59 protein-coding genes (2 of these 59 running past the window's edge) are annotated in these 55,518 nt (G+C 62.6%); 24 read left to right on the top strand and 35 right to left on the bottom strand.

Annotation, left to right across the window (positions count from 1 at the left end; translation table 11 throughout):
- The 12 genes from FDP28_RS07700 to FDP28_RS07645 form a co-directional block, all read right to left on the bottom strand.
- Positions 1–1,015: the 5' portion of an ABC transporter ATP-binding protein gene (locus FDP28_RS07700; RefSeq protein ID WP_144660184.1), read on the bottom strand. It extends 650 nt beyond the left edge of the window; only the first 1,015 of its 1,665 coding nucleotides appear in the window; it begins with the start codon at positions 1,013–1,015; its stop codon lies off the left edge, out of view.
- A 1-nt stretch (position 1,016) separates the two neighbouring features.
- Positions 1,017–1,871 (bottom strand): ABC transporter permease, encoded by an 855-nt coding sequence (locus FDP28_RS07695; RefSeq protein ID WP_144660182.1) that lies wholly within the window; start codon positions 1,869–1,871, stop codon positions 1,017–1,019.
- Positions 1,868–2,821, bottom strand: a complete 954-nt coding sequence (locus FDP28_RS07690) for an ABC transporter permease (protein WP_144660180.1) — start codon at positions 2,819–2,821, stop codon at positions 1,868–1,870. Before FDP28_RS07690 ends, FDP28_RS07695 begins: the two co-directional genes overlap by 4 nt.
- Positions 2,818–4,470, bottom strand: coding sequence for an ABC transporter substrate-binding protein (locus FDP28_RS07685; protein ID WP_144660178.1), 1,653 nt, complete (start codon positions 4,468–4,470; stop codon positions 2,818–2,820). The genes FDP28_RS07690 and FDP28_RS07685 overlap by 4 nt, the downstream gene beginning before the upstream one ends.
- A gap of 58 nt (positions 4,471–4,528) precedes the next feature.
- Complete coding sequence (locus FDP28_RS07680; protein ID WP_186313549.1) at positions 4,529–5,926, bottom strand: FAD-binding oxidoreductase; 1,398 nt, start codon at positions 5,924–5,926, stop codon at positions 4,529–4,531.
- A 279-nt stretch (positions 5,927–6,205) separates the two neighbouring features.
- On the bottom strand, positions 6,206–6,904 hold the full coding sequence (locus FDP28_RS07675) for a FadR/GntR family transcriptional regulator (protein ID WP_144660172.1): 699 nt from the start codon (positions 6,902–6,904) through the stop codon (positions 6,206–6,208).
- Between the two features lie 10 nt (positions 6,905–6,914).
- Positions 6,915–8,042, bottom strand: coding sequence for an L-talarate/galactarate dehydratase (locus FDP28_RS07670; protein ID WP_144660169.1), 1,128 nt, complete (start codon positions 8,040–8,042; stop codon positions 6,915–6,917).
- Positions 8,043–8,156: 114 nt separating this feature from the next.
- Positions 8,157–9,023, bottom strand: coding sequence for an AraC family transcriptional regulator (locus FDP28_RS07665; protein ID WP_144660167.1), 867 nt, complete (start codon positions 9,021–9,023; stop codon positions 8,157–8,159).
- A 97-nt stretch (positions 9,024–9,120) separates the two neighbouring features.
- A complete protein-coding gene (locus tag FDP28_RS07660; RefSeq protein WP_260842384.1) occupies positions 9,121–10,056 on the bottom strand; it encodes an EamA family transporter in 936 nt (311 codons plus the stop codon).
- Positions 10,049–10,654, bottom strand: a complete 606-nt coding sequence (locus tag FDP28_RS07655) for a helix-turn-helix domain-containing protein (protein ID WP_222120622.1) — start codon at positions 10,652–10,654, stop codon at positions 10,049–10,051. Before FDP28_RS07655 ends, FDP28_RS07660 begins: the two co-directional genes overlap by 8 nt.
- 48 nt (positions 10,655–10,702) lie before the next feature.
- A complete protein-coding gene (gene arr, locus FDP28_RS07650; RefSeq protein ID WP_144660162.1) occupies positions 10,703–11,125 on the bottom strand; it encodes an NAD(+)--rifampin ADP-ribosyltransferase in 423 nt (140 codons plus the stop codon).
- A gap of 18 nt (positions 11,126–11,143) precedes the next feature.
- On the bottom strand, positions 11,144–11,848 hold the full coding sequence (locus FDP28_RS07645; RefSeq protein ID WP_144660160.1) for a TetR/AcrR family transcriptional regulator: 705 nt from the start codon (positions 11,846–11,848) through the stop codon (positions 11,144–11,146).
- A gap of 107 nt (positions 11,849–11,955) precedes the next feature.
- Here FDP28_RS07645 and FDP28_RS07640 point away from each other — a divergent pair, with 107 nt between their 5' ends.
- The 3 genes from FDP28_RS07640 (at position 11,956) to FDP28_RS07630 (ending at position 15,827) form a co-directional block, all read left to right on the top strand.
- Positions 11,956–13,329, top strand: coding sequence for a flavin monoamine oxidase family protein (locus tag FDP28_RS07640; protein WP_144660158.1), 1,374 nt, complete (start codon positions 11,956–11,958; stop codon positions 13,327–13,329).
- A gap of 75 nt (positions 13,330–13,404) precedes the next feature.
- Complete coding sequence (locus tag FDP28_RS07635) at positions 13,405–14,283, top strand: universal stress protein (RefSeq protein WP_144660156.1); 879 nt, start codon at positions 13,405–13,407, stop codon at positions 14,281–14,283.
- A 23-nt stretch (positions 14,284–14,306) separates the two neighbouring features.
- Positions 14,307–15,827, top strand: coding sequence for an APC family permease (locus FDP28_RS07630; RefSeq protein WP_144660154.1), 1,521 nt, complete (start codon positions 14,307–14,309; stop codon positions 15,825–15,827).
- Positions 15,828–15,885: 58 nt separating this feature from the next.
- Here the strand turns inward: FDP28_RS07630 and FDP28_RS07625 are convergent, their stop codons facing one another.
- On the bottom strand, positions 15,886–16,449 hold the full coding sequence (locus FDP28_RS07625) for a hypothetical protein (RefSeq protein WP_144660152.1): 564 nt from the start codon (positions 16,447–16,449) through the stop codon (positions 15,886–15,888).
- A 519-nt stretch (positions 16,450–16,968) separates the two neighbouring features.
- On the opposite strand from FDP28_RS07625, the gene FDP28_RS07620 reads away from it, so the two are divergent.
- Positions 16,969–17,349, top strand: coding sequence for a VOC family protein (locus FDP28_RS07620; protein WP_144660149.1), 381 nt, complete (start codon positions 16,969–16,971; stop codon positions 17,347–17,349).
- Positions 17,350–17,399: 50 nt separating this feature from the next.
- Here FDP28_RS07620 and FDP28_RS07615 read toward each other — a convergent pair whose 3' ends face one another.
- A complete protein-coding gene (locus FDP28_RS07615) occupies positions 17,400–17,849 on the bottom strand; it encodes a DUF5997 family protein (protein ID WP_144660146.1) in 450 nt (149 codons plus the stop codon).
- A gap of 33 nt (positions 17,850–17,882) precedes the next feature.
- Between FDP28_RS07615 and FDP28_RS07610 the strand changes: the two genes are divergently transcribed.
- Positions 17,883–18,611, top strand: a complete 729-nt coding sequence (locus FDP28_RS07610; RefSeq protein ID WP_144660143.1) for a LysR family transcriptional regulator substrate-binding protein — start codon at positions 17,883–17,885, stop codon at positions 18,609–18,611.
- Here the strand turns inward: FDP28_RS07610 and FDP28_RS07605 are convergent, their stop codons facing one another.
- Positions 18,612–19,310, bottom strand: a complete 699-nt coding sequence (locus FDP28_RS07605; protein ID WP_144660141.1) for a GntR family transcriptional regulator — start codon at positions 19,308–19,310, stop codon at positions 18,612–18,614.
- Between the two features lie 109 nt (positions 19,311–19,419).
- On the opposite strand from FDP28_RS07605, the gene FDP28_RS07600 reads away from it, so the two are divergent.
- From FDP28_RS07600 to FDP28_RS07585, 4 genes are read left to right on the top strand one after another with little or no spacing between them, the layout of a single operon-like run.
- Positions 19,420–20,178, top strand: a complete 759-nt coding sequence (locus FDP28_RS07600; RefSeq protein ID WP_144660139.1) for a LamB/YcsF family protein — start codon at positions 19,420–19,422, stop codon at positions 20,176–20,178.
- Between the two features lie 50 nt (positions 20,179–20,228).
- Positions 20,229–21,578, top strand: coding sequence for an MFS transporter (locus FDP28_RS07595; RefSeq protein WP_144660137.1), 1,350 nt, complete (start codon positions 20,229–20,231; stop codon positions 21,576–21,578).
- A gap of 6 nt (positions 21,579–21,584) precedes the next feature.
- Positions 21,585–23,231, top strand: coding sequence for a 5-oxoprolinase subunit B/C family protein (locus FDP28_RS07590; protein ID WP_144660134.1), 1,647 nt, complete (start codon positions 21,585–21,587; stop codon positions 23,229–23,231).
- Positions 23,232–23,238: 7 nt separating this feature from the next.
- Positions 23,239–24,996, top strand: coding sequence for an acetyl/propionyl/methylcrotonyl-CoA carboxylase subunit alpha (locus FDP28_RS07585; RefSeq protein WP_144660131.1), 1,758 nt, complete (start codon positions 23,239–23,241; stop codon positions 24,994–24,996).
- Positions 24,997–25,075: 79 nt separating this feature from the next.
- On the opposite strand, the gene FDP28_RS07580 is transcribed toward FDP28_RS07585, so the two are convergent.
- The gene (locus FDP28_RS07580) at positions 25,076–26,323 is read right to left on the bottom strand and encodes a D-arabinono-1,4-lactone oxidase (protein ID WP_144660129.1); all 1,248 of its coding nucleotides are present in this window, start codon (positions 26,321–26,323) and stop codon (positions 25,076–25,078) included.
- Positions 26,324–26,449: 126 nt separating this feature from the next.
- Between FDP28_RS07580 and FDP28_RS07575 the strand changes: the two genes are divergently transcribed.
- Positions 26,450–27,460 carry a LacI family DNA-binding transcriptional regulator gene (locus tag FDP28_RS07575; protein ID WP_144660126.1) on the top strand — a complete coding sequence of 337 codons (1,011 nt, stop codon included), beginning with the start codon at positions 26,450–26,452 and terminating at the stop codon, positions 27,458–27,460.
- A 143-nt stretch (positions 27,461–27,603) separates the two neighbouring features.
- Here FDP28_RS07575 and FDP28_RS07570 read toward each other — a convergent pair whose 3' ends face one another.
- Together FDP28_RS07570 and FDP28_RS07565 are read right to left on the bottom strand one after the other, a co-directional pair.
- Entirely contained in the window at positions 27,604–28,008 is a 405-nt protein-coding gene (locus FDP28_RS07570) for a DUF6228 family protein (RefSeq protein WP_144660124.1), read from the bottom strand.
- A 157-nt stretch (positions 28,009–28,165) separates the two neighbouring features.
- Complete coding sequence (locus FDP28_RS07565; protein WP_144660121.1) at positions 28,166–28,699, bottom strand: hypothetical protein; 534 nt, start codon at positions 28,697–28,699, stop codon at positions 28,166–28,168.
- A 225-nt stretch (positions 28,700–28,924) separates the two neighbouring features.
- Between FDP28_RS07565 and FDP28_RS07560 the strand changes: the two genes are divergently transcribed.
- Positions 28,925–29,110, top strand: a complete 186-nt coding sequence (locus FDP28_RS07560) for a hypothetical protein (RefSeq protein ID WP_144660119.1) — start codon at positions 28,925–28,927, stop codon at positions 29,108–29,110.
- A gap of 901 nt (positions 29,111–30,011) precedes the next feature.
- Here the strand turns inward: FDP28_RS07560 and FDP28_RS20490 are convergent.
- The 6 genes from FDP28_RS20490 to FDP28_RS07530 form a co-directional block, all read right to left on the bottom strand.
- Positions 30,012–30,179, bottom strand: a complete 168-nt coding sequence (locus FDP28_RS20490; RefSeq protein ID WP_186313548.1) for a hypothetical protein — start codon at positions 30,177–30,179, stop codon at positions 30,012–30,014.
- Positions 30,180–30,286: 107 nt separating this feature from the next.
- Positions 30,287–30,490, bottom strand: coding sequence for a hypothetical protein (locus FDP28_RS07555; protein ID WP_144660117.1), 204 nt, complete (start codon positions 30,488–30,490; stop codon positions 30,287–30,289).
- Between the two features lie 532 nt (positions 30,491–31,022).
- The gene (locus FDP28_RS07550) at positions 31,023–31,736 is read right to left on the bottom strand and encodes a hypothetical protein (protein WP_144660114.1); all 714 of its coding nucleotides are present in this window, start codon (positions 31,734–31,736) and stop codon (positions 31,023–31,025) included.
- Positions 31,737–32,546: 810 nt separating this feature from the next.
- Positions 32,547–32,951 carry a hypothetical protein gene (locus FDP28_RS07540; RefSeq protein ID WP_186313567.1) on the bottom strand — a complete coding sequence of 135 codons (405 nt, stop codon included), beginning with the start codon at positions 32,949–32,951 and terminating at the stop codon, positions 32,547–32,549.
- Positions 32,944–33,501: an RNA 2'-phosphotransferase gene (locus FDP28_RS07535; RefSeq protein WP_144660108.1), complete on the bottom strand. Its 558-nt coding sequence runs from the start codon at positions 33,499–33,501 to the stop codon at positions 32,944–32,946. Before FDP28_RS07535 ends, FDP28_RS07540 begins: the two co-directional genes overlap by 8 nt.
- 40 nt (positions 33,502–33,541) lie before the next feature.
- The gene (locus tag FDP28_RS07530; RefSeq protein WP_144660105.1) at positions 33,542–34,168 is read right to left on the bottom strand and encodes a hypothetical protein; all 627 of its coding nucleotides are present in this window, start codon (positions 34,166–34,168) and stop codon (positions 33,542–33,544) included.
- A gap of 1,134 nt (positions 34,169–35,302) precedes the next feature.
- Between FDP28_RS07530 and FDP28_RS07525 the strand changes: the two genes are divergently transcribed.
- Positions 35,303–35,629, top strand: coding sequence for a hypothetical protein (locus FDP28_RS07525; RefSeq protein WP_222120620.1), 327 nt, complete (start codon positions 35,303–35,305; stop codon positions 35,627–35,629).
- Between the two features lie 91 nt (positions 35,630–35,720).
- Positions 35,721–36,119, top strand: coding sequence for a hypothetical protein (locus FDP28_RS07520; RefSeq protein WP_144660103.1), 399 nt, complete (start codon positions 35,721–35,723; stop codon positions 36,117–36,119).
- A 100-nt stretch (positions 36,120–36,219) separates the two neighbouring features.
- Here FDP28_RS07520 and FDP28_RS07515 read toward each other — a convergent pair whose 3' ends face one another.
- The 4 genes from FDP28_RS07515 to FDP28_RS07500 all read right to left on the bottom strand — a co-directional run bounded on the left by FDP28_RS07515 (position 36,220) and on the right by FDP28_RS07500 (position 40,624).
- A complete protein-coding gene (locus FDP28_RS07515) occupies positions 36,220–36,585 on the bottom strand; it encodes a DUF7674 family protein (RefSeq protein WP_144660101.1) in 366 nt (121 codons plus the stop codon).
- 340 nt (positions 36,586–36,925) lie between these two features.
- Positions 36,926–37,912 (bottom strand): bile acid:sodium symporter family protein, encoded by a 987-nt coding sequence (locus FDP28_RS07510; protein WP_144660099.1) that lies wholly within the window; start codon positions 37,910–37,912, stop codon positions 36,926–36,928.
- 84 nt (positions 37,913–37,996) lie between these two features.
- Positions 37,997–39,493, bottom strand: a complete 1,497-nt coding sequence (locus FDP28_RS07505; RefSeq protein WP_144660748.1) for a SulP family inorganic anion transporter — start codon at positions 39,491–39,493, stop codon at positions 37,997–37,999.
- A 24-nt stretch (positions 39,494–39,517) separates the two neighbouring features.
- On the bottom strand, positions 39,518–40,624 hold the full coding sequence (locus FDP28_RS07500) for a GTP pyrophosphokinase (protein ID WP_144660097.1): 1,107 nt from the start codon (positions 40,622–40,624) through the stop codon (positions 39,518–39,520).
- A 110-nt stretch (positions 40,625–40,734) separates the two neighbouring features.
- On the opposite strand from FDP28_RS07500, the gene FDP28_RS07495 reads away from it, so the two are divergent.
- Together FDP28_RS07495 and FDP28_RS07490 are read left to right on the top strand one after the other, a co-directional pair.
- Positions 40,735–41,556 carry an alpha/beta hydrolase fold domain-containing protein gene (locus FDP28_RS07495; protein ID WP_144660094.1) on the top strand — a complete coding sequence of 274 codons (822 nt, stop codon included), beginning with the start codon at positions 40,735–40,737 and terminating at the stop codon, positions 41,554–41,556.
- 40 nt (positions 41,557–41,596) lie between these two features.
- Positions 41,597–42,532 (top strand): carbohydrate kinase family protein, encoded by a 936-nt coding sequence (locus FDP28_RS07490; protein WP_144660092.1) that lies wholly within the window; start codon positions 41,597–41,599, stop codon positions 42,530–42,532.
- Here the strand turns inward: FDP28_RS07490 and FDP28_RS07485 are convergent.
- Positions 42,529–43,590: a glutathione S-transferase family protein gene (locus tag FDP28_RS07485; RefSeq protein WP_144660089.1), complete on the bottom strand. Its 1,062-nt coding sequence runs from the start codon at positions 43,588–43,590 to the stop codon at positions 42,529–42,531. The two genes, FDP28_RS07490 and FDP28_RS07485, sit on opposite strands and share 4 nt — an antisense overlap.
- Positions 43,591–43,672: 82 nt before the next feature.
- Between FDP28_RS07485 and FDP28_RS07480 the strand changes: the two genes are divergently transcribed.
- Entirely contained in the window at positions 43,673–44,482 is an 810-nt protein-coding gene (locus FDP28_RS07480; protein WP_186313547.1) for an HAD family hydrolase, read from the top strand.
- On the opposite strand, the gene FDP28_RS07475 is transcribed toward FDP28_RS07480, so the two are convergent.
- Both FDP28_RS07475 and FDP28_RS07470 read right to left on the bottom strand, forming a co-directional pair.
- Complete coding sequence (locus FDP28_RS07475) at positions 44,479–45,381, bottom strand: methyltransferase family protein (protein WP_144660085.1); 903 nt, start codon at positions 45,379–45,381, stop codon at positions 44,479–44,481. The genes FDP28_RS07480 and FDP28_RS07475 overlap by 4 nt on opposite strands.
- The gene (locus tag FDP28_RS07470; protein ID WP_144660084.1) at positions 45,378–46,229 is read right to left on the bottom strand and encodes an SDR family oxidoreductase; all 852 of its coding nucleotides are present in this window, start codon (positions 46,227–46,229) and stop codon (positions 45,378–45,380) included. The genes FDP28_RS07475 and FDP28_RS07470 overlap by 4 nt, the downstream gene beginning before the upstream one ends.
- 135 nt (positions 46,230–46,364) lie before the next feature.
- Here FDP28_RS07470 and FDP28_RS07465 point away from each other — a divergent pair, with 135 nt between their 5' ends.
- The 5 genes from FDP28_RS07465 to FDP28_RS07445 all read left to right on the top strand — a co-directional run bounded on the left by FDP28_RS07465 (position 46,365) and on the right by FDP28_RS07445 (position 49,314).
- A complete protein-coding gene (locus tag FDP28_RS07465) occupies positions 46,365–46,634 on the top strand; it encodes a hypothetical protein (protein ID WP_144660083.1) in 270 nt (89 codons plus the stop codon).
- Positions 46,635–46,647: 13 nt separating this feature from the next.
- Entirely contained in the window at positions 46,648–47,445 is a 798-nt protein-coding gene (locus FDP28_RS07460) for a glycerophosphodiester phosphodiesterase (RefSeq protein WP_144660082.1), read from the top strand.
- 199 nt (positions 47,446–47,644) lie between these two features.
- Positions 47,645–47,923 (top strand): hypothetical protein, encoded by a 279-nt coding sequence (locus FDP28_RS07455; RefSeq protein WP_144660081.1) that lies wholly within the window; start codon positions 47,645–47,647, stop codon positions 47,921–47,923.
- 46 nt (positions 47,924–47,969) lie between these two features.
- On the top strand, positions 47,970–48,182 hold the full coding sequence (locus FDP28_RS07450; protein WP_144660080.1) for a hypothetical protein: 213 nt from the start codon (positions 47,970–47,972) through the stop codon (positions 48,180–48,182).
- Positions 48,175–49,314: a baeRF2 domain-containing protein gene (locus FDP28_RS07445; RefSeq protein WP_144660079.1), complete on the top strand. Its 1,140-nt coding sequence runs from the start codon at positions 48,175–48,177 to the stop codon at positions 49,312–49,314. The genes FDP28_RS07450 and FDP28_RS07445 overlap by 8 nt, the downstream gene beginning before the upstream one ends.
- Before the next feature lie 72 nt (positions 49,315–49,386).
- Here FDP28_RS07445 and FDP28_RS07440 read toward each other — a convergent pair whose 3' ends face one another.
- Positions 49,387–51,210, bottom strand: coding sequence for a glycoside hydrolase family 2 protein (locus tag FDP28_RS07440; protein WP_144660078.1), 1,824 nt, complete (start codon positions 51,208–51,210; stop codon positions 49,387–49,389).
- Between the two features lie 152 nt (positions 51,211–51,362).
- Between FDP28_RS07440 and FDP28_RS07435 the strand changes: the two genes are divergently transcribed.
- Positions 51,363–52,325, top strand: a complete 963-nt coding sequence (locus FDP28_RS07435) for a D-2-hydroxyacid dehydrogenase family protein (RefSeq protein ID WP_260842382.1) — start codon at positions 51,363–51,365, stop codon at positions 52,323–52,325.
- A 60-nt stretch (positions 52,326–52,385) separates the two neighbouring features.
- The gene (locus FDP28_RS07430) at positions 52,386–53,528 is read left to right on the top strand and encodes a glycerate kinase (protein WP_144660076.1); all 1,143 of its coding nucleotides are present in this window, start codon (positions 52,386–52,388) and stop codon (positions 53,526–53,528) included.
- A 15-nt stretch (positions 53,529–53,543) separates the two neighbouring features.
- On the opposite strand, the gene FDP28_RS07425 is transcribed toward FDP28_RS07430, so the two are convergent.
- Entirely contained in the window at positions 53,544–53,795 is a 252-nt protein-coding gene (locus FDP28_RS07425) for a DUF2630 family protein (protein WP_144660075.1), read from the bottom strand.
- Positions 53,796–53,889: 94 nt separating this feature from the next.
- Between FDP28_RS07425 and FDP28_RS07420 the strand changes: the two genes are divergently transcribed.
- A complete protein-coding gene (locus FDP28_RS07420; RefSeq protein WP_144660074.1) occupies positions 53,890–54,333 on the top strand; it encodes a YdeI/OmpD-associated family protein in 444 nt (147 codons plus the stop codon).
- Between the two features lie 4 nt (positions 54,334–54,337).
- Here the strand turns inward: FDP28_RS07420 and FDP28_RS07415 are convergent, their stop codons facing one another.
- On the bottom strand, positions 54,338–55,081 hold the full coding sequence (locus FDP28_RS07415) for an MBL fold metallo-hydrolase (RefSeq protein WP_144660073.1): 744 nt from the start codon (positions 55,079–55,081) through the stop codon (positions 54,338–54,340).
- Positions 55,082–55,498: 417 nt separating this feature from the next.
- Positions 55,499–55,518 carry the final stretch of a VanZ family protein gene (locus FDP28_RS07410; RefSeq protein ID WP_144660072.1) on the bottom strand. Its footprint extends 1,102 nt past the window's final position, so only the last 20 of its 1,122 coding nucleotides appear in the window; its start codon lies beyond the right edge, outside the window — the gene reads right to left on this strand; it ends in the stop codon at positions 55,499–55,501.

The following is a 55,518-nucleotide window of genomic DNA, read 5'->3' as shown; positions in this document are numbered from 1 at the left end:
GCCGGACTGCCGTTGTCTTGCCCGATCCTGATTCGCCCACCAAGGCGTGGGTGCGTCCGCGTTCAACGGAGAACGAGACCCCATCAACGGCCAGCACTTCCTTGCCGCCTGCGGTGAAGCGTTTTGTCACGGCGCGCACGTCGATCTGGGCGGGCTCAACAGATGGTGGGCCGGCCGCGTCCGTCCGGGAGACGCCGTCGTGCGCTGCATCAGTGGCGAGCCGCTGGTTCCGGTACCTGTCCGGGTGCAAGGCCGGGACGTCTGCTTGGAGATTCCTGGCGTACTCGGTCCTGGGGGCCGCGAAAATCTCGCGCGAAGCGCCGCTTTCCTGGACCGCTCCATCCTTCAAGACCACCAGGGAATCGGCGCGCTCGGCGGCAATTGCGAGGTCGTGCGTGATGAGGAGCAGGCTGATGTCCAACTCGCTCCGGAGCTCGGTCAGCATGTCCAGGATCAGCTTTTGAACGGTGACGTCCAAGGCTGAGGTGGGTTCATCGGCCACGATCAGGGACGGCCGCGGCAGCACGGTCAGGGCAATGAGAACGCGCTGCAGCATGCCGCCGGAGAGCTGGTGTGGATAGGAGTCGTAGACCCGCGCGGGATCGGGAAGGCCAACCTGCTCCAGCACGTGGAGGATCTTCCGGCGTCGCACCTCGGGATCGGTCTCGCCGAGCAGAGCGGCTGCCTCATGAGCTTGTGCGCCGATGGTCCGCACCGGATTGAGGGCCGACGCGGGGTCCTGCGGGATGAACCCGAGTTCCCGGCCCCTGTACGGCCGGAACTGCTTCTCCGGCAGGGAGAGGAGATCCTTGCCGTTCAACTCCACTGTCCCGGTGGCGGTCGAACCGTGGGGAAGCAGGCGAAGGACGGCTTTGGCGACGGTCGACTTGCCCGAACCCGACTCGCCGATCAGCGCGAGACTCTCGCCTTTGGCGAGTGAAAACGACACATCATGGACGACGGCGGCATGGTCGTAAGCGATCGACAAACCTTGCACTGTTAATAGGGAGCTCATGTCACTTCGCCTTTCGCAGCCAGCGGCTGATGCGGTTGACGGACAAGACAGTAATGACGATGACCAACGCCGGCGCGTACACGAGCCACGGTGCCGTGACGTAGGTTTTGCCGGAGGCCACCAGCAGGCCCCAGTCCGAGGCAGGGGGCGGATCGCCGTAGCCGAGGAAAGCCAGGGACGCGATGATCAGGATGGACGTGCCGAACTGGAGCACAGCCAGGACCAGCACAGAGCGGTAGGCGTTGGGCAGGATGTGTCCCAGCAGGGCGTGGAGGCGGTTGCCGCCTTCGAGGTAGGACGCTTCGACGAATGTGGCGCCGCGGACACGCATCACTTCGGCGCGCATCAGCCTGGCGAAAACCGCGACGGCGGACACACCGGTTGCGATGGCCGCGTTGATGGTCTGGAAACCCAGGGAACTGACGATGACCACAGCCAGGAGGAAGCCCGGAATGGCCAGAAGCACATCGACCAAGCGGCCAAGGATGGAGTCGGTCCAGCCGCCGCGGAATCCTGCTGCGAGGCCGATGATGCTGCCCACTACCAAGCCGATCAGGACGGCCACCAGGGCACTCGTGACCGAGGAGGCCGTGCCGTAAACCACGCGTGCGTACTGGTCCCGGCCAAGGTAGTCGGTCCCGAACCAGTGCGCGGCGCTGGGTGCGGCCAGTTTGCTCGCGGTGTCGCCGGTAACCGGACTGTAGTGCGTGAAGATACCCGGTACCAAGGACCACAGGATGACGAGGAGAACCACGGCGAAAGACAGGATCACCGTGACCGGGGGAAGTCCGTCCGTCAGCTTCCTCTGGGTTGGCTCTTGTTTGTTGAGCTGGGGACTGCTGAGCAGGGCGGTCATGCGCTTACCTTCTCCCGGAGTTTGACGCGCGGATCGAGCAACGGTGACGCGAGGTCCGCAAGGAGGTTGACCGCCACGAACACCACCGCGGAGAGGGAAACGACTGCCTGAAGGACCGGTTGGTCCTCGCCCGTCACAGCTTTCTGCACCACGGTGCCGATGCCGTCCCGTCCGAAGATGGTTTCCGTGATGACCGAACCGCCCAGGAGTTCACCCACGATCAAGGCCACCATGGCTACGGACGGCAGGGCTGACGGCTTCACCAAGTGCTTGGCGAAAAGCCTGGCTTCCGTCAGTCCACGGGAACGGGCTACTACCGCGTACTCCTGCCGGGATTCGTGGTCCAGGCTGGCAATCAACACCTCGGCCAGGGGAGCCGAGACGGGAATTGCCAAGGTGATGGCCGCAAAGAGCGTAGCCACGGGACTGTTCGGGTCGGTGGTGGTGAACGAATGGAGCCGGAATGCGAAAAACTCGATCAGGATGAGGCCGATCACGAAGTTCGGCACGGACAGGAAGAACGACGGGATGGAGCGGACAATCGCGGCCCACTTCCCGGGAAGGTACTGGGCACCGTAGGCGATGGCCACGGCGAAGACGATCGCGATCACCAGGGCACTCGAGGCCAGTGTAAGGGTGGAAGGCAGGGCATCCCCGACAATCTGGGTCACCGGCAGGTTGGACTGCAGCGAAAACCCGAGCTCACCTGTCAGGAAGCGGCCCAATGACAGGAGGAGCTGGACGATCACCGGTTGATCGAGCCCATAGAAGGCCACGATCCGCTGGATGTCCTCCTCGCTGAGGCCGTGCTGCGGGTCGCGGAGCGTGTTGGTGATCGCGTCACCTGGGAGCACGCTGATGACCAGGAACGTCAGGACATAGGCGAGGAGGACAACGATGACCGCCTGGCCCACACGCGTGAGGGCAAAGCGCTTGTAATCGCTGGTCACTGTGAAATCCAGGCGGTGTAGAAGTTGGCGTAGGCCAGGCCGTTGTACTGGACGTCCTTGATCTTCGGGCTGATCAGGTACAGGCGCTGGACCAACTGGTTAAGGGGAACAAAGTAGCCCTGGTCCAGGACGTACTTCTGCAGTTCGTCGGCAACCTTCTCACGGGAGGCCCTGTCCGAAGCGGTAGCGATCGCCGTCGAGAGGTCGTTCAGCTTTTGGTCGCTGGTTCCGACGCTGAACCAGTCCTCGCCCTTGTTCTGGCTGGTCAGGACACCGGCGACCGTGCCGACGTCGACGAAGCTGCGGGAGGTCTGGAACAGCGGCGGCTTGCTGGCCTGGATGGCTGCGTAGCCCGCAACGTCCACCACCTTGAGGTTGACCTTGATGCCTACCTTCTTCAGCTGCTGGGCGATGAGTTCGTCCTCGGCCTTGGTGGAGGGGACGTAGGGGTTGGGCGTGAGCGTGAATTCGAGGGTTTTGCCGTCCTTGGACCGGTAGCCATCGGAGCCCTTGGCCCAGCCGGCGTCGTCGAGCACTTTGTTGGCCTTCTCGGGATCGAACTTGAAGGAGTCGCTGAAGTCGCCGGCTTCGGGGACGTTGCCCTGGATGAAGGTGGTGGCAGCGTTCCAGTCGTCGGTGTAGACGGTCTTGCGGATCTCTTCGCGGTCGATGCCGTGTTGGATGGCCTGGCGGACGGCGAGTTCGTTGGTGGGGAAGGCCGTGGTGTTCACCTGGAAGCCGTCCACGAAGCCGAGGTAGCGGGGTGTGCCGACGGTAAAGCCCTGGGCCTTGAGGGATTCGATCTCCTGCGGCTCAACGTTGAAGGCAACATCTGCCTGGCCCGAAACCACGGTGGAGGTACGGACCGAGGTGTCCTTGATGACCTTGTATGTGATGGTGTCCAAGCGGGCCGGACCCGTGTGACCGAGCGCCGCCGGGCCCCAGTTGTAGTCCTTGCGCTTCTCCAGGACGTAGCTGTCGCCCTGCTTCCAGGACTTGACCACAAACGGACCGCTGCCAATTTCCTGGCTGAGGTCCGCCTGCGCTTCAACCGGCAATGCCAGGGTCTTCGGCGAGAGCAGGATGCAGCCGTGGTAGGCCAGCGTGGCAATGAAGCCGAGGGCCGGAGAGGAGAAGCTGACCTTGACCGTTTTGGGATCGGTGGCTTCGGCGGAGGCGAAGTTGGTGGAAGGGAACAGGCCAACCTTGCTGATGCCGCGCGCAGAGTCGCCCTTGGCCCAGGCGTTCAGGTTGGTGACCACGGCTGCAGCATCCAGCGGGGTTCCGTCCGAGAAGGTCACGCCTTCCTTCAGGTGCAGGACAAAGTCCTTGGCCCCGTTGAGCTCCTCCCACTTCTCGGCAACCCAGGGGCTGAGCTCGCCCTTTTCGTTGACGTAGACCAGCTTGTCCGTGATCTGGCCCCAGAGGTTTCCCTCATAGCTGGAGATAGCGGTCTTGCTGGGGACCCAGCCGGTGTCGTAGCCCTGGATCAGGAAGGTGACGTTCCCGCCTTCCACCGGGGTGCCCCCGTTCGCGCCGGTGCTGGCGGTTGGCCCGCCGCAGGCTGTGATCAAGGCCGACGTGGACAGGGCGCCGAGGCCTGCAAGGAAGGTGCGCCTGCGGAATTCAGGGGTTGCGAAGGTGTTCATGGATTCTCCTGGGATGCGTTGGGTGTGGCCGTTGGGGTGGCCGGGTTTTACTGATTGGCTAGATGGCCTTGCCGGGGTTCAGCAGCTGCTGGGGGTCGATCGCTGCTTTGATGGCGTGCTGGAGTTCGCGGCTGCGCTGGGAAAGTTCCAGTGCGGCCCACTCCTTCTTGATGGAGCCCACGCCGTGTTCGCCGGTGACGGTTCCGCCGAGCGAGAGCGCCACCTTCACGAGTTCAGTGGCCGCTTCCTGCAGCGCGGCAGGCGGGTTGGGGCCGTCGTCGGGCGTCTTGTCCAAGGTGATGAGCGGATGAAGGTTCCCGTCGCCGGCGTGCGACACTGCGGAAATATCGACGCCGAAGCGGGCTTCAAGCGCGGGGAAAGCGGCGTAGACGTTGCCGAGTTGGGATTTCGGTACGGCGATGTCCTCGCCGATGTACCACTTGTCCTGTGGGAGGCCTCGGCCGCTGCGCCGCAGTTCCCAAAGCCGCACGCCGTCGTCGTCGGCTTCCACGGTGACCCGACCGCCGGCAGCAGTGAGCGCCGTCGCCAGTGCGGCAGCTTGGTCGCCGATGCCGAAGCCGTCCAGTTCGATCAGGATCAGCGCACCGCCGCGCTCACGGAGCGCAGTACCGGAGTGGGCGTCGATGTTGTGCAGGCTCGGGGTGTCGAAAAACTCGATGGCCGCCGGGCGTACGGGCGAGAGCGTGATGGCTGCCAGGCCCTCCGTTCCCTGGGCCGTGGTGTCGAAGAAAGCGCTGACGGTTTTCCGGGCGACGGGGATGGGGCGGAGCCTCACTGTAGCGCTCACGACGATGCCGAGGATGCCCTCGGAACCGACAAACAGCGAGGTGAGATCCAGGCCCGTGACGCCCTTGATGGAACGGTGCCCTACGGTGATGAGGCTTCCGTCGGCGAGTACGACGTCGAGGGACAGAATGGATTCGCGGGTCACCCCGTACTTGGCGCACCGCAGCCCGCCGGCGTTGGTGGCGATATTCCCGCCGATTGAGGAAATGTCAAAACTTGCAGGATCCGGTGCGTAGAAAAGGCCGTAGGGCTCGAGGTATTTGTTGAGTTCGGCATTGATGACGCCAGGTTCAACAACGGCGACCTCGTCCAGCGGTGAAACTTCGATAATCCGATTGAGCTTTTCCGTGGAAATGACCACCTGATTTACCCTGGCAGTCGCCCCGCCCGACAGGCCGCTGCCGGCCCCGCGGGGGACTACCGTAACGCCGAGTTCCGCGGCGAGCCTTACTGCCTCTTGGACTTCGTCCGCTGACGCAGGGAGGACGACGGCGGGCCCTTCTGTTTGGGCTGTCGGCACAGTTTTGGCGGTGGCGGCGTCGTGGCTGTAGCGGATGGTCTGCGTGCCGGGTTCGATGACCTCGATGCTTTTCGGCAGCTGCCCAAGGTAGGCGTGGATGGTTGATGCTTCGGTCTGCTGAGTTGTCATGCCGGGGTGCTTTCTGTCCGGGTGCATGACAAGACAGAAGTCCCTGCAACGAAGCACCCAAAGGCTTTGATGGATATCCCGGTCCATAAAATGACTGGGTCATCAAAAAATTACCGGTCCTTGGAATTCGGATGCCAGTTTCGTGAAACTTCAATCAATAGTTCTCAATGGGACGACGTGGGGATTCCAATTCCGTTAAACGGCGTCGCTAAAGGACGAAATGTTTCCTCGCGGGAACACGTAAAACGTCATGTGACAGTTGGGCCCGCCGCTGGGAGGTCAGTCGCGCGCGGAACCCGTGAGCCGGCGTCGTGAGTTGCTGAGGTGGAGGCGCATGGCGGCCGCGGCAGCCACGGGATCGCGCTCCGCGATTGCCGCGTAGATGGAGGAGTGCTCGTGGATCACGTGGTCGAAGCGGTCGCGGCTTTCTTGGTCGTCCCCCGCGACGAGGCGCGGGCGGGGCATGGCGATCATGGTTTGGCCTAGGGCGGTAATGCAGTCCGTATAAAAGGGATTGCCGGAGGCGGCGGCGACGGCGCGGTGGAATTCGAAATCCGCCTTCATGGCGTGCGCCGGGTGGGCGGCGTTCGCTGTGAACTGCTCCAAGGCGCCGTGGACTGCTTTCAGTTGCAGCTCGCTGTGGTTCCTGGCCGCAAGGGCCGCCGCCTCGGTTTCGACGCCGATCCGGAAGTCCAGCATCTGAAGCCGTTCTTCCATGCTGGATACCGGCCGCGTTCCCGGCGCTTGTGTTGGGCCTTCCGCGGGGGGAGTCAGCGCGAAGCTGCCGCGTCCGCGTTCGGTTTCCACAAGGCCCTCGGCTTGCAGCCGGGTCAGGGCGGAGCGGACCACGGTCCTGCTCACCCCGAACTCGCTGATGAGGGTGTTTTCGCTGGGGAGCTTTTCACCTGGCTGGATGACGCCGTCGACGATGCGGTTGCGGAGGTCGGCGGCGAGATCCGCGGTCAGGTTTCGGCTCATGGGTTCCAGATTACGCGCCGAACTCCACGGATTCGGTGGTCCACGCACGGGCCTGATGGCTTAAGGTGACGCCAAGTCCGGGACGGTCCGGGACGATCATGCGGCCATTCTTGGTCTCCAACCGTTCCTCAAAGAGCGGGTCCAACCAGTCGAAGTGCTCCACCCAAGGTTCACGTGGATAGGCAGCCGCCAGGTGCAGGTGGATTTCCATGGCGAAATGCGGCGCCAGGCCAAGGCCCCTCTCATCTGCCAGGGCGGCGAGGCGCAGGAACTGGGTGATGCCGCCTACGCGCGGCGCATCAGGCTGGATGATGTCGCAGCTGTTGGCGTTGATGAGGCCCTTGTGTTCGGCGACGGAGGCCAGCATCTCGCCCGTGGCAATGGGGGTGTCCAGAATCTGCGCGAGGTGTGCGTGACCTTCGAAGTCGTAGGCATCCAGTGGTTCTTCGATCCAGATGAGGTTGAACTCTTCCAACTGGCGGCCCATGCGCAGGGCGGTGGCACGGTCCCACTGCTGGTTGGCGTCCACCATAAGCGGCACGTCCCAGCCGATGTGCTCCCGGATCCCGGCCACGCGGCGAAGGTCTTCCGTGGAATCGGGCAGGCCAACCTTGATTTTGATCCCGCCGATGCCCTTCTCGAGGGACTGCGTGGCACGTGCTTTGACCTCCTCCAAGGTGGCGTTGAGGAAGCCGCCGGAGGTGTTGTAGGTCTGGACGGAGTCGCGGTAAGAGCCCAGGAGTTTGGCCAAGGGGAGGCCTGCGCGTTTGGCTTTGAGGTCGTAGAGGGCGATGTCGACGGCGGCCAACGCCTGTGTTGCCACGCCTGACCTTCCGACGGACGCGCCGGCCCAGAGGAGCTTGGTGTAGATCTTGCCAATGTCGTTGGGGTCCTCGCCGATGATGCCCTCGGCGACTTCCTTGGCATGGGCATACTGGGCGGGTCCGCCGGCGCGTTTGGAGTAGCTGAAACCGACGCCGCTGTGGCCCTGTTCGGTGGTGATCTCGGCGAACAGGAAAACAACCTCCGTCATCGGCTTCTGGCGCCCGGTGAAAACTTTGGCGTCGCTGATGGGTACGGCGAGGGGCAATCTCGCGGTGGACAGTTTGACGTGCCGGATGAGGTCGACGGTGCTCACGGGGTCTCCTAAGTAGTTTTACTTAGGATACAAGTTGAATACTTGTTCTACAAGAGATGATGTTTCCGGAGGAGCCCGCCGGTATGGCCATTGGCCTGCCGGCGGGCTGATCCTTCAGCCGCGTTCCACAGGGAGCCACAGTTCGCAGCTCGCTGTGCTGAAGTCCTCCGCGCGGTCGAGGACTGCCACAATCGCTGGTCCTGGACGGAGCCGCCACGGATTGGAGGGGAACCAATCGGTGGCAGTGGAGGCCCACGTGGACTGAAGAACCTCCGGGTAAGCCCCTTCGGCATGGAACACCGCCCAGATGCCCGCGGGAACCTCGATCGCGTCGAGCTCCTGGGGCGCGGGTGTCGATTCGGTGACGGCGACCCCATGAAGGTAGGTCAGCTCGCTGCCCTCCTTATAGTCCGGGTCTACGTCGGCGCTCACCTGGAGCAGGCCACCGGGGTCGGTGTTGCTCAATTCCTTGAGCCGGGCGTGCTCTGCTATTGGCAGTGAGGCGATGTGTGCCTGGATGTGCGGGTTTGGGCCGTTGTGTATAAGCGGTACACGTGCCGAACGACCGATGAGTTTGAATGCCGGCCGTTCTGCGATGCGAGTGTCCATTGTGGTGTTCCCTTCTACGGTCAGGCGGAACCTGAGCTGCGGTTGTGTGCGAAGGGGGCCGCCGTTCCGGCGCACGTCGCTCGGACCGACGCCGTGTACTGATCGGAATGCCCGGCTAAAAGCCTCCGTTGAGCCGTAGCCATACCGCACAGCGATAGCCAGCAGGTCGCCCGTCCCGAGAACGTCCGTTGCAGCCACCGTCATCCGGCGTCTGCGGACGTACTCGGAGAGCGGCATGCCCGCCAGTGATGAGAACATTCGGCGGAGGTGGTACTCCGTCATGCCGAGCCTGACCGCCAAGTCATCAATATTGATCTCCTCGGTGAGGTGACCATCGATAAAATCGACGAGTTGGTTTAGCGCTGAGATCACGGTTCTCCCTTCACCTACAAGCCTGCTCGTCCGGTTCACCCCGAACCCTACTATCGCGGTCCGATTCGATCACCGCTCGCAGAGCGCCCGTCCTCAACTAGCTTCCAACGCGTCCCTCTCCGTTCCTCACGCCACCAGGCGCCGCCGGTACATCCGTCGTCACTACCGGCTTAGGCGCACGCTTCCCATCCTGCTGCGCCGCCGTCCCAGCCACCACCACCAGCGCAACCCCAACAAGCTGCATCAGCGTGGGCGACTGCGCCAGCACCAGCAGGCCGATGAGCACGCCAAAAGCAGGCTCAATGGACAGCAGTGTGCCAAAAGCGGTGTGGGTCATGCGCCGCAAGGCCAGCATTTCCAAACCAAAAGCGATCACTGGAGTAATCAGCGCGATCCCCGCGGCCATCGGCAGAACCCACCACTCAAGCGAGCCACCCAGTACCTGCGGCAACCCAAAGGGCAGGGTGGCCAACGCGGCAACCGGAATGGTGAGCGACAACCCGCTGATGCCCGAGAATCGATCACCCACATGCTGCGTCAGCACGTTGTACAGGCCCCAGCAAACACCGGCCGCCAAGGCGAATCCCACTCCGGCCAGGTCGATCGCGCCATGCCAGGGTTCCGTCAGCAGAACCACGCCGATGAAGGCCAGCAGCGGCCACACCAGCGCCTTTCGGCGGTGACTCATGATGCCGGCCACCGTGAGGGGTCCCAGGAATTCGATCGCGACGGCGGTTCCCAGCGGAATACGCTCGACGGCGGCAAGGAAGAACGTGGTCATGAAACCCGTGACAACGCCGAGGGCAATCAACGCCGGCAAATCGCGGCGGCGCAGGGACCGGATGGCCGGCCGACTGACCATCCACAGGAAAACGACTCCAAAGCACATGCGCATCCATGCTGTACCTGCCGGTCCGATCTGACCGATCACGCTTACCGACAGGGCGTTGGATAGTTGAACCGCCATCATGGCGGCAACAGCCATGGACCAAGGCGGAAGTCCACCAATTGCTCCGGACAGGCGGTTACGCATTGGGAGCCTCCGTTCGGTGTCCCGCTCCGACCCCGGGTTCGAAGACCGCCAGCGTGAAGCGGGACGGAGATATGCCGGGGTTGGCATATGAATGCGGGACATCGCTGCGGAAAGTGAGGGCATCGCCAGCGCTGAGCTCGTAGCTCTCTGTCTCGATCTCTATGGTGAGGGCACCTTCCTGCACCTGCAGCAGCTCGCGCGTTCCCGCGGAGTGTGCCTCGCTCCCGTGCAGTTCCCCGGGTGCCAGCGTCCAGTCCCACAGCTCGACGACGTCGGGAGACTCAGTGCCCGCGACCAGCACGCCGCGGCCGCCCGACGGGCCGGTCCAGAGTAGCGCGCCTTCACCTGAACGGGTGATCCTGGCCGCCCGGGGTGCCGGCGGCTCGACAAGCGCAGGCAAGCCCACTCCCAGGGCGTCACTGATCCGAAGGAGGGTTCCGATGCTCGGATTCACGGCGCCTTGCTCTACGTTGACCAGCATCCTGCGGCTCACGCCGGCGAGTTCGGCCAACTTGTCGAGCGTCCAGTCGCGGCCCTTGCGTTCTTGCTTGACGCGCTCTCCAATGGCGCGAGCCAGGCTCTCTGCACTGTCTTCCATGTAGTGCAGCATACTGCACTATCTTGGCAATGAAGTGTCGAGGCGCCTTTAGTTGATGATTTCTGCCCGCTCATCAGCCCGGATTGCGGCAAGCCGCTCCCGCCACATCTCTAGTGCTTCGGGGGTAAGTCGAGTCCAGTCGGTGACTTCCTCGACGACCCTGAGTGGAAAAGTACTGCGGTAGGAGCGCGTGGGATTTCCGGGGAACTTCTTGTCCGTCACGTTGGGGTCGTTCTCGTAGGGACCCGTGGGTTCCACGAGATAGACGTGCGGCTCACCGTCGCCGGACGCCAGTTCGACGGCGAGCTCCGCCGCCAGTCCGGCCCCGTCGCGCAGGGCAGTGAAGTAGATATGGTTCATGACGACGTCGGGCTTGTAGTTCGAGCGATACCCCGGCGAGAGAATGTCGCCCGCCCGGACTTCAGCTTTCGTGCCGTGGTAAAAAGGGCCCTCATCCAGCGCTTCAGTCATGGACCCAGCCTAGGCAACTTACGCCCGCATCGCTCCAAAGCCTGCGATCAACGCTTCAAGTCCCAGACTGAAGGCTGTATCCGTGGGTCGTTCGTGGCCTGCCAGGGACAGCCGGTCCACGGCGGAGGTGAAGTTCGGGACGTCCTCGGCGAGGTCGCCGGCGTCGAAAATGTCCTCGGGAGCGGTGACGTCGTAAGCGGCGCCGAACACGAAGGCTTCCAGCGCCACAATCGCTGAAATGATGCGGTCCTCGGGGAAGCCGGCGTCACGGAAGCCGGCGGTCACGGCCTCGTACATGGCGAGGGTCTTGGGGGCGTTGGCTACCGGCAATACGGCGATGATGGGGATCAGGGGAGTGTGCTCGGAGAAGACATCGCGGTAGGACCATGCCCAGCGCCGTATGGCAACGTCCCACGGCTCCACCCCGAAGGCTGAGACATCCACCATTGCTGCCAGGTGGTCTTCAAGCAGCACCAGCACGTCATCCTTGGAGGAGACGTGGTTGTACAGGGCGGACGGGGCAACCCCCAGGGAGCGGGCCAATGCCGCCATGGTGAGTCCGTCGTAACCCTTGCTGCTGATCAAGGTGAGCGCCGCCGTCGTAATGCCGTCCTGGTCCAGGACCGCCGCCGTTGGTCGGCCGGCCCGCCGCCGGGAGGTCGCGGAGGGGGCTGGGGTTGGTGCGGGCATCGGGAGCCTTTCTGCTGCCTGTGTCCCCAGCATTATTCCACCGGCCCTTCCCAGCCGCTCACTCAGCCGCTACTATGGATATAAATGAATGCCATTCATTTATTGGTCAGCCACCAACGGACGGCCACGGAGAGGACATCATGCAGAATCTTGATCGCGACGTTGTGATCGTCGGTGCCGGACCGTCAGGGTTGACGGCGGCACGCGAATTGAAGAAGGCCGGACTCAGCGTCGCAGTGCTCGAAGCGCGCGATCGCGTGGGCGGCCGTACCTGGACCGACACCATCGACGGCGCCATGCTGGAGATCGGCGGCCAGTGGGTTTCCCCCGACCAGACGGCCCTCATGGACCTGCTGGACGAGCTCGGCCTGAAAATGTACTCGCGCTACCGCGATGGCGAATCCGTCTACATCGGCGCAGACGGCAAGGCCACCCGCTACACCGGCGACACGTTCCCGGTCGACGAGACCACCAAGGCCGAAATGGACAAGCTCGTCGCCATCCTGGATGAGCTCGCTGCGGAGATCGGTCCCTCCGAACCCTGGGCACACCCCAAGGCCCGCGAGCTGGACACCATCTCCTTCCACCACTGGCTCCGCCAGAACTCGAATGACGAGGAAGCCTGCAACAACATCGGCCTGTTCATCGCCGGTGGCATGCTCACCAAGCCCGCCCACGCCTTCTCGGCCCTGCAGGCGATCCTTATGGCCGCTTCTGCCGGCTCCTTCACGCACCTGACGGATGAGGATTTCATCCTGGACAAGCGCGTGATCGGCGGCATGCAGCAGGTTTCCCTGCTGCAGGCAGCCGAGTTGGGTTCCGACGTCGTTCTCAACAGCCCGGTGCGCAGCATCAACTGGGAAGACAACAACGTCACCGTCGTTTCCGACGGTGCGACGGTCAGCGCCCGTTACGTGATCATGGCTGTCCCGCCGAACCTGTACTCCCGCGTTTCCTTCAACCCGCCGCTGCCGCGTCGCCAGCACCAGATGCACCAGCACCAGTCCCTGGGCCTGGTCATCAAGGTGCACGCCGTCTACGAGACGCCGTTCTGGCGCGAAGACGGACTGTCCGGCACGGGCTTCAGCGCCGGTGCGCTGGTCCAGGAGGTCTACGACAACACCAACCACGGCGACACCCGCGGCACCCTGGTGGGCTTCGTATCCGATGAAAAGGCCGACGCCGTATTCGAGCTCAGCGCGGAAGACCGCAAGCAGGCCATCCTGGAATCCATTGCCGGGTTCCTCGGCGACAAGGCCCTGACTCCCGAGGTCTACTACGAGTCCGACTGGGGCTCCGAAGAGTGGACCCGCGGCGCGTACGCCTCCAGCTACGACCTCGGCGGCCTGCACCGCTACGGCAAGGACCAGCACGCGAACGTCGGCCCGATCTACTGGTCCTCGTCCGACCTCGCAGCTGAGGGCTACCAGCACGTCGATGGCGCGGTCCGCATGGGCCAGGCCACCGCAGCACGCATCGTCGAAGCCAACAAGCTGGCGTCGGTCGCGGTCTAAACCACAAAACCAGTCACCGGCAGTCCGGGGGAAGTGCCGTCCCCGGACTGCCGGCAGCACTGTTTAAGGAGAATCATGCGCTACGTCGTCGGCTACACCGCCAACGCCAGGGGTCGCGACGCCGTCCACCTCGCCATTGCGATGGCCCGCGGCCAGGACGCCAGCCTGGACTTGGTCCTGGTGGTCCCGGAGGACTCGCCGTACAACGCCGTGTACCCACCCGAGCCAGGCTACGACTCGATCCTTAACGAGCAAGCCCGGCAATGGCTCGACGGCGGCCTCGCCCTGGTTCCGGCCGACGTCACCGCACGTGCCCACATCCGCCGCGGGGACTCCGAAGCGCAGGCGCTCATTGATGCCGCGGTCGAGTTCGACGCGGCCGCGCTGGTCATTGGCGCCACCAACAACGGCCTCTTCAAGCGGTTCACCATCGGTTCAGTGGCCAGTTCGTTGCTCCACTCTTCACCGGTCCCGGTTGCCCTGGCGCCCCACGGCTACCACCGGACGGAAGGCATCACCCGGCTCAGCTGCGGTTTCGGGGCCCGGCCCGGTGCCGATGAACTGCTCGACGTCGCCGTCGAGTCCGCGCGCGACCGCCACCTTCCGCTGCGGCTCGTCTCCCTGTTGGCGCTCGACGGCGGTAATTCGCCCGGGCTCGCCGACGCCGCCTGGGTGCATGCCGCCGACCGTCTTGCCGCCGTCGGGGGTTCCGACTCCGGCTCCGCCCCCGGTGAGGCAGGCACCGAACCCGAAATCGTCGTCGCGCAAGGCCGCACCATCGAGGAGGCCGTGGATCGACTCGACTGGGAAGACGGCGAAATCCTCCTCATCGGCTCCAGCCGCCTGGCGCAGCACCGCGCCACCTTCCTGGGCACCACCGCGAACCGGATCCTGCGTGCCCTGCCAGTTCCAATGATCGTGGTTCCCCGCGACTACACGCGACAGCGCTCCTAGCCGTCGCCCGAGAGGCAATACCCATGTCAACTGCACCAAAGACGGTCCAGTCGAAAGATTCGGCCCTGAGTGAGAAGGGCCTGAAAGCCGGATCGGTGGGCCTCATCGGCGCCGTCGTGATCGGCGTTTCCTGCATCGCGCCGGCCTATACGCTGACCGCGGCGCTCGGCCCCACCGTTTCCGAGGTGGGTGTCCACCTTCCCGCGATCTTCCTGGTGGGCTTCATCCCGATGCTGCTGGTGGCGCTCGGCTACCGCGAACTCAACAACGCCATGCCCGACGCCGGAACCTCCTTTACGTGGGCAACGCGCGCCTTCGGTCCGTGGATCGGTTGGATGGGCGGGTGGGGGCTCATCGCGGCGACGATCATTGTGTTGTCCAACCTTGCCGCGGTCGCCGTGGACTTCTTCTATTTGATGCTCGGGCAGGTGTTCAGCGATCCGTCGCTTGCAGAGCTGAGCAAGATCCTGCCCTTGAACATCGCGACCACCTTGGTGTTCATCGCGGTGGCTTGCTGGATTTCCTACCGGGGCATGGAAACCACCAAGGGCGTGCAGTACGTGCTGGTGGCCTTCCAGTTGCTGGTCCTTGGGTGGTTCGCTGTTTCGGCGTTTTCGCATGTAGCCAACGGCACGGCCTTCGACGCCACGGCCATTTCGCCCGATTGGTTCAACCCGTTTGCGGTGGACTCCTTCACGACATTCACAGCGGGTGTTTCCCTCTCGATCTTCATCTACTGGGGCTGGGACGTCACCCTGACCATGAACGAGGAAACCCGGAATCCCGAAAAAACCCCTGGCCGTGCAGCAACCGTGACCGTGTTGGTGATCGTGATCATCTACATGACCGTTGCGCTGGCAACCTTGTCCTTCGCCGGCGTGGGGGACACGGGCCTGGGTGCGGGCAACCCGGAGAACCAGTCGAGCATCTTCGCCGTACTGGCCGGTCCGGTGATGGGTCCTTTCGCGATTTTGATGTCCCTGGCCATCCTGAGCAGCTCCGCGGCATCCCTGCAGTCGACGTTCGTCTCACCCGCCCGGACGCTGTTGGCGATGGGTCACTACCGCGCCATCTCGCCTAAGTTCGGTCGCATCAGTCCCACTTTCAAATCCCCGAGCACAGCCACGATTGCCGCAGCCATCGCAGCTGCGGGCTTCTACGTGATCACCCGGACAGTTTCCGAGAATGCCCTCTGGGACACCATCACCGCGCTGGGCATGATGATCTGCTTCTACTACGGCATCACCGCGTTGGCCTGTGTTTGGTACTTCCGGGCTTCGGCGTTCAGCGGTGTCCGCTCCTTCTTCTTCAAGTTCCTGGCACCCCTGCTGGGCGGCGTGATCTTGCTGGTCATGTTCGTCAAGACTGCCGTTGATTCCCTGGATCCGGCCTATGGTTCGGGTTCATCGGTGGGCGGCATTGGCTTGGTGTTCATCCTTGGAATGGGCGTGATCCTGCTGGGCGTGGTGGTGATGCTGGTGATGTACCGGGTGCGGCCGGAGTTCTTCAGGAATTTCTCCCGCACGGGCGCCTCCCAGTCCTAGCACTCCCGCCGAGTTGGCATTTGATGACAATGCTGATCGCCGGGATTGTCATTAACTGTCATCTCGGCGCAGGCAGGGCAGCTGTGGGGACGCCGGCTGCCCGCTCCGCTTCGGTTAACGCTTGGGCGAGGCGTTCGACGGCGGCCCGGTAGTCGGTCCCGGCGGTCACCTTGCAGTACTCGGCCTCCCGCATGGCCCGGGTCAGTGCCGCCGTTTCCTGGGTCCGCACGTCAGTCATGGCCGGAAAATCGATGGTCTGCGCCGGATCCAGTTCGTAACGCCGCCATTGAGCCAGGATGCTTTGGTGGCGCGCGGCGTCGTCGGCAAAACCAGCACGACGCCGGGGCTCGGCAGCGTGCACGCGCTCGACTTTCCGGATGGCACCCAAGGTCCCGGCCGCCGTCGTTCCTGCCAGGGTGACCATCACCAATCCGGCGGGTGGCCACTGCACGCTGGGAACCAGAATGGCGGGTGCAATCACCGTTAATCCCGCGAACAGATCCCAGAAGACCGTGTCCGGCTCAGGCCCGCGTCCGTAGGTGAGTTTTCTGCGCAAGACGTATGTTGTTGCCGCGGTTGCAAGAACCAAGGCAACGCCCCACAGGAGCATCATTGCGGGCATCGGACCACCTCCAGGCGAATTCGCTGCTTTGAAACCAGTATGCGCCGGGGGATGCGTGGAGGCGAGGGTGGTTTGTGTCCCCGGCAAATCAGGTAGTGAACTCTCGGTAGACTCGATGTCAGCGGGCAAGAGTCTGCTGCATCGTTAAAAACAAAAGACCCGAGTGCAATCGGGTCTTTGTTCAGCGCGATGCGCTCTTTGGTGCGATTTCAAGGACATACCCTTGACTCTCACACTTCAAGAGTATGCCCCTTCGCGCACGGCGTGCAAGCACGCCAACCGCGGTCGCACCCCATCCAAGGGAGGGGGTGCACCATGTCTCGACGGCGGCAACGTCCCGAGCCCTGGGGCTGCCTGAACCTGCTGGTCAATCTGACGCGCTTTGCGTGGGAGATCGTCCGCACGTTCTGGCGAATCGAACCCTAACGGGTTGGCGGCGGCCGCGGATCCATGACCGCGGCCGCCGTCCCGTGGAGGCGAGGGGTCTTCCTGTCGCACCCGGGGCGTAGCCTTGGCACCATGAGACTGAAAATGTGCAGCATCCACGTCAAGGACCCGGCAACAGCCCACACGTTCTATACGGAAACGTTGGGCTTCGAGACTTTGATGGCGATGCCTGAGTACAACCTCTTCATCATTAAGGATCCCGGCGCCGGTGAGAACGCCACCGGGCTGCTCCTGGAGCCCAGCGACAACCCCATCGGCGCGAATTACATGAACGCCGTTTATGAGGCTGGGATGCCCGCGGTGGTCCTAGGCGTGCCCGACGTCCAGGCCGAATACGAGCGCTTGCTGGCTGCGGGTGTGAAGTTCAAGGGTGAGCCGGCAGAGGATCCGTCGGGCATCAGCGCTGTTTTCGACGACGGTTGCGGCAACTACGTCCAACTGCACCAGGACTAGTTAAACAGCTATGGCCGGGACGCGGGTCCCGGCCATAGCTGGATCAGGCCTTATGCGCGGTCGCGCTTGGTTCCCTTGGGAGCTTCTCGTTTGGCTGCGGCGTTCTCCCGGGCTTCCTTCGTCGCGGCCTTTTTGTGGGCCTCTTCCTTGACGCGCTGGGCCTCGGAGCGGACAGCAGCGTGGGTGGCGCGTTCGGTGACCAGCCACTGCGGGGGAGTCTGCAGCAGTTCGGTGATTTCCGCCGTCGTGAGTGCTTCCTGTACGCCGCCGCGGGCCAAGCCGCTGATGGAGATGTTGAGTTTCTGCGCCACGACCGGGCGCGGGTGCGGGCCGTTGCGGCGCAGCTCGGCCAGCCATTCCGGCGGGTTGGCCTGGAGTTCGTTGAATTCCTCGCGGGAGATGGACGAATCCTGGAACTCCTGGGGTGTCGCGGGCAGATAGATGCCGAGTTTCTTGGCGACCGTTGCCGGCTTCATGGACTGGGAGTTCGAGGACGTCATGCTTCAAGGGTATCTGGCCGGTACTGTGAGTGTGTGCCAGATGCTGAAGAATCCACGGAAACTCCCGGGTCCCAACCCGCGCTTCGCTTTGCGTACGTCGCCGGCGTGACTCCTGGAAAGTGGATCCGCCGCTGGGAAGAGCGGATGCCGGATGTTCCTCTGCACTCCTTCATGTCCGACGACGACTCGCAGCTTTCGGTGTTGCGCGACGGTTCCGCGGACCTCAGTTTTGTTCGGTTGCCCGTGGACCGGGACGGCCTGAACGTCATCCCTTTGTATGAAGAGCAACCCGTAGTAGTGGCGCCCAAAGGCCACGAGATTTCCGTGTTCGAGGAAGTGGCGCTGGAGGACCTGGCCGACGAGAACTTCCTTGACGTAGAGGAAATGGGTGGCCCGGCCATGGCCCTCCAAGTGGTTGCTTCCGGCGCCGGTCTGGTGATCATGCCCATGTCCGTCGCTCGGCATTTGAACGCCAAAGACACTGTGATGCGACGCCTCACCGGTGCTCCCGGAACGCAGATCGGTCTGGCATGGCTTGTTGGGACGGACAGCCCGGTGGTCGAGGAATTCATTGGAATCGTGCGTGGCCGGACCGCGCAGAGTTCCCGCCAACCGTCCGCCAAGCAGGAGAAGCCCAAGAAGGCGCCAAAGCCGGATCGCCGGGGCTCATCGGGTGCGAAAAAGCCCGCAGTTGCCCAGCGCTACGCACCCAACCCGGACAAAGGACGCGGCCGCGGTTCGCGGAAAAAGGGCAAGCGCTGACTATTCGCCGTGGATTGCGGCCTGCTGCTGCTCTGATCTGTTGAGATAGGCAAGAAGCAGGTCGCCCGCGCGTTCCAGTTCGCCGGCCTCCAGCGCTGCGCAGATCTGCTCATTTTCCGCGAGCCAGTCGCTGTAGAAGTGCGCGTTGACGGTGGCTTTGTGGAAGTAAAGCCTCATCTCAGCCAGGATCTGGGCCATGATCGTGTTCAGGCGGTTGCTCTCCGCCAAAGCCACGATTGCCCCGTGGAAATGCTGGTTCGCGCTGCCCAGTCCTTCGTTGTCGTCAGCCGCTGCGGCGCGTTTTCCCTCGTCGACGGCGGCCCTGACGGCGGCTATGCGCTCCGGCGAACCTCCCGCACGGATGGAACTGACCTCGATGGCGCGACGGACGGTGTAGACATCGTGGATGTCACCTGCCTCGAGGGTGGCTACGAACACACCTTTGTTCGGCTGGCGGAGCAGGAGGCGTTCGGCGGCGAGCTCGGCAAAGGCTTCCCTGACGGTGTTCCGGGAAACGCCAAGATCCTCGGCGATGGTGGCCTCGGTGAGTTTGGCGCCGGGTACAAGGAAGCCCTCTGCCAACTGGTAACGGAGTTCCTCGGCTACGCGTTCGGCCACTGAAGGAACCCTGAGCCGCATGCGTGCGCGGGCACCGTCCAGGCCGGGATGTTCGCTTGATTCCTGATCTGCTCCGGCCATAACCACAAAATTACACGATCGCCGAAAATAAGGATCGCCGGATTGTTGAACAATCCAGCGATTTGGTGCATGCTGGATGTAACGCGCATCACGAGGCAGGGATCACACCATGGCAACAATCGACCTGAACAGCGACGTCGGAGAGTCATTCGGACGCTGGACGCTAGGCGACGATGCTGCCATGTTCCAGTCCGTCTCCAGTGCCAACGTTGCTTGTGGATTCCACGCCGGTGACCCCAGCGTTATCCGCAGCACCTGCGCGAAGGCGGTCCAGGCCGGCGTCGTCATTGGTGCCCACGTCGGGTACCGCGATCTCGCGGGATTCGGCCGTCGCTTCATGGATATTGACCCCGTGGAGTTGGCTGACGACGTGGTGTACCAAATCGGTGCGCTGCAGGCTCTGGCAGCTCTTTCCGGTGGCCGGGTGCAGTACGTGAAACCCCACGGCGGCCTGTACAACGCGATCGTCAAGCACACGGCCCAGGCGCGTGCTGTGGTTGATGCTGTGAAATCGGTGGACCCCAACCTTCCGATCCTCGGCCTGCCCGGCTCTGAAGTCCTGCGTCTGGCTGAAGAAGCGGGCCTCCGCGGCATTTCCGAAGCGTTCGCCGACCGCGCCTACACCCCGGAAGGAACGCTCGTCCCGCGCTCCCAGCCCGGGGCCGTCCTTCACGATCCCGTCGAAGTGGCCGAACATGTCCTGCGGATGGCCACCGAACAATCCGTCAAAGCAATCGACGGTTCCATCCTCAAAATCAACGCAGAGAGCATCTGCGTCCACGGTGACTCACCCGGCGCAGTTGCAATGGCTGCCGCAGTGAAGTCCGCATTGGGCGATGCCGGTGTAACCATCGGCTCGTTCCTCTAACCCACTCCCACTTGGACTCCGCACCACACCTCATCCCCCCGGAGGGCATCATGACCAGCACCAACAACGCAGCGAAGGCAGTGACGAGGAAGCCACCGCCCGGCGCACTCAAGGCCTATATCGCCAGCCTCACCGGCACGTCGCTGGAGCACTACGACTTTGCGATCTATTCAGTGGCTTCGGCTCTGGTATTCCCCAAGATCTTCTTCCCCGGCAACGACGAATTCGTTGCTTTGCTCCTCTCGTTCTCGGCGTTCGCTGTCGGCTACCTGGCCCGTCCCATCGGTGGCGTGATCTTTGGCCGCCTGGGCGACAAGATCGGCCGCAAATACGTCCTTGTCTTCACCTTGGTGCTGATCGGTGTGGCCACAGTCCTCATTGGTGTGCTGCCGGATTACTCGGTGATTGGCGTCGCAGCACCCACCATCCTGGTGCTCTTGAGGCTGGCCCAGGGCATCGGCGTCGGTGGCGAATGGGGTGGCGCCGTCCTGCTGTCCAGCGAATTCGGCGACCCCAACAAGCGCGGCTTCTGGTCATCCGCCGCCCAGATCGGACCGCCCGCGGGTAACCTCATGGCCAACGGTGTGCTTGCCGTGCTGGCCGCATCGCTCAGCAACGAAGCCTTCCTCTCCTGGGGTTGGCGAGTGGCATTCCTTGCCTCGGCACTCCTTGTGGTCTTCGGCCTGGTGATTCGTCTCAAGCTCGAAGAGACGCCAGTCTTCAAGGCCATCCAGGCCCAAGGAGACCGTCCCAAGGCGCCCATCAAGGAGGTCTTCACGCAGCAGCCGAAGGCTCTGGTGGCTGCAGCCCTCTCCCGTGTTTGCCCCGACATCCTCTACGCACTGTTCACGGTGTTCGTGGCCGTTTATGCCACCAAGGAACTGGGGATGACCACCGGAAACGTCCTGTCCGCGATCCTGATCGGTTCAGCGTTCCAACTGGTATTGATTCCAGCTGCCGGCGCGTTGACCGACCGGTTCAACCGTCGCTGGGTCTACGGCATCGCCGCAGCAGCTACCGCTGCCTACATCCCGCTGTTCTTCCTGATGATCCAGGGCAAGTCGGTTCTCATGCTCACTATCGGCACCGTGATTGGCCTGGCACTGCATGCCTTCATGTACGGACCCCAGGCAGCCTTCATCACTGAGCAGTTCCCGGCCAGGCTTCGTTACGCCGGCAGTTCGCTGGCTTACACCCTGGCAGGCGTGATCGGTGGGGCAGTGGCACCCATCATCTTCACCGCGCTCTATGGTGCAGCCAACCACGGCTGGTACCTGATTGCCCTCTACCTCCTGGCTGCAGCCATCGTCACCATTGTCGGCATGCTCATGGGTCGCGATCCCCAGCCGGAAGAAGAAGAGCGCTTGCTGCAGACCGCCAACACCCAGCCAGCGGCTTAGTTAAAGATGGAAACCGCAATGCACACCACCACTGCAAAAAAGGTCCGCTCCGTCAGGCCAGTTGGCACACGGGCTGTCTTGGCCGAGCTGGATGGCCTGCAGGACGTGCTTGCTTTGCAGGACATGCTGTACAAATCCCCGTTGCCGGGGCAGGTGGACGTCCTGGCCGCGGCGGAAACGGTCATGGTGGTCGGCGAGTCGGCGTCCGCAACCCGCGCCATCGGTGCACGGCTCCTGCAGCTGGAGCTCAACGCTCCGGAAGTCACTGATTCCGGCTTGGTTGTCATTGACACCGTGTACGACGGCGAGGACCTCGCCGACGTCGCGGAACTGACCGGACTGAGCATCGATGGTGTGGTTGCGGCGCACACAGGACAGATCTGGACGGTGGCCTTCGCTGGCTTCGCGCCGGGCTTCGGGTACATGGTGGGCGAAAACGAGGCCCTTACGGTTCCGCGCCGCTCATCCCCACGGACGGCGGTTCCCGCGGGATCCGTGGCCCTCGGCGGTCAATACTCCGCCGTCTACCCCCGACGTTCGCCCGGTGGATGGCAGTTGATAGGCAGGACAGGGGCCCACATGTGGGATCTGGACCGTCGCCAGCCGGCGCTTGTTCGGCCCGGAGACCGCGTGCAGTACCGGGCCGTCCGCGAGATCGTGACCACCTCCGCGGACGACTCCACGGCCGACTCGGACCACCACACCGGTCCTGGTCTTCGGATTCTCAACCCCGGTGCTCAGAGCCTTATCCAGGACCTGGGCCGTCGTGGCTACGGCCCCCTCGGTGTTTCTGCTGCGGGCGCCTTGGACAGGGCTTCGCTGCGCAGGGCAAACCGCTTGGTGGGCAACGCCCCCTCAGCCGCGGCCATTGAGTCCGTCAACGGCGGGCTGACGGTGGAAGCTGTCGGAGACCAAGTACTTGCCGTGACCGGTGCGCCGACAACGCTGACCGTTCAGTCGCCGTCGTGGGTTGAGTCCGACGACGACGGCGACGTCCAGCCGGGTGCCCTACGGACCGTCCCGGTGGCCGCACCTTTCGCACTGCTCGACGGCGAAGTCCTTACTGTGGGCGCTCCCGAAGCGGGGTTCCGGAACTATCTGGCAATACGCGGCGGAGTGGATGTGCCCGAGGTTCTTGGAAGCCGATCGGCGGATACGATGTCCGGCATCGGTCCGGCGCCGTTGGTTGTCGGCCAGGAACTCCCGGCAGGGCACTCAACCGAGTCAACCGCCGTCGGCAACCCTGAGCTGCAACCGGACTTTCCCGGTGACGGCGTTACCGTTCTCGACGTCGTTCCGGGCCCGCGCGACGACTGGTTCGACCAAACTGCCCTCGAGTCCCTGACGGGCCAGGACTGGCTGGTCACCCCGCAGTCGAACCGGGTGGGGATGCGCTTGGACGGCACTCCGCTCAAGCGCACCCGCGAGGGCGAGTTGCCCAGCGAAGGAACCATGGCCGGCGCCCTCCAGATCCCGCCCGCAGGACTGCCCGTGCTCTTCCTGGCCGACCATCCCATAACAGGTGGTTATCCAGTGATCGGCGTGGTTCGCGACGAACACCTGGACCTGGCGGCGCAAGTGCCCATCGGCGGCCGGATCCGTTTCCGGCTCGTCTCCGACACCCCAGACTTCAGCAAGAACCCAGAGAAGTGAGTATTTGATGCGCAAGGTCCTGATCGCGAACCGCGGCGAAATCGCTGTCCGCGTCGCCCGAGCCTGTGACGACGCCGGTATCGCCTCCGTCGCCGTCTACGCCGATATTGATGCCGATGCCATGCACGTCGGCGCAGCAGCTGAAGCGTACAGCCTGGGCGGAAACAGCCCCGCTGACACCTACCTGAATATCGAAAAGCTGCTCTCCGTGGCTGCCCGTTCCGGCGCGGACGCCGTCCACCCCGGTTACGGTTTTCTCTCCGAGAATGCAGACTTCGCCCAGGCAGTGCTCGACGCCGGGCTTGAGTGGATCGGTCCCTCGCCGGAGTCGATCCGCCAGTTGGGCAACAAGATCACCGCCCGGGAAATCGCGGTGCGTGCCGGGGCGCCCCTGGTTGCCGGCAGCGACGGGCCAGTGTCCTCTGCCGCAGAAGCACGCGCTTTCGCCGAGGAGCACGGACTCCCGATCGCCATCAAGGCAGCCTTCGGCGGAGGCGGCCGCGGACTGAAAGTGGTCCGTGAACTGGCAGAAGTCGAAGAAGCCTTTGACTCCGCAGTCCGTGAAGCCGTAGTTGCCTTCGGTCGAGGCGAGTGCTTCGTGGAGCAGTATCTCGACCGCCCGCGGCATGTTGAGGCCCAGATCGTCGCTGACAAGCACAGCAACGTCATTGTGGTGGGAACCCGCGACTGCTCGCTTCAGCGCCGGCACCAGAAGCTCGTTGAGGAAGCTCCGGCACCCTTCCTCAGCGACGAGCAGCGCCAGCGGATCTACGACGGAGCCAAGGCAATCATTCGTGAGGCCGGCTATTACGGCGCAGGGACTGTGGAGTTCCTTGTGTCCGCTGACGGAGCCGTGGCTTTCCTCGAGGTCAACACGCGCCTTCAGGTGGAGCACCCGATCACTGAGGAGACCGCGGGGATCGACCTTGTGCAGGAACAGTTCCGCGTTGCTGCCGGGTTGCCACTGAGCATCACCAAGGATCCCGTTGCGCAGGGGCACTCCTTTGAGTTCCGGATCAATGCTGAGGATGTCGGCCGTGGGTTCCTGCCCTCGCCGGGCACGGTTTCCGGCTTCGAGGTGCCCACGGGGCCCGGGATCCGCGTGGACAGCGGAGTGCGCTCGGGTTCGACAGTTCCGCCGCAATTCGATTCCTTGTTGGCCAAACTGATCGTCTCAGGGGCTGACCGGCAGCAGGCCCTTCGCCGGGCACGCCGTGCCTTGAAGGAATTCAACATCTCTGGCCTGGCCACGGTTTTGCCGTTCCACCGCGCAGTTCTCGAGGCTGACGATTTCACCTCCGTGGTCGGGCTACGCGTGCACACCCGGTGGATCGAGACCGACTTCGCGGACCAGATCCCCGTCGACCCCAACTACAGCGCTGCGGCCCCCGGTGGCGAACGACGCACCATCACCGTGGATGTCGACGGCAAGCGGCTTGCTGTGGGTCTTCCTGCGGATCTGCTGGACGGCTGGGCCCGCTCGGGGCAAGGTCTGCCGGCAGCGGCGGATGTCACGGGGCAGACGGGTTCTGTCACAGGTGATGCGCCTGCCGAATCAGCCCTTGTCTCCAGCATGTCCGGCACCGTGGTGAAGTGGCTCGTGGAACCCGGTGCCACCGTGGCTGCCGGGGACCCCTTGGTTGTCCTGGAGGCCATGAAGATGGAAACCCAGGTCCCGGCACACCGCACAGGCACGCTCTCGGAAGTACTTTCCGCGCCCGGGGGAGTTGTCACGGCTGGCGCAGTGCTGGCCCACATCGAGTAAACCGTTGCCGGCCCGCTATTGCGTCGTTGGCCAACGACGCAACAGCGGGCCAACGACGCAACGGCGGCCACGCCACGAGCTACGACACCACGGGCACACCCAACACGCTGTCCAGCAGTCCGTTGCGGAACTTGCCCGTGGGGTCGTTGGCCTGAGCCAGGGCACGGAAGTCCTCGAACCGTGGGTATAGCGCGGAAAAGTCGTACTGGTCCGGCGTGAACAGCTTGCCCCAGTGCGGGCGTGAACCAAACGGCCGCAATGCTTCCTCCAGCTCAGGAAGGACGGCTTCTACCTCCGGCTGCATCGGCTTCCAGGTGAAGTGCAGGGCCACGCTTTGCTGCTTGTAGAACGGGCTCAACCAGAACTCATCAGCGGCAATCGTGCGGATTTCCGAGATGAACAGCAACGGTGCCAGCTTGTCCGCGAGGCAACGAACGGCGGACAAAGCTGCCGGCGCCTGGTCCAGTGGCAGCAGGAACTCGCTTTGGAGTTCTTCCCCGTTACTGGGAGTGAATTCGTGACGGAAGTGCGGCAGGCGATCCAACCATTTGCCGGCGACGTCCAATTGCTCGGTGCAGTTCTCGGCTGACATGTCCGGCAAAGGATGCATGGCCACTGTGGCCGGGGTGGCACCAAAAAGGTCAGGCAAGGCGGCCTCGGTATCAAGTGCTTTGAGCCAGACCTGGGGGATGGTGTCGCCCGTGTAGTTCGTGAAGAAACTGACGCTGTAGGCACTGGACGCGATGGCTTGGAAGTTCGCCAGGGCGCCGTCCCACGAGAGATTGGTGAGCACGCGCTGCCGGACCTCGTAGCTCGGACGGACCGCGAGCTCCAGCCCAGTGACGATGCCAAGGGCCCCCACGCTAACCACGCTGGCGAGGAATTCGTCGTCGTCGGCCGTGAGGGTGACCAGGTCACCTGAGGCGCGCACCAGGTCGATACCCACGACGGCGGCCGCCAGGGAGGGGTTGTTGACCCCACTGCCGTGGGTGCCTGTTTGGATGGCACCCGCCACGGAGATGTGCGGAAGGGACGCAAGGTTGTGGATGGCGTAACCCTGCTCCTCCAACGTCCGGCCCAGGGCCCCGTAACTGATGCTGCCGTTGACCTTGACGGTGCCTTTATCCCTGTTGAGGACAACTTCCTGGGGGAGTGCATCCAAGAGAAGGTGCGTGCCCGGGGTGTCGGCAACAGTGTTGAAGGAATGCCGGGAGCCGAGGGCTTTGATCTGAGTCGCCCTGGCCACGAGCTCCCGCAGATCTTCCACGGAGGTGGGCCGCTGCACTTCTGCGGACGAATACTCGAGGTTTCCTGCCCAGTTCTTCATTGAATGATTCTTCCCTTTTGATCCATGCCGACATCTTTAATTGTTCACGTTCTTAACTAATTGCGTCAAGGGCAGTCCGGCCCGGGAATGTAGAGTTCAAGGACCGCCGTCTGTCAGGAGCCTCCCGTGAGCAAAGGACCCAAACCCACTATCCGGGATGTCGCAACCGCTGCGGGCGTTTCCTTGACCACTGTCTCGTACGTGCTGTCCGGTCGTCACGGTGGGACCACGCGGATCAGTCAGCCGACCCAGGACCGGGTGTTGTCTGCCGTGAAGGAGCTGGGCTATGTGCCCAATCAGGCCGCACGTGGGATGCGACGGGGCAAAACCGACGTCGTCGCCGTCGCTATCGGAAATCTGGAATGGCCTTGGGACCGGGCGCTGGCTACTACGGCGGCGAACATCCTTCCCGAGCATGGCTATCAGCCGGTGATCCTCTTGGGCGAAGACTGGCGTAAGTTCATGATGTCAGGTGGGGCCGACGGCGTCATTATTGGCTACTTTCCCGAGGCGAAATCGGAGGACGAAACGGTCACCGAGCTGGCCCGCCGCGGTGTTGCCCAGGTGGTCATCTCGGGGACCATGAAACCCCATGGTTTCGACGTTCTGGCTCCCGAACCGGAGGTTGGACTGGCTGAGGGGATGGCCTTCCTGACCGCTTCGCACCGTCGGATTGCGTGCATTCGCAGGGCCGACCCGGCGGGACGACCTGCGAGCCGATTCGCTTCCTACGTGCAGGGGCTTGAACAGGCGGGCATACCGTCGGATGAGTCGCTGGTCCGGACATCGCAGCACCGCCCCGCCCTGGCGTACCAGGCGGCGCTCGAGTTGCTGCAACTTCCGGACCGCCCCACCGCCATCCTCTGCACCGACGACATGGAGGCACTGCAGGCCATCCGGGCCGCCTTCCGCTTGGGGCTTCGCGTGCCCGAGGATGTCCAGATCGTCGGCGTGGGGAATTCCACCGAGGGGCAGGAATACGATCCAGCCCTGACAACAGTGGGACCGGAGCCGATCTTCGAGCAGGTGGTGAGGATGCTGCTGGACCGGCTCGAGGGAATCGCCCCTGCAGAGGGCGTGCGGGTCGCCTCGCCGTGGAAACTGCAGCTGCGCGGGACGACGACGGCGGTCGGCTAACGTGACCGGACGAGGGAACCGCGACGCTGGTTGAAGCGCAGGTTCTCAGGGTGTCATCGAAACCGCCAAAGGCCACGGGCGCAGGGGTGTACTTCTTTATCTGACTTCAGCAGACCGAGCAGTGCCGCACGGTAGGGGATCCTTTACCGTGCGGTCAGTAGTGCCCGTAGGGATTCGACGGCAGCGGTCAGTTCTTCGCCGGGGTCCAGGTTAACCACACCCATGGCTGTCCACGGATCCGGCCGGTCGAAGTTCTCTATTTCGAAGGTGACACGAACATGACCATCGTGTTTTGCGGATAATCGGAAATCCCGCTCCAAGGAGTCGAAGCTTTTGTCGCCGTCCCAGCCCCGCCAGTCGCGTTCGAGTTCCTCAAAATAGGAAAGAAGTGCAGACCACCCGTCGAAGTCATAGACCCGTTTACTGGCTCGAAGTCCACCCAAGTCCGCTGTGACGATGAGGTACTCGGATGTCCCATCAGAATTGGGCTTCTTCCGTTCCGCGCGAACGATAAGTACGCCGTGATGACCGATGACCACTTCATCCATGCCCTCATTCTGCACTAGAGACAACGCTCCTTTACTACGCAAGCCATAGCTGTGGACGGTCGCGTTGTGGAGACTGTCTCTCGGAGAAGGACCCCGTACGGGCGTTTGAAGTGTTCGACCAGGCTGCGCTGTCTACGCGCGCACCCAGCAATGTCCTCTACACGCACACCCAGCAGTAAAGCCTCTGCCCGGAAGCTTCGGATCGTCGGGCCAGGCCGGCCAAATCTTTTAAGAAGTCGGCAAGAAGGGCCGGGTCAGCTGCGTTCCAGAACTCCTCAGTCTCCGACCATGGGATCGCTACCTGCTCAAGGGCTTCGTCGGAAGCGGTGGCCAACGCTGTGCAAAGGGGCTCCGTGAGGGTCAGTACAAGACGCTCCCCACCTTCCCGATCCGCGAGGGCTTGCCCGCTGCGTGGATCGTCCATGACATCGTCGAAAGGCCGTCCGGTGAGCAGCTCTTCTAGTGTTCCCAGCTGCACGACGGGATCAATACCGTTGCCGGATACCGCGTCGAACACTCCCACCTTCTGGTAGGTCACGGCCGCCGGTTGGCGTTTGCGGCCGAAGATGCCTCGCCGGGGCTCGGCCGGCGGAGTGATCGTCGCCTGGGATATGGGACCGCCGACACGATCGATCACCGTGGCTGCTTCCTCATCGGAGGCAGCAGAGAAGTAGTCAAAAACAACACCCATGATCGACATTCTCCACTACGTGAGCACGCCGGACGCTACGGCCGACAATCGGGCAAGTGACTAGAGCCGGGCCGGCACCGATGTCCGAACCACATAGGTTGGTCGTGGACTACGTCCGACTTCATAAATCACCGCCCGTTAACCGATCCCCTAACGGGCGCCTGTGGACAGCCGCGAGTGTTATGTTCGACAAAGGCTGGATCCACTTGCCGCAGAACGGGGGGAATGATGAATGCAGGACGCTGGGGACTGCTTGTCGTTGGGTCGGTGATCCTGGTTGTCTCCGTGATTCTCGCTATTCAGGGATCAACCGGTCTCTGGTTCACCGCAGTGGCTATGGCCATCCTGATCTTCGCTACGTTGCGTTCCGGACTCAAAGAAAATCTGAAGTCCCCAAACAGCAATAAGTAGATCCGTTCCAGAGGCTTTCCTGTCTCAAAACTTCCAAATGAGTGCGTCGGGGTGATGCCGCGCCGGCTCGTATGCCGATCCTCAACCGAACGACCATTGGTGCCCCGAAGGCTGGCCGCCGATCGGGTGTGCTGGGCGGTTTTTCTTGGCTTTCTGCATCGTCGGCGTAATGAGGCCGTAGATCTCAGCAAGCCTGATGTGTGCCGTCGAGAACACACAAACTGTCCACCGGACTGTCCGTAGGATTTAAAGGAGAACGTCCCGTTGTCCCGCTTCTGCGCACTTGGCCACCGCATCGAAGTGAGAAGAGGCGCGGGCGAACTTCTATAGAGGGGTTGGCATGGCAAAACCAAAAATCCACGCCACGTGGATTCTTTATCTCATACCCCCATTTCTCTTGGTCTTGGGACTCCTTTGGCTTATGAGAGACGTCTGGAACTTGTTCTAAGCAACTGACGGTGGAGTGGCTGGGGATGACCTACTGCCGGCAGTATTACATCGTCGGATTGGGCGTCCGTAAGAGGATCCTCTACCGGGCACCGGACAATACTGCTCATCCGTTTGGCTCGCCTCCATTTGGGTGGACGACGACGTCGACAGGACCAATGCCAGGCTGGGCCCACGGTAGACGGCCCTGCTCCTCCAGCGTTGCATTGGAGGCTGCTATGGCAGCTTGCAGACATTCGCCCTTCCCATCTATCACAACAGTGAAGGGAACCTCTTGGGTGCGCCACCGGTCAAGAATGCCGGGAAGTATGGATGCGAAGTCACATGCAACTGGAGATGAGTCGGCGGCCCCGAGGACGACTAACAGATATCCGTGCGTGCATCCGAACCATTGAAGGTCCGAGATCAAGTCAATTGCTGCATCGAGTCCCACAGTTCTATAGGGATACATGAACTATGATTCGAGGTATTGACAGAGAGCAGTTACGTCCGGGAGGCCCGACAGGTCGAGCTCAAATACCATCATCCCGCGCAACCGGGCATCAGCTTTGACGTGACCGACAAGCGGGCCAGTAACTCCCAGATGAACGGCGAACTGCCTACTGATCTGGTCGATTTTCATGGGCCTCCTAAAACGGAAACTGGTGATCGAATGCTGTGATCTTCCAGGTGACCAGCCTCTGCGCATTCTGGTGTCACGCTCGGCATAAGGGATGGCTCACCACGTAATCAGGACCCAGTCGCCAGGGAGATCTCCGCGGCTGAGTACGGATAGTGCAAAGGCGCGGGCTTCTTCCACATCGGAACCTCGGTCGACCAGAGCACCTCGAGGAACGTGCCGTCACCTTGGTAGTCCCTGATATCCAGTCCCAGAACCAGCCAACCTGAATCGGCAAGAGCTTCAATGACGGCCGGGGCTGGGATATCGGCCAACTTACTTCACCGTTCGGGTCGCACCGTGCTCCACGCTGAAGGTCTTCGGTAAGAAACCCAAGGTCTGGAACAGTCATAGCTGGATCATACGGTGGTGTAGCGCGTGAACCTCCTTCGTAGCTGCCCGTAAGCCGGTGGCTCTGCGGACACTCCAGCGCCCGTTAGGGGATCGGTATACGTGCTCAACGGCCAGTCAGTCCTGACGCGCTCAGGTGGCGTCTACACTCAGAGTTGTGGCTTCATACCAACCTGCCGAACTCGCTCGGGAACTCGGGTATACCAACGAGCAGCGACCAGGGAACGTAGTCCGGGATTACCTTCGTATAAAATACCCAGACCACCCGAAGTACCAACGATGGGTGCTCGATGAAGTTCAAGCCGCCGACGTTCGAGTCAATGTCCCTCGTAAGCGCTGACTATTCGCCCGGAACGGCCGATCCCCAGCTGCGTGTCACAGCATTATGTGACGCGGTGCGGTAAGAAAGCCATGTACTGCCCAAGCGCCGCAAACCAGAAGTTCCTTGTATCACTCTCAGTTGAACTGAAACCCGCGATAGGAGCCACTCACGTTAAAGCGTCGCCCTTCTTTGCGGCGTTGGATGAATCCTGCGATCGTATCTACGTCCCTAGGTCTCATCCCAAGTTCGCGGCACTTATTGCGCACTTGGTCGACTGTGATTGGCGCCCATCGATCGGGGCGATTCATCATGTCAGCTTTGAGCATGTCTTCTTCATTCCATTTCAGGCCGGATGAGTAGCCGGCGGCCATGCGTGCGATGTGCTCCAGGATGCCCTCTACTCCGTTAGGAAGCGGTGCTTGTGTCTTTTCGTCCTCAGCGAGCCCATTTGCTTCGACCGTTTGGTCGTGAAAAAGCTGCACTGGCTTTGCGTCAGCAATCCATTCAGCGGTGTCCGGTTCATTCCACTCGATGACGGCGACTGCGTCTGCTCCGCACCCCCAAAGATCGTCCAATCGTTGACGGTCAGGCCAGGCGTAGATAACCCTCGCACCGGAGAGGACCCCTGGTGAGAAACCCCGCCAGACGCGATGTGTCACGCGGGGGTGTGCAACGAGCTTCTTCAGGCTCGCTGCTTCAAAGTCCTTGCGCGGCGTCACAACGACAACGGGCCCACCAGGTTGTGCCAGTAACCACTTGATCGCGCGGACATTCTGAGGTTCACGGGACGTCTCGCCCTCGCTCAGCCGCGAGATCGCGACTGCGTTGGGGTAGCCGTTAGGTGGCATCGTGCTCTTCCTTCGCTCGGGGACTGATACTCGCAAAGGTACAGCCGACGTCTGACATTAGACTCGTTGGTGCTGAAGCTGCAGCGCTGTGACTCTCGGCGCTAGATGGCTGGCTGAGCCATCAAGAGTGATGGCATGTGTCCGTTGACCCATCCCTTACCGGGCGTCCACAAGTGAACTACCTGCGCACGGCGATACCACACGACATTCACGGCAATGACCGAGATCGCCATATGCTGGCGCCATAGTTGAAATCGAAAGGTGCCAAGATGGCGGTAGCACCGTATGTGCCCAACGAATTACTTTCGCGGCTGGTCTGTGACCGGATGTACTCTGTCGAGTTCGTTCTGAACGACTATGTGCAATTGCGATTCGACGGGACGTCTGACGGCGGTCCCGTTACCCTTAACTGCTACGTATGGCCTGTCGTCCAGTCAGCTGGCCGTTCGTGGCATGAGCAAGACCTCGGCTACGCGGACGCACTACGCCGCTTGACCCCCGGCACGGTTACCTCGACAAGCGAAGCCACAGGTAGTGGCCTACGCGACGAGCTCGATACGGGAACGATAGTGATACATCCGGCGAGGGAAGATGTCTACGTCGAGATAGCGCATCTGATGGGATTCTCCGATCAAGCTTGGATGGTTTGGCGCCCAGGTGAGGAGAGCTTTGAGGACTTAGCCTGAGCCTTGATTCGCTTCGGAAGGCTGCCCTCCATCCGACGGCCAGCTTAAAGCATTTCGCCTAGGAGGATCCCTGAGCGCACCCTATTTGACGTTGGAGTTATGTGTCTCATACACGTGAAGTTCGTCAGGGCTCTACCGGTCGGAGGTGGACGGCGTAGTGCGCTTCGGCGTCTGCGACCAGATGAGGGCCGGCTTGTCCTGGCAAATTACGGTTCCACCAGGATGCGGTCTCTGGTAAGACGGATGGCCCTGAGCGTAGAAGTGCGGCGAAACGTTCGTCCGTGTCGGCGATTGCCTCCGCGAAAGTGGCCAGTTCAGGGTACGCCGTGAGTTCCGGGGCAGTGAGGACTTTGTCGATAACATCCCTAATTTCAAGTTCGTTCTCGTACTCGTAGATGCTCCACTGGTACCCTTCTTCGCAATCCGCCACGAAAGATTTCCACGCATCGATGTATCCGGCCGGTGACCAGTTCCTTCTGGCTCCCTTTTCGCCTGCGACCCCACGAAAGCCGCGGATGAACTCACTCATCTTGCGGAACGACCGATATGAACGCGGCAGGAACTCCATCCGCTAGCCATACTTTTTCGCCGCCACGGTAGAACTTGACGTTGTCTCCGTGTGCGGCCGCGCTGTCAATGCGAAGGAGAATCGGGTCAGTGTCCTTTCGTTGTCCCACCTGCTTGGCCATTTCGACGTCCTCGGATAGGTGGACGTACTGGCGTCGCATAGGCCGCAAACCCTCTGATTGAATAGCTTCAAGGCTTTCCCTGGATGTTCCATGAAACAGTTTTTGGGGTGGACCTTCTTGTGGCTTTACTATGCGGGTCGGGACACTATGACCGTAGAGAGCCCGAATGCGGCCCCCGCTCAGTTCATGGCGTCGCTTAGGGGAGGACAAGAGCATATTTTCCAGGTCCGTGACTTCAAGGTTCACCCATTCAGGGGACTCTCCCCGGAGCGCCTGAAGCAGGTCGTCCACCGACGTCCACCCTTCCCCGTCCAATTCCAGTTCGTAAAGCCAGGGCTCGTGGCGCAAAGCACGCGATACCGCCCGACTGAGCTTCGGTAAGTCACACATGGTCCTCATCCCCTCTTCAAGTGGGAGTTGTAGGTGTGCTTCACGAGTAGTCTTCCGGCATAAGGGCTAAGGGGATCCGAAGGGTCTCAACTAGCACGTTGGGCCTCCCACTAAAGAGCAGGGAAAAGACCACTTCATTGCCTTCAACAGTCCGAGAGTGGGCCATCACTGTCAGCTGTGAACCATCGCGCAGGTCAACAGTCCACAGCTCGGGTTCCATCGCAAGCTCCAGAGCATCATGAACAACACGAACACCAGGTGACAAGTATTCGAAATTAGTTCCAGTGCCATTTGCTCCCGTAAGGCTGTGTTCTTGGGAACCTGGCAACGCCGGTTCTTCGTCCCATGCGAAGCTTCGAATGTGCCACTCGCCACCGACTTCCAAACGGTCAGCCAGCGTTCCAGGAGGCAACTTCGCCATTTCCGCAAGCGTCGGGTCCAGCCGTGTGACGTGACTGATGTGTGCAGCAACTGCTCCGCCAGGAGTATTCGCGTCATCCACTCCATCAGCGAAACCCCATCCGTTTTCTGGGTCGTGAAGGACTTGAAGAACAGGTCGTTCACCAGAAAGGACCGACTTCATGACCACGGCACCGAGGCCTTGGGGAAAGCGGTCATCCGGGAACGGCCACGGCATCTCCCGGTGCATCTCAACATTCTGCGACATAGAGACATTGTCCCCGATCACCAGGGCGTACGAACGACCTACCCTGTCCGCCCGTTAGGCGGACGCGCAGCGGACTCCTTGTATTCTCAGGACATCGTTCTGGCGTGACACGATAAGAGTTAGAGACTCCGCAGGGGTAATTGATACCTAAACTGACTTACTGATTGTGCATACGGAAAGTTGAAACGGTGGCCCCTTCCGAAACCTCCCTGATAAAGGGCCCCACAACTTTCGCTCTCTGGAGATGGCGGATCCGTTTTACCTCAATAGCAATTGGGGTGCTCACGGTGGTCTTCTTACTGAACAATGCGCATTTCCACAGTCGTGGTTCATCGACGTTCTGGGCATTCTCATGCTGGTTTCGATCACGCCTGTAGTCGTGCTAATGAGCTGGTGCGCATCCAGAGACCGCGCGGAACGACGGGCCGGCTGCACCACTCTTAGTCTTGGCGACAGGAAGATGGCCCAAAGGGACCCCTATATGGGTCGCATCATCCGACTGGCCGGCGCGGACTACCTCGACCGTCGGCACTTCGCTGAGATCCTAGTTAAAACTAGAGTCGAAGCGGGCAAGCAGAAATCCATCTAAACCCGCGCCCGTAAGCCGGTGGCTCTCCGTACGCTCCAGCGCCCGCTTGGGGATCCCTTGCCGGACGTTCCAGTTCAAAGAAGTAAGCCGTCTATGGCCGGCATCTGCAACGCGGTTTCGCGCCTGTGCTAGCAGCTCGTCGTAATTTGCTTCAAAGGGCGCGACATGAACTGACTCAAGGTCGGATTGCATGTCCCACAGGACGCGCTGTTGCGCTTGATGACTAACAACTGGGGCGACCGTTGTTCAAATAACATAACCACTCGAACAACACCAGTGCCTGGTCTTCGTTGAGTTCAATCCTCACCGGCTCAGATATGTCCTCGTCGCCCTTTCCATTCCGGGACGGTCAGTTTATCGCCGCTGAAACCTACCCATCGAGCGGGCTAACGGCCGGTGAGGGATCCCTTACCGGGCACCTGGAGAGGTGCGAGCTTTGCGGACACAGGCGGGCCATCAACGCCGGTTCCGCAGTGCCCGTACACTTTCCCGAGGGGTGGGACAACTGCCCGAGATAAGAGAATGGGTGAGCTCCAGTGGCGTTATTGAAGGCAATGAACGGGTCCGGCGAGACATGGGAGGATCCCTCCGCGGACGCCCTGTTTTTCCTGCTCGAGGACATCGAGCAGGGACGCAAACAATTCCTGGTTATTGAGCGCATAGCTGACACAACCCGCCAGACGTATATCCAGTCCATCCGCAATGACGCTGGAGAGTTTGTAGTGGAATTCCGCGACGGTAGCCCAGACCAGCACTTCGGCACCGTGGTCGCCGACCTGCGCGCCGCTCATGATCTCATCACGGCGTGGTCCTTTGGCAGGGATGGCTGGCGCGAGGCGGCCGACTGGAACCATATTTCGTTCGATGAATGAGTGGGATGCGTAGCAGCCAGCTCTGCTGAGTCTTCGCGCCAGGGCCCAGAGGCCTTGAAACGGTGTGTTTTCTCGCTGGAAAGGAACCTACATGGGCAATTTTGAGACATCCGTCTACAGAGCGGGGTCGTGGTCCAGGAATGACGAGACGAATGACTGGCTGCTTCGGATCTCGGTGCATGACAGCGACATCGCGACGATCGACTACCGTTCGCATGAGGGAGCCTCGGGCCGCTTCTATTTGGGCTTCCAGCCGCGGGACTATTTCGATAACCCAGACGCCAGCGAGCCCGTGGACCTAGTGGCCGTTTCAAACAGCTTCTCCGCTTGGGCTTCCATGGAGGTCGGTACTGCTGTTTCCCCGGAAGAACTGAGGGCATTCATGGCCTCTGAAGCTGTTGAAGAACCAGCCGACATATTCGTCGAGGACACCGTCGTCCGGCTTCTTGAGCGCCTCGGTATCCCTCTGCCGAAGTGGCTGGAGGACTGACGTGCGCAGACTGATAGACAATGTGGGGTGCGAGGCTCAAAGGTGAGGTGGCGCTGGTGACCGACTCAAACGGCGCCCGTGAGCCGATCCTCTACCGTGGCTAAGAGAAAATCTGTTCGTACTCTGCTTTCATCTTTCGCCCAAGGAGAAGAACAACGCCAGCTCCTGGCTCAGACGGCAAGGGGAGGTGTTCGATGAACGAGACCGCGATGACGTTATCAACGTCGTCCATCACATCTCCGACGCCCGCGAAGTGAACCTCCAGCCACGACAAAAGTTGCAGCACGCGAAGCGGGTTGGAGTCCTGTTCCGCGAGTACCCACCTGCAAATATCGGCCATCAGCAAGTGCGGCAGAAGCTCCCCGTCATTGTCCTCCAGATGCTCCTCATAGCCGGGTCGGAGATGCGGATGTTCTGCAATCAGCGTGAGCATGAACTGCCGCGAATCTCGCTCATACTCGTTCATCACATCCCATTGTTTCTCGTGAGTGCCTTGTATGTCACGCTCATGATAAGGCTGCCATGACGAGGGGTATGCACTCGAGCGTGCCGCCCGTAAGCCGGTCCCTCACCGTGTGTCAGTTATTGCCGACTCCCCCGCGCCGGGTCATCTCGGCGGGATGTACGAATACCCCGCACGGAGATGCACGATGAGGGGAGGCTTACTGCAATCTAGTTCCTTACGTTGGGAACGGTATCGGACGGCCGGGCAGACTGGGCGCGCAACCCTGGCGTAGTGAAGTCAGCCGCCACAGGTACCTCCGAGCATTTCCAGAGCAAACCACCTCCAGCGGACTAAACAGCACCTAGTCCTTCAGCGGCCTCCGTGCCAACCACGCTGCAACGATCGCGCCGGAGATGTTGTGCCACAGCGAGAACACGGCGGACGGCAACGCAGCCAATGCACCGAAGTGGGCAGTGGCCAGGGTCGCCGCGAGTCCCGAGTTCTGCATACCGACCTCGAACGCCAGGGCACGGCGTGCCTTGTCATCCAAACGGCCCAGCTTGCCGGCCAGGTAGCCCAATCCAAGGCCGAAGCCGTTGTGAAGCACGACAGCCAGGAACACGATGCCGCCAGCAGCGACGATCTTGCTGGCGCTTCCAGCCACAACGATGGCCACGATCAAGGAGATGACGACGGCTGAAGCCCAAGGAAGTACCGGAAGCACCTTCGCCACGAGCTTCGAGAGGAACAACCTTGCAAGCAGGCCCGCGATGACGGGCAGCAGCACTGTCTTGACGATGTCCAAGACCATGGCCCCGGCGTCGATATTCAGGAACGAGCCCGCCAGGAAGAGCGTCAGTGCGGGCGTCACCAGCGGCGCTATCAGCGTGGAAACGGAAGCGACGGCGACTGACAGGGCCACATCGCCCTTGGCCAGGAACGCCATCACGTTGGAGGCCGTGCCGGAAGGGGCGCAACCAACCAGGATCAGGCCCACGGCAAGCTCCGGTGGCAATTGAAGCAACACGGCGATCAGCCATCCGGCGCCGGGCATGATGACATAGTGCGCCACGATTCCCAGAGCTACGGCCCAGGGGCGCCGGGCCACGGACGCGAAATCCGGAGGGGTCAGGGTGAGGCCCATGCAGAACATGATGATGCCCAGCAGGTAAGGAACCGCAACACCCATCGGCTTGAACAGATCCGGGATGAGGAACCCCAGGACGCCGGCCAGAACCACCAGGAGTGGGAAGACCGTGACGGCGATCCGGGCAATCCTGGCTTCGGCGGCGAGGGCAGGATTTACCGGGGATGTGGTTTCGGACGGGGAATTGGTTGCCTCAAGCATTCATCAATGCTCACACCAGAACTGCACTTGGAACGACTTCGTTACATCCCACGGAACGTATATGTCAGACATTCGGCGTCCCCGTCAGGAGTTGAGCTTTCCCGCCAGCCGCTCCCGCATGCGGACGCTGGCCTCATTCAAGCCGATGAACTCCACTTCGCGACCGTGGTTCCTGTACTTTTCGGTCACCGAATCCAGCACGGAAACCGAGGAAGCGTCCCAAATATGCGAGCCGTGAAGATCGATGATTACACGATCTATGCCTTCTGAGGAATCTTTCGCGTAGTCGAACTGGGTGTACAGGTCGTTGGAGGAGGCGAAGAAGAGCTCACCATGCACCGTGTACGTCGCCACGGTCTCGCCGTTGAGGTCCAGCTCAGTCCTTTCCACCGTGACAAAATGCGCCACCCTACGGGCAAACAGCACGCTCGCGGCCAAAACCCCGACGCCGACCCCCACCGCAAGATTGTGCGTTGCGACCACAGCGGCAACAGTCAGGACCATGACGGCTGTCTCGGATTTGGGCAGGCGCTTCAGGGTTGAGGGACGGACGGAGTGCCAGTCAAAAGTAATCAGCGAAACGAAGATCATCACTGCCACCAGCGCGGCCATGGGGATCATTCCCACAACATCGCCCAGCACCACCACCAGGATCAGCAGGAACACGCCGGCCAGGAACGTTGAAAGCCGGCTTCGGGCGCCGGAGCCCTTCACATTGATCATGGTCTGCCCAATCACCGCGCAACCACCCAGGCCGCCAAGGAATCCAGTGACGATGTTGGCGGCGCCCTGGCCCCAAGAGACCCTGGTCTTGTTGGATCGAGTGTCGGTGATGTCATCCACCAGCTTGGCGGTCATGAGCGACTCCAGCAGTCCCACCAGTGCCATCGACAACGCAAAGGGAGCAATGATCTGGAACGTCTCCAAGTTCAGGGGCACGTTCGGCACGAACAAGCCGGGCAGGCTGTCCGGCAGCTCGCCCTTGTCGCTGACGGTGGGTACATCGACGCCACCCAGCGCGGTGACCAGCGTGAGGAGCACGATGGCCACCAAGGGGGCCGGAACAGCCTTGGTCACCCGTGGCAGCAGAAAAACGATCGCCAGGCCCACGGCAACAATTGGATAGACCATCCAAGGAACGTTGAAGAGTTCGGGCATCTGGGACATGAACACCAAGATGGCCAGCGCGTTGACGAAACCGATCATCACCGACCGCGGGATGAAGCGCATCAGCCGGGTAACCCCCAGGGCGGCGAGGATGATCTGGAAAACGCCCGCGAGGATGATCGTCGCGATCAGGTAGTCGAGGCCATGCTCCTTCATCACCGGAGCGATCACCAGGGCCACGGCACCTGTTGCTGCCGAAATCATGGCTGGACGTCCGCCCACAAGAGCGGTCACCACGCCCATGGTGAACGATGCGAACAGGCCGATCCGCGGATCCACCCCCGCAATCACTGAGAAGGCGATGGCCTCTGGAATCAAGGCCAGCGCCACCACCAGCCCCGCGAGGAATTCAGTCAACAGGCGGCGGGGCGAACGGAAGGTCGCCCGCAGCGACATGAGTTGCTCAGGGGTCATGGTTGGCGCGGCTGTCATGGGTCCTTACAGTGCAGTCTGGCGGTAACGCTCAATCTGCTTAAGGCGCCGCTGGAGGCTGTCGCGCCGCGGGTGCGGAACGACGTCGGGCGCCTCAGCGGTGAGATCAATGTGTTCGGTTCCGTACTGCCACAGCAGGAGGTCGTCCAGGAGGCGGTCGGGACCGGGGGAGTAGCGGTGGTCGAGGGCCTTGCGGACCTCGGTGATCCGGTTGGCGCTGAGAAGCCCGGCCAGTTCCACGGTCTTGGTCAGTCCGTGGGCGGCAAGGAGTTCGGCGGCCCACCCCCAGTCGTCATCAACTTTACGGTCAACGTGCGGAAGGAGCGTACGCCAGACGTCACGTACCCTGTTGGGAGTCAACGGTGAGGCGCCTTCACCTTCCAAATCCCAGTAGCCGCGGACTTCTTCGTACCGTTCGTGGAGATCAGCAAAAGCGCTCTCCACAGTCTCCAACATGGCTGCCGTGGCCGTGAATTGACGGTCGAAATGCGGCGTCCAGGCGCGGGGATCCTCGGCCTTGAAGCGGATGTCATGCTCGATCTCGCTCCAGGCGTGGGCGAATACGGTGCGGATCTGGCACTCGAAGAAGTAGCTGCCATTGGCCGGCATGTCCGGGTTGAAGACGTGCTGGTACTCCTTGACCGTTTCATTCTGGATGGTGCGCAGGATGAGGTGCCGGCTGGAGTAGCCGTAGGTCCCGGACTCGATGGAACCGATGTCCTTCTCGCGGTCACCACGGCAATCGAACAGTTGGCGCTGGCGTTTGATGATGTTGGCAACCGCTGCGTTTTCCGCCGGCAGCTTGGTGATGACGCGGATTCCCACCATATCGTTCAGGGTGCGGAAGGGATCCGGGAACTTGAGCACGCGGGGGCCGCCCGGCTCAATGGGGTCATCGGTGCGGGAAATTTTTTCGCGGAACGACTCAACGGTCTTGGTCCGGCCCGTGACAAACAAAGGCGTGACCTCGGCGTCGTTCAACATGTCCCGCAGCGTCAGCAGGACATCGCGCGTGACCCGCTTCAACGCAGGGCGGACGCGCTCATAGAGGGCCACATTCGCGTCCACTGCGTCCCGCTGAGCCTGGTCCAGACTGTCCCAATTGCTTGCCATGCCCCCAGCTTACGGTGCGGGTGCGACACTGAACCGGGCCAATCGCCGTCGGGGCGCCTCTAGCCAAACCCCGGAACCCTCGCGATAGGCTCAGTACAAAGGAGGGCGCAATGTTGCGGCACAAGTACAGCTACGGCGAACACCCCAGTCAGTGGGGCGAACTCTTCATACCTGAACCGAACAACGGAAACCATCGCGGCGCATCGGCTGTGGCCGGTGGAGTCGCCGTCGTGATCCATGGCGGCTACTGGCGCTCGCAGTACGGCGCTGAGCTCGGCGAGCCGCTGGCGCGGGACCTCGCAGCCCACGGAATCACCGCCTGGAACCTTGAATACCGGAGGGCCGGGAACGGCGGTGGATGGCCGCACACCTTCGAGGACATCCTGGCCGGCATCGACCACCTCTCTGAAATCGCAGGCAACCACGATCTCAAACTGGACAAAGTCGTAGCGCTGGGCCACTCAGCCGGCGGACACTTGGCCGTCTGGGCGGCCGGCCGGCAGCGGCTTTCGGCCATCGGAACGCCCGACGCCGACCGCCAACTCGTGCGGTCGCCCGAGGACAACGCGGTGCACCTGACCGGGGTGGTGAGCCAGTCCGGGCTCCTCAACCTTGCGGCCGCGGAGAAACTGAATCTGAGCAACGGCGCGGTGTGCAACCTCATGGGCGGCGATTCCGCTAGATTCCCCAAACGGCATAAATACGCAGACCCCATGAGCCTGCTGCCGATCGACGTCCCCGTATATGCCGTGCACGCCACAGAAGACGAGGACGTTCCCGCGAGCCAGTCCGAGGCCTTCGTTGCGGCGGCTACGGCAGCGGGAAGTTCGGCCCAGTTGCTGCGGGTCCCGGGCGATCACTTCGACCTCATCGACCCCAAGGCCGTCGCGTACAAGAAGTGCCGGGAATTGGTGCAGCGGCTGCTCTCGTAATTGTTGTGCTGCGGCGGTTGTCCTCTGGCAGAGTTGTCCCATGCTGACAGTCATTGGCGAGGCCCTGGTAGACGTTGTTCAACGCTCCTCTGGAATTGAAGCGCACGTTGGCGGCAGCCCGCTCAATGTTGCCGTCGGTTTGGCCAGGCTGGACCACCCGGTTCAGTTCATCGGCCGCTTCGGGAAGGACGCTTACGGCGACTCCGTGGCGGCGCACCTGCGGTCCAGTTCCGTGATGGTTCCGCTGCCGCCCGACGACAAACCAACCAGCGTGGCAACCGCACAGATAGACGACGACGGCGCTGCCACTTACGCTTTCGACCTCACCTGGGAACTGCCCGGACTCGCCGGCCGGCTGCCCCTCATGCTGCAGGCTGCCACCTTGCTGCACACCGGCTCCATTGCCACCTTCCTGGAGCCGGGCGCTGCGGAGGTTCTTGCCGCCGTCGAGCATGCCCACCCGAGCAGCACCATCAGCTTTGACCCCAACTGCCGCCCGAGCATCATCACGGACGTTGAGTACGCGCGGACGCAGGCCGAGCGCTTCGTGGCGCTGTCCGACGTCGTAAAGGCCTCAGACGAGGACCTTGAATGGCTGTACCCGGGCGTTGATCCGACGGAATCCGCCCGTCGCTGGTTGTCGCTGGGTGGCGAAGGGGGACCCGCCCTGGTGGTGGTCACGCGTGGTTCGCTCGGCCCGTGGGGCATCACCCGCGCAGGGGAGACCCAGGTCCCGGCTCCCTCAGTGGACGTTGTGGACACCGTGGGCGCGGGGGATTCATTCATGGCCGGGCTGTTGTCCGCGATCGTGGATCATGGGCTGGATGGCGCACAGAACCGCGAGGAACTGCGCGCCATGCCCGCTGAAACGCTCGCGGCGATCATGGATCACGCCACCCGTGCTGCCGCCATCACCGTCTCACGCGCCGGAGCCAACCCGCCAACGCGGGCCGAGCTCAACCACGGGCCGGCCTAGCCGGCTCCGTGCCCTGGCGCTACTTCTTCGCCTGCCTTGACCGGTCCCGGCGGAGTGCCGTCGCCGAAGGGCCGCCCACCCAGGGCTTCGCGTCCGTGAGGCGTCAGCCAGCCTGAAAGATCCGGGCCCGCGGGGACGATCTGCGTGGGATTAATGTCCTCGTGCACGATGTAGTAGTGCTGTTTGATCTGCACGAAGTCGATGGTGTCCCCGAAGCCGGGCGTCTGGAACAGGTCCCGGGCATAGCCCCACAATGCGGGCATTTCGCTGAGTTTGTTGCGGTTGCACTTGAAGTGCCCGTGATAAACGGCGTCAAAGCGGGCGAGTGTGGTGAAAAGCCGGACGTCGGCTTCGGTGATGGAGTCGCCCACCAGGAAGCGTTGCGTGGCGAGCCGTTCCTCAAGCCAATCCAGCGCGTTCCACAGGCGGGTGTAGGCGGCGTCGTAGGCTTCCTGTGATCCTGCGAATCCGCACCTGTACACGCCGTTGTTGACTTCGGTAAAGACGCGCTTGTTGACCTGGTCGATCTCCTCGCGAAGGTGTTCCGGATACAGGTCCGGCGCTCCGGGGCGGTGGAACTCTGTCCATTCCGTGGAGAAGTCGAGCGTGATCTGCGGGAAGTTGTTGGTGACTACTTCTCCGCTGGGGATATCGACGATGGCCGGGACGGTAATGCCGCGCGGATAGTCGGGGAAGCGGCGGAAGAACGCTTCCTGGAGACGCTCGATTCCCAGGACAGGGTCCTTGCCGTCGGGATCGAGGTCAAAGGTCCAAGAGCGGGCGTCGTGGGTGGGTCCGGGCTGACCCAGGCTGATGACGTCTTCCAATCCCAGGAGCCGCCGGACGATCACTGTCCTGTTGGCCCATGGGCAGGCGCGGGCAGCGATCAATCTGTACCGTCCGGGCTCCACAGGCCAGCCGGGTTCTCCTTTTGGCCCGGCGGCACCGTCGCGGGTGATCCGGTCTTCGATGTAGTTGGTGTCCCGGTTGAACTCGCCACCTGTGACGTAGGCACCCCGGGTGCTGTGTTCTTCGACTGTGCTGGTCTTCTCACTCATCAACCCAGCCTATGCGCTTGTTGCAGCCGCAGGGGAGATTGGCCAAGCCCCCCGCACGTTCCCGCCAACGTAGACTGGCATGATGCGGCTCGTAGCAAGCGATATTGACGGCACCATCCTCGGTCATGACGGAAAAATCAGTGACCGGACCATCAAGGCGTTCCAGGCGTGCCGCGAAGCAGGGGTGGAACTCGTCTTCGTCACGGGCCGTCCCCCGCGCTGGCTCTACCCCCTCCAGGAGCAACTGGGGCACAGCGGGATCGTCATCTGTTCCAACGGGGCCGTGGTGTGGGATCTCGAAACAGAGAAGGCCCTCTCCTCCTGCGTTCTGGATGCGGAGTCCGTCTTTGAAGCCCGCCGGATCATCAAGTCCATCAGGCCTGATGCGTTGTTCGCTGTCGAAACCTTGACCGGTTTCCAGCTGGAGCCTGGGTTTATCGAGAACGAAACCAGCGAATTGCTCGCTGAATTCACCCCCAAGCCGTTGGCCGAGACGCTTACAGCGGATGACGCCGTCGTGAAGTTCCTGGCCATTACCCGCAAAGGTACGCCGGACGAGTTCCTTGCCGAGGTGCAGCCGGCCGTTGCGCACCTGGTGTCCACCACGCACTCAGCTCCGAAGACCGCCATGTTGGAGATGTCGGTGCCGGGGATCAACAAGGCTGTCACGCTCGCCAAGTACGCCGAGTCGCTGGGAATCGACGCGGCGGACGTGGTTGCGTTCGGGGACATGCCCAATGACATCGAGATGCTCCGCTGGGCCGGACACGGTTACGCCATGGCGAGCGGACACCCGGAAGCGATCCTCGCCGCCGGGCAGCAGGCGCCGCACTTCGACGACGACGGCGTGGCCCAGGTTCTCGAAGCGAAACTCACCGAACAGCGGGTCTAGTCGGCGCGGAACCGGGGAATCCAACAGCGGACCCTTTGGCAGTAGTATTCGAACTCGGCGCCGAATCGAAGCCTGAGGTCGGCCTCCTCCAACGGCCTGACCGCGTAATTCCACACGAGTGAGCCGGCCACCGCATAGGCCACCACAAGCCACGAACCCAGCATCAGGCCGACGGCGGCGCCCTGCAGGATGCCTGCCAATGCCATGGGATTCCGGAGCCAACGGTAGGGGCCGGCAATCACCAGAGTGTTGGCCATCGCTGCCGGCAGGGGAGTCCCGTTCCCTTTGGTGGACATGGCAATGGCCGAGTAAATGCCCAGGGCGCTGGCGAGCAGCAACAGAACGAGCCCGGAAACAAGCGTAGGCAGCGGGAACGGAATGGCCAGGGCCCAGCGGCGTTCCAAGGCGAAAAGGACCAGCGGGATCACTCCCAGGAACAGGCCCCAAAAAACGACCAGCTGCAGGAATGTTGTTACTACGTGCCCTGACGTAGGTCGCTGGGCTGCAGGCCGGAACGCGAACGGGCCGCGGAGTACCCATTCTGTAGGTATCCGGCCCAGGAGAACCAAGCAAAGAGCGGCCACCGAGCACGCGGATGCCGCCACCATCGCCAGGACTCCCCAGCCTGCTTGTGTGGTGATGGTCGCGAAGACAGCCAAGGCCAGGGTGACCAGCCCGGTCCACGCGGTAGCCACGATAGCGGCGCCACGGAAGCCGAAGGCAGCCAGGGCCGAAGCTGCGACAAACAAAGGCACATCGAAGATCGCCACAGCCACGGGATCCAGCTGCCCAAGAGTGGCCTCCCGGACAGGCGGCAGGAGGAAAACACCAAGCCACCAGGCAGCACCTGCCAAGGCCTGCGCGGCAAAATAGGCCCTCCCCCAAAGAGCGGCTTTCATGGATGGCGGACACCCTTCCCGGCCAGGATCGCCCGGTACCCTTCCCGGAACGACGGATAGGCAAAGGTGAAACCGGTGGACCTTAGCCGGCTGTTCGAACAGCGTTTGTCGCCTGCACCGCCGTCGGACGCCGGCCCGACGGGAGGCGCCGGCAGCTGTAGCTCGCCCGCGAGGAAGCGCAGGACGTCGCCGTACTCGGCGGGGTCGTCATCGACGCCCAGGTACACGGCCTCGGGCTCTTGCTCCATGGTGGCCAGGTGCACGATCATGGCTGCGGCGTCGTCACGATGGATGCGGTTGGTGTGTTTGGACTGGGCAGGAATCGTGGCCTTTCCGCTGCGCACTTGGTCGATCAGGCGGGTGCGGCCGGGGCCGTAGATGCCGCCCAGGCGCACGGAAATGGCGCGGGTGCCGGCAGTCCTGGCGAACAACAAATCCTCGGCTTCCAGCAGGACCTTTCCGCTGAACCGCGTGGGTTCTGCAGGCGTCGACTCGTCCACAACAGCCCCGCCAGAGTCCCTATATACGGCGGTGGAGGAGACGAACAGGATGCGCCGCGGCCGGATCGACTGCCGCTCCAGGGCATCCAGCACATTCTTCACCCCGTTCAGGTAGGCCGCACGGTACGCCTCTTCCGTCGAGGCATCCGCCGCGACTGCAATCACCACGATGTCCACGTCGCCAGGCAATTCCGGGACATGCCCGGAGAGGTCCGCCCGGATGCCGTGGATCTCCGGCGGGAGCTTTTCGGGGGAGCGGCGCAAGCCCACCACATGGTGCCCGACAGCCGCGAAACGCAGCCCAACTTCGGTTCCGAGGTCGCCGCAGCCGGCAATCAACACAGTCATGCCCCTAGTTTGTCAGCACCACGTGTCACCGAGTTCCCAGCCTCCATACAACCGGCGTTCAACTTGCGGCCGTAGGCTTCCAGCCAAGGCCCGTTCGCATGGCCGATCTGTTCGAGGAATTTTGCAGGGGGAATCATGGCTAAGCGTCGGATCAACGACTTCACTACGGCGCCCTTGCGGCGCGTGGAACCCGATCACCACTGGCGCTCGCTGCGCCAAGGAGACCGCGTCAACGTCACGCTGACGCCGGGCTTCGAATCGGCCGGCGTTGTGGACGCCGTCACCGGCGATGCCACTGCCGTCTGGGTGGAGCTCGACGGCGGTCGCGGCCGGACGCTGGTCCACGTCAGCGATGGTGTGGCGATCGTCCCGCAGACGACGGCGGCAGCCCGGCAGGAGCTCTAGCCGCACCTTTGCGATGGGCTACGCTACGGGAGTGACGCTGCCCTATTTCCTCCGCAGAGACGGTTCGGTGGGCCCTTTGGCCTTCGCTCATCGCGGCTTTTCGCGCGAGGGACTGGAGAACTCCATGGCTGCATTCAGTGCTGCCGTGGAATTGGGAACCGTGCACCTGGAAACTGATGTGCACACAACGTCCGATGGCGTCCTGCTGGTCTTCCATGACTCATCGTTGGACCGGGTTACGGACTCGGCTGGGAGGATTTCCGAGCTGAGCGCCGCAGAGGTGGCCCGGGCCAGGATCGGCGGGGCGGAACCCGTGCCCACGTTTGATGAGCTGGTGACGGCATTTCCGGAAGCCCGGCTGAATCTCGACGTCAAGGACTGGAACTCGGTGGGCCCGCTGGCCGCGGCCATCGAAAAACATGGAATCCATGACCGTGTCCTGGTCACCAGCTTCTCGGACAGGCGTCGTCGGGCGGTTTTGGCCACGTTGTCACACAGGGTGGCATCCTCGGCCGGCAGCTCATTGACTGCCCTCTTCGTCCTCCTGGGCCCCGCGCTGCCGGTGCGGTTGGCACGCAAGCTGCTCGCCGGCGTCGACGTTTTCCAAGTCCCTGTCCGCTACGGCCGTTTGCCGGTGGTGACTGCCGGGTTCATCCGGCGTGCACATCGGCTTGGGAGGCAGGTGCACGTATGGACCATCAACGAGCCGACGGAGATGGAGCGGCTTCTTGACCTGGGCGTGGACGGTATCGTCTCGGATCGGCTGGATCTGCTCAAGGAAGTGCTGGTTCGTCGAGGCGAATGGGTCTGACATCCCCGCGACTTGGCACTTAATGACAGTCCCGGGCTCAGGCATTGTCATTAAATGCCAACTCGGCGGGGCTTAAATAATCAGTACCCTTTCTATTTCCCCCTCATCCGGGCTAGGGTCGAAAGTGTCCGGATAATTCTTCGCCGGCAGCAGCGTCCGTACCTGCCTGGCGACGATCGGGAGAAGGAAGGAACACGCCATGGCTTCGGAATCACACACCACCACGGATCACGACGAGATCCGGAAGTGGGTTGAAAGCAATGACGGTAAACCGGCCAGCGTCAAGAAAACAGGGGACAAGGATGACGTGGGTATTCTGCGCATCGACTTCCCCGGCGGCGCAGGCGAGGACAGCCTGGAGCACATCAGCTGGGACGAATGGTTCGCGAAGTTCGATCAGAACAAGCTCGCATTCCTCTACCAGGCAAAGAAGGCGAGCGGCGAGGACAGCACCTTTTTCAAGCTCGTCAACCGCTGACCACGAATTGATGCAGAGGCACATCGAAGTGAAAAGGAGGAGCATCGTGGCTGAACGAGGAAACACCAAGCACGGCTCGGAATTGGACGAGCAGATGAAGCACGAGACCGAAGGAATCGTGCGGGGAACCAAGCCCGCGCACGTCGAGGAAGGCCGTGAGACCGAACCCTTCCCGGACGAGACAGACCCCCAGGAAGTCCAGGACGCGCTGAACCCTGGAACCGGCAAGGGCGAAGCCGGGGGTGGGCTGGATGACTGACAACTTATCCAAGTACTCCGGCCTCTATCGGGAGCCCGGACCTTGGTGCGTTGCCTACGTCGACGCGAGCACAGGCACCGTGGATGGCCTGGAAAATGCGGACGTGCAGCCGGACAACGTCCGGAACACTCTTGAAGGCTTGGGCACCTCGAAGGAGGATCTCAACGCCATGGAGGGAGCCATCCAACCTGCCAAGGGGGAGCCGTCGCCCGTCAGCCGTTTTGTTCTGGTGCGCAACGGTGAAGTGGTCCTCAACGAGGTGCTTCCGGGTGCCCTGGTTGTTCCCGAACGGGTCTCCAAGGACGAGGTTCCGGATCTCCTGCCGCTGTTGAAGCACCACCCCGACGGTTTTGCATACGTTGTTGTGGAGGCCAGCCGTGACGAGGGTGAGATCCGCCTCTACAAGGCCGGAGCTCCCGATGTCGAGGCGAGCCAGCACGTCCAAGGCGACGACGACTCCATCAAGAAGGTGCCCGTGGGCGGCTGGTCACAAGGCCGCTACCAGCGCCACACGGAAGAAGTCTGGCGGCGCAACGCCGATCAAGTGGCTGAGGAAGTCGACAAGTTGGTTAGGGAACGCCAAGCCAAGCTGGTGATCCTCTCCGGTGACATTCGAGCCCGCCAGTTGGTGGCAGATCAGCTCGCAGAGGCCTCTAAAGCCGTTCTTGCGACCATTGAGTCCCACACCCTCGCCGCAGGATCGGACCGCGAAAAGTTCGATGACGAGGTCAACTCCTTGGTTGCCCAGCAGTGGGCCGAGGAGCAACGGCAACTCATGGACCGGCTGGCCGAGCAGGAGGGCCAGGCCAACCCGCAGTCTGCCACCGGTCTGGGCTCTGTGGTTCACGCGCTGCAGCAGGCCCAGGTTGACGATTTGATTCTCGACGACAGCGCGCTCGCCGATCACACCCTGCTTGCCCTAAGCGCCGAGCCGTGGGTGGCAACATCCGAGGCCGAGTCGTTGGCTGCGGACGTTGTGGGCAAGGTGTCCGCTCCGGCAGCACTGTTGCGTGCTGCCGCCCTGACCGATGCCCGGGTTCAGCTGGTTCCTTCAGGCGCACTGCCGGACGGCGTCAACGTGGCAGCCTTGCTGCGCTGGCCCACCGGTCCCGAAGTGCCGGCGGGAGCATAGCGGCAACCAAGGCGGGGTGCCCGACGGCGGTACGTACCGCCGTCGGGCATCTGCGCGTAAGCGACCGGCAGCTTAGCCGCGTTCGATGGCGGCCTGGCGCTGTTGGACGGCCCGGATCCTTTCGAGGTCCAACTTGTCGCTGCGGTCGAAGTTGAAGATGCCGTTCTTTTCCTGGAACACGTCCGTCAGCTGCGTGTAGCAGTAGCCGAACATGTCCGGGTTATCCAGCAGGACGTTGCACAGGCCCTCGAACCGCTCATAGAAGTCTTCCTCGCTGGCCACCCGCTGGCCGTAGCCCCAGGAGCTTTCGACGTCGGTGCCCGCGGCTTCCGCTGCCTGCTTGGCCTCGGCCTCGTTCCACCAGATCCCGCCGAACTCCGAGACGAAGAAGGGCTGGCCGTTGTAGGGGACGGAGTAGTCCACGCCATCGTGTGCGTGGTTGAGGAACGGTTTGCCTTCGGCGAGGCCTTCCTGTTCCAGCCGGAACTTGTCAGGGTCCTGCTCGTAGGAGTGGGAATCGTAAATGTCCGTTTCCCTGACCCTGTGTGAGTAGCCCGAGGCGTCGATCACGGGACGCGTGGGATCGGCGAGCTTGGTGGCAAGGAACATGGCCTGGGTGACGTCGTCCAGGACGGTGATCCTATCGTGGAGGTGCTGGTGGGTCTCGTTGAGCGGGCACCAGCCGATGATGCTGGGGTGGTTGTAGTCGCGCTGGAGGACTTCCAGCCATTGGGCCACGAAGCTGGCCGTCGGCTTTTGATTGTGGCCGATCGTGCCGCCGCCGGAGACACCCCAGTCCCCGAACTCCCCCCATACGAGGTAGCCGAGGCGGTCTGCATGGAACAGGAAGCGCTCCTCGAAGACTTTCTGGTGCAGCCGGGCGCCGTTGAAGCCGGCAGCCATGGACAGCTCGATGTCCTTGACCAGGGCGGAGTCGTCCGGGGAGGTCATGAGCGATTCCGGCCAGTAGCCCTGGTCGAGGACCAGCCGCTGGAAGACGGCTTTGCCGTTGATGCGGACAACTTTGCCGTCCAGGGCCACGGAGCGGATCGCGGCGTAGCTGGTGACCTTGTCCACAGTGTCCCCGCTGGGGTCTTTGATGGCCACGTCCAGGTCGTAGAGGAAGGGGTCCTCGGGAGACCATGGCCGGAGCTGCTCCGCCGGTATTGCCAAACGGAGTGAGGGGGCCAGATCGAGGTCAGCACGCGCTTGGGCCTCGGCCACTGTGTCTGTTCCGGCGCGAAGGGTTGCAGCCACTGTGTGGCCCTGGTGGTTGCGGGACAGCGGAATCTCGATGGTCAGGCTGGAATCAGCCAGGTTGGGAGTCACGCGGAGGCGCTTGATGTGGACTTCGGGGACCGCTTCCAGCCACACTGTCTGCCAGATCCCGGTGGTACGCGTGTACTGGCAATGGGTGTTGTTGTACCAGGTGGCCTGCTTGCCACGGGCCTGCATGTCGTGCCGGGAGTCGCGGGCCCGCACCACAACGACGGCGTCCGTTCCGGGTTCGGCGACGTCGCTGAGATCAGCGGTGAACGGCGTGAAGCCGCCCCGGTGCCGAGCGACTTCGACGCCGTTGACCCAGACCGTGGCATCGTGGTCCACGGCCCCGAAATGCAGGAGGACTTTCAGCCCTGCCCAGTCCTGTGGAATGGTCACCGTCCGGCGGTACCAAACGGCCTCCATGAAGTCCACGTTCTCCACGCCCGACAGGGCCGACTCCGGGGCGAACGGAACCAGGATTTCGCTGTTGAGTCCGCGATGGGTGAGTCCCCGCTCCAGACCTGAGTCTCCGGCGTCGATCTCGAAATCCCAGGTGCCGTTCAGGTTGAGCCAGGTGTCGCGGACAAGTTGCGGGCGGGGGTGTTCGGGCTTGGGGATCGATGAATCGGTCAAGGTGTCTCCTTCGGCACGGGAACGGTATGTTCTTTACAACGTTAGAATCTTTCGCTTCCCGATGCGATAGCTGGACGGAATTCACTCCGTCAAAGATGCCTGACGTGAGAGGCTGGACCTACGCGTCCAGCATGCGAGCTGAGGAGATTCCCGTGACCGAGTACCGTTTGGCCATTCTTGACGATTACCAGCAGGTTTCCAGCGACTATGCGCCCTGGGAGTCACTGCTCGACGACGGCGTGAAGGTCACCGTTTTCAGTGCACCTTTCGTCTCGGAGGAGCAGGCTGTGGCCGCCTTGGCTCCGTTCGACATCATCGTCGCGATGCGCGAGCGAACCCGTTTTCCGCAAAGCGTCCTCGATGCTTTGCCGGACCTGAAGCTGCTGGTAACCACCGGCATGGCCAACGCGGCAATCGATCTTGAGGCGGCCTCCGAGCGGGGGATCGTGGTGTGCGGGACAGGTGGATCGCCCGCCGCGGCACCGGAACTGACCTGGGCCTTGCTGCTGGCTTTCGCGCGGAATCTGCCTGTGGAGGAGAACTCTCTGCGCGCGGGGGAGTGGCAGACCGGCGTCGGATTCGAACTTGAAGGCAAGACGCTCGGGATCGTTGGCCTTGGCAAGATCGGCAAGCGCATCGCCGGGTATGCCGCGGCGTTCGGTATGGACGTGCTGGCCTGGAGCCAAAACCTCACGGCCGACGCTGCTGAGGCCGCGGGTGCCCGTTTGGTCAGTAAGGAGGAACTGTTCAGCGAGTCGGACATCGTGACGCTGCATCTCCGGCTGTCCCAGCGAACCGAGGGCATCGTGGGCCCTGAGGAGCTGAGGCTGCTCGGTCCGGACGGGCTGCTGGTCAACACTGCCCGTGGACCCTTGGTCGATGAGGGCGCCCTGATCCGCGCGCTGGAGGAAGGCTGGATCCGTGGTGCCGCCCTGGACGTCTTCGAGGAAGAGCCCCTCCCCGCCGGCCATGCGCTGTTGCATTCTCCGCGGACAGTGCTCACGCCGCACGTGGGATACGTGACGCACGAAAGCTATCGGAAGTTCTACGGAGAGGCCTTCGAGGACGTGAAGGCGTGGCTGGCCGGGGAGCCTGTGCGCGTTCTCGGCGGGTAATACTCGCGCGGATTGCTGCGTGGGCAAGCGCTTTCCGAGGAAAACTGGCAAGATGGATCCATGCGTATCCTCATCGCCCCGGACAAGTTCAAGGGATCCCTGACCGCCGCCGAAGCCGCATCAGCCATGGCCGAAGGCGCACTCCGCGTCTATCCGGATGCCGTGACCACGCAGTTCCCTGTTGCCGACGGCGGGGAAGGCACGTTGGATGCAGCAATTTCTGCGGGCTACGAGGAGCGGAACAACGCCGTCGTCGGGCCCATCCTGAAACCGGTGGGCGCGTCGTGGGCCATCCGTAAGGACTCTTTCGGCGGAGCGACGGCTGTCATCGAAACGGCCATGGCTTCCGGGCTGGCTCACATGGAGCCAACTTCGGAGAACTCTCTCCGCGCCCACAGCTACGGATGTGGCCAGCTCATCGCCGCGGCCCTGGAGGCCGGTGCCACTGAGATCGTGTTGGGCGTGGGCGGTTCCGCGATGTCCGACGGCGGCAGCGGGGCCTTGCGCGCACTGGGACTCAAGCCCCTTGATTCAGCCGGGAACGTGGTGCCGCTCGGCGGAGGTTCCCTTGGCGACGTCGTGGCTTTGGACGTTTCGGAGCTGGATCCGCGGCTGCCGGCCGTGAAGTTCCGCATCGCCGTCGACGTCCAAAACCCGCTGTACGGCGCCGAAGGCGCGGCGCACGTTTTCGGTCCGCAGAAGGGCGCGGACGCTGACGCCGTCGAAAAGCTCGACGCCGGTCTCCGCAACTGGGCATCGCTCCTTCGGGAAGCGAGCGGCCGCGATGTCAACGTTCCGGGCGCTGGAGCAGCGGGCGGGTTCCCGGCGTCGTTCCTTGCCTTCACTGACGCAGAGTTGGAAGGCGGCTTCGCGCTTGTGGCGGGACTGACAGGGCTCGCCTCCCATTTGGGCGAGGCAGATTTGGTGATCACCGGCGAGGGGTCGATGGATGAGCAGTCGCTTACCGGGAAGGCCCCCATTGCATTGGCGGACGCCGCGAGCGTTCAAGGCATTCCCGTGGTCGCGGTGGCCGGGCGCATCACCGTAACCCCGGAAGAGCTGGCGAAGCACGGGATCGTGGCTGCGGCGCAGTTGCTGGATGTCGCGCAGCGCAAGAATGGCGTCCCGGATGTGGCTGACGCCGTAGCCAACGCCGCCAAGTACCTGGCGTGGGCTACCAGCCAGGTACTTGAGGGCGCGTAGCCACTCAGTGTTGGGCTACTGCCTGTAGCCCTCGACTTCGCTGATGGGGCGGGCCTCGGCGTCATCGGGGTTTTCTCCGGCGTCTTTCTTGGCCCTCCGCTGGCGGAGCAGGTCCCAGCACTGGTCCAGCTGCGCTTCAAGGTGGGCCAGCCGCGCACGGTTGTCGCTGTTGTCCCCCATGCTTTCGTCATCGGAAGGCGCGTCACGGAGCCGGTGTTCCTCCTCCACGAGTGCCTGGATTCGTTCCAGAAGATCCTGTTCGTCCATGGTCTCTCTCCTTGGGTTGGGCGTCGGGGCGTTATATGAAACCTAGTCTTGCCGATGGGGTGCGTCTACTGGCGCCTAACGGCATACTTGGGGCATGGAGTTCACAACCACCATCGTGGGCGATGGCAATAAGGCCGGCATCGAAGTTCCGTCGCACGTTGTGGACGCCCTCGGCGCGGGGAAAAAGCCGCCAGTGGTGGTGACCATCAACGATCGCAGCTATCGGAGCAGCATCGCGGTGATGGGTGGGAAGTACATGGTGGGCGTCAGCGCGGCGAACCGCGAGCTCACCGGCGTGGCCGCGGGGGACACTGTGCAGGTGGGTCTCGAGGTTGATACCCAGCCGCGCGTCGTGGAGGTCCCGGCTGATCTTGCCGCGGCCCTGGATGCTGAACCGGACGCGAAAGCCTTCTACGGGACCCTCAATTACAGTGCCCAGCGGCGCTACGTGGAGCCGATTGGCGACGCCAAGACCGAGGAAACCCGCGCGCGACGTATCGCGAAGGTTGTTTCTGACCTGAAGGCAGGGAAAAAGTAGCATTTTAGGCGGGGCCGTTGGCACGGGCGATGGTCACCGCTTCCTCAATGCCCCGGGTCCAGGGTTCGCCGTGGCCGGGAAGAACCAAGGTTGCTCCGGTTTGCGCGAGCTGCTTCAGCGACGCCAGGTTCAGTGCGCTGTCTGCCGTTGCTGCCCCTGCGACAATTCGCGGCCCTGTTCGCTGCGTGTAGGGGTCCAGGGTGACGAGGGCGTCACCGCTGAAAAGAATGCCGCGCTCGCGGAGGAAGAGTCCGCAATGTCCGCTGGTGTGGCCGGGGGAGAAGACGATCTCGGGGCTGCCCGGCACGGGAAGGGCGCCGGTTCCGGGAAAGTGGCGGACTTCCTCGACGCCTTTGACCTTGAGGGCTCCTGCGCGCGTCATGCTGGCCAGAACCGGGAGTCCACTCGGATGGGTCAGGGCGAAGACGAATCGCGAGCGTTCATGCCGGTAGCGGTAGGGATGCCTTGCTATGTAGGAGTCTTCTGTGTGGATCCAGACGGGAATCCCGAGCTCCTGGTGCAGGCGCTTGGCGAGGCCCAAGTGGTCAAAATGGCCGTGCGTCAGCACCAAGGCCCTGATGTCCTCCAGCGAATGACCCAGGGCCTTAAGCGAATCTTTCAGGGGTCCCCACATCGCGGGCAGCCCGGAGTCAATCAGCGTCAATCCATCGCGCCCCTCTACTATGTAGAAGTTCACGTAGGCGTCGGAGAACCTGTAAACGCCACCAGCCACCTCGGTCATTGCCATGGTTGTTTCCCGTCCTGTTTGGATCAGTTGAGGGATACTGCCACGACCACCATAAGCATGCTTAGTATTTTGGCACAAGGAGTGTACGGTGGACGGCCGGAACGTGGGTGGGGGGAAACGTTCCGAAGAAAATGACGTGGACCACGACACGTTCTGGGTGCTCACCCCACTACTAAGTAGTGACAGGTTGCCGAGCGCACTCCGGATGCAGAACAGCAGCCACGGCCTACGAGGTGTTGAGACCCCCTCCTCGGCCGGTCACGGCGCAACAAACCCGGGCGGGCTTTAATGACCGCCTGGAGGTGCGCTCGTCCGCTTGCCCGAGCGGACAGTGTGGCCGGCCCGAAAGCAGACCCCCCTCGAGCCGGCCACACGCACATCCGGTACACGTCGCGCCGCCGCTGGAGCAGTGCAAACTTAGGCGTGTCTGCCAGCTG

It is taken from the genome of Paenarthrobacter nicotinovorans (genome assembly GCF_007670255.1).
Classification (GTDB): Bacteria; Actinomycetota; Actinomycetes; order Actinomycetales; family Micrococcaceae; genus Arthrobacter; species Arthrobacter nicotinovorans_B.
This window is presented reverse-complemented; position numbering and strand designations above follow the sequence as displayed.

Coding starts and splice junctions, on each gene's coding strand:
- FDP28_RS07695 (WP_144660182.1), bottom strand. CDS start 1,871: ATGACCGCCCTGCTCAGCAGTCCCCAGCTCAACAAACAAGAGCCAACC.
- FDP28_RS07685 (WP_144660178.1), bottom strand. CDS start 4,470: ATGAACACCTTCGCAACCCCTGAATTCCGCAGGCGCACCTTCCTTGCA.
- FDP28_RS07680 (WP_186313549.1), bottom strand. CDS start 5,926: ATGACAACTCAGCAGACCGAAGCATCAACCATCCACGCCTACCTTGGG.
- FDP28_RS07675 (WP_144660172.1), bottom strand. CDS start 6,904: ATGAGCCGAAACCTGACCGCGGATCTCGCCGCCGACCTCCGCAACCGC.
- FDP28_RS07660 (WP_260842384.1), bottom strand. CDS start 10,056: ATGCGTAACCGCCTGTCCGGAGCAATTGGTGGACTTCCGCCTTGGTCC.
- FDP28_RS07655 (WP_222120622.1), bottom strand. CDS start 10,654: ATGGAAGACAGTGCAGAGAGCCTGGCTCGCGCCATTGGAGAGCGCGTC.
- arr (WP_144660162.1), bottom strand. CDS start 11,125: ATGACTGAAGCGCTGGATGAGGGCCCTTTTTACCACGGCACGAAAGCT.
- FDP28_RS07645 (WP_144660160.1), bottom strand. CDS start 11,848: ATGCTGGGGACACAGGCAGCAGAAAGGCTCCCGATGCCCGCACCAACC.
- FDP28_RS07640 (WP_144660158.1), top strand. CDS start 11,956: ATGCAGAATCTTGATCGCGACGTTGTGATCGTCGGTGCCGGACCGTCA.
- FDP28_RS07635 (WP_144660156.1), top strand. CDS start 13,405: ATGCGCTACGTCGTCGGCTACACCGCCAACGCCAGGGGTCGCGACGCC.
- FDP28_RS07630 (WP_144660154.1), top strand. CDS start 14,307: ATGTCAACTGCACCAAAGACGGTCCAGTCGAAAGATTCGGCCCTGAGT.
- FDP28_RS07625 (WP_144660152.1), bottom strand. CDS start 16,449: ATGCCCGCAATGATGCTCCTGTGGGGCGTTGCCTTGGTTCTTGCAACC.
- FDP28_RS07620 (WP_144660149.1), top strand. CDS start 16,969: ATGAGACTGAAAATGTGCAGCATCCACGTCAAGGACCCGGCAACAGCC.
- FDP28_RS07615 (WP_144660146.1), bottom strand. CDS start 17,849: ATGACGTCCTCGAACTCCCAGTCCATGAAGCCGGCAACGGTCGCCAAG.
- FDP28_RS07605 (WP_144660141.1), bottom strand. CDS start 19,310: ATGGCCGGAGCAGATCAGGAATCAAGCGAACATCCCGGCCTGGACGGT.
- FDP28_RS07600 (WP_144660139.1), top strand. CDS start 19,420: ATGGCAACAATCGACCTGAACAGCGACGTCGGAGAGTCATTCGGACGC.
- FDP28_RS07595 (WP_144660137.1), top strand. CDS start 20,229: ATGACCAGCACCAACAACGCAGCGAAGGCAGTGACGAGGAAGCCACCG.
- FDP28_RS07590 (WP_144660134.1), top strand. CDS start 21,585: ATGGAAACCGCAATGCACACCACCACTGCAAAAAAGGTCCGCTCCGTC.
- FDP28_RS07585 (WP_144660131.1), top strand. CDS start 23,239: ATGCGCAAGGTCCTGATCGCGAACCGCGGCGAAATCGCTGTCCGCGTC.
- FDP28_RS07580 (WP_144660129.1), bottom strand. CDS start 26,323: ATGAAGAACTGGGCAGGAAACCTCGAGTATTCGTCCGCAGAAGTGCAG.
- FDP28_RS07570 (WP_144660124.1), bottom strand. CDS start 28,008: ATGGATGAAGTGGTCATCGGTCATCACGGCGTACTTATCGTTCGCGCG.
- FDP28_RS07565 (WP_144660121.1), bottom strand. CDS start 28,699: ATGGGTGTTGTTTTTGACTACTTCTCTGCTGCCTCCGATGAGGAAGCA.
- FDP28_RS07560 (WP_144660119.1), top strand. CDS start 28,925: ATGATGAATGCAGGACGCTGGGGACTGCTTGTCGTTGGGTCGGTGATC.
- FDP28_RS20490 (WP_186313548.1), bottom strand. CDS start 30,179: ATGAAAATCGACCAGATCAGTAGGCAGTTCGCCGTTCATCTGGGAGTT.
- FDP28_RS07550 (WP_144660114.1), bottom strand. CDS start 31,736: ATGCCACCTAACGGCTACCCCAACGCAGTCGCGATCTCGCGGCTGAGC.
- FDP28_RS07540 (WP_186313567.1), bottom strand. CDS start 32,951: ATGAGTGAGTTCATCCGCGGCTTTCGTGGGGTCGCAGGCGAAAAGGGA.
- FDP28_RS07535 (WP_144660108.1), bottom strand. CDS start 33,501: ATGTGTGACTTACCGAAGCTCAGTCGGGCGGTATCGCGTGCTTTGCGC.
- FDP28_RS07530 (WP_144660105.1), bottom strand. CDS start 34,168: ATGTCGCAGAATGTTGAGATGCACCGGGAGATGCCGTGGCCGTTCCCG.
- FDP28_RS07520 (WP_144660103.1), top strand. CDS start 35,721: ATGGGCAATTTTGAGACATCCGTCTACAGAGCGGGGTCGTGGTCCAGG.
- FDP28_RS07515 (WP_144660101.1), bottom strand. CDS start 36,585: ATGAACGAGTATGAGCGAGATTCGCGGCAGTTCATGCTCACGCTGATT.
- FDP28_RS07510 (WP_144660099.1), bottom strand. CDS start 37,912: ATGCTTGAGGCAACCAATTCCCCGTCCGAAACCACATCCCCGGTAAAT.
- FDP28_RS07505 (WP_144660748.1), bottom strand. CDS start 39,493: ATGACCCCTGAGCAACTCATGTCGCTGCGGGCGACCTTCCGTTCGCCC.
- FDP28_RS07500 (WP_144660097.1), bottom strand. CDS start 40,624: ATGGCAAGCAATTGGGACAGTCTGGACCAGGCTCAGCGGGACGCAGTG.
- FDP28_RS07495 (WP_144660094.1), top strand. CDS start 40,735: ATGTTGCGGCACAAGTACAGCTACGGCGAACACCCCAGTCAGTGGGGC.
- FDP28_RS07490 (WP_144660092.1), top strand. CDS start 41,597: ATGCTGACAGTCATTGGCGAGGCCCTGGTAGACGTTGTTCAACGCTCC.
- FDP28_RS07485 (WP_144660089.1), bottom strand. CDS start 43,590: ATGAGTGAGAAGACCAGCACAGTCGAAGAACACAGCACCCGGGGTGCC.
- FDP28_RS07480 (WP_186313547.1), top strand. CDS start 43,673: ATGCGGCTCGTAGCAAGCGATATTGACGGCACCATCCTCGGTCATGAC.
- FDP28_RS07475 (WP_144660085.1), bottom strand. CDS start 45,381: ATGAAAGCCGCTCTTTGGGGGAGGGCCTATTTTGCCGCGCAGGCCTTG.
- FDP28_RS07470 (WP_144660084.1), bottom strand. CDS start 46,229: ATGACTGTGTTGATTGCCGGCTGCGGCGACCTCGGAACCGAAGTTGGG.
- FDP28_RS07465 (WP_144660083.1), top strand. CDS start 46,365: ATGGCTAAGCGTCGGATCAACGACTTCACTACGGCGCCCTTGCGGCGC.
- FDP28_RS07460 (WP_144660082.1), top strand. CDS start 46,648: ATGGGCTACGCTACGGGAGTGACGCTGCCCTATTTCCTCCGCAGAGAC.
- FDP28_RS07455 (WP_144660081.1), top strand. CDS start 47,645: ATGGCTTCGGAATCACACACCACCACGGATCACGACGAGATCCGGAAG.
- FDP28_RS07445 (WP_144660079.1), top strand. CDS start 48,175: ATGACTGACAACTTATCCAAGTACTCCGGCCTCTATCGGGAGCCCGGA.
- FDP28_RS07430 (WP_144660076.1), top strand. CDS start 52,386: ATGCGTATCCTCATCGCCCCGGACAAGTTCAAGGGATCCCTGACCGCC.
- FDP28_RS07425 (WP_144660075.1), bottom strand. CDS start 53,795: ATGGACGAACAGGATCTTCTGGAACGAATCCAGGCACTCGTGGAGGAG.
- FDP28_RS07420 (WP_144660074.1), top strand. CDS start 53,890: ATGGAGTTCACAACCACCATCGTGGGCGATGGCAATAAGGCCGGCATC.
- FDP28_RS07415 (WP_144660073.1), bottom strand. CDS start 55,081: ATGGCAATGACCGAGGTGGCTGGTGGCGTTTACAGGTTCTCCGACGCC.